This is a genomic window from Methylococcales bacterium, from assembly GCA_030949405.1.
Lineage (GTDB): Bacteria > Pseudomonadota > Gammaproteobacteria > Methylococcales > Methylomonadaceae > WTBX01.
The window spans coordinates 978,468-1,035,973 of record JAUZSN010000002.1 but is presented as its reverse complement, the minus strand read 5'-3'; the positions used below and the strand labels follow the sequence as shown (position 1 = coordinate 1,035,973).

The 57,506-nt window shown below is 38.2% G+C and carries 66 protein-coding genes (2 of these 66 cut by a window edge); 35 read left to right on the top strand and 31 right to left on the bottom strand.

Translation table 11 applies throughout. The annotated features are described in order from the left end of the window. From Q9M50_05520 to fdhF, 10 genes are all read left to right on the top strand, one after another. Positions 1-32, top strand: partial view of a DNA cytosine methyltransferase gene (locus Q9M50_05520; GenBank protein MDQ7090089.1) — the 3' portion only. Its footprint begins 922 nt before the window's first position; only the last 32 of its 954 coding nucleotides appear in the window; the start codon falls outside the window, past its left edge; it ends in the stop codon at positions 30-32. Next, on the top strand, positions 25-1,218 hold the full coding sequence (locus tag Q9M50_05515) for a HaeII family restriction endonuclease (protein MDQ7090088.1): 1,194 nt from the start codon (positions 25-27) through the stop codon (positions 1,216-1,218). Before Q9M50_05520 ends, Q9M50_05515 begins: the two co-directional genes overlap by 8 nt. A gap of 29 nt (positions 1,219-1,247) precedes the next feature. Continuing rightward, complete coding sequence (locus Q9M50_05510; GenBank protein ID MDQ7090087.1) at positions 1,248-1,544, top strand: hypothetical protein; 297 nt, start codon at positions 1,248-1,250, stop codon at positions 1,542-1,544. After that, complete coding sequence (locus Q9M50_05505) at positions 1,525-1,689, top strand: hypothetical protein (GenBank protein MDQ7090086.1); 165 nt, start codon at positions 1,525-1,527, stop codon at positions 1,687-1,689. Before Q9M50_05510 ends, Q9M50_05505 begins: the two co-directional genes overlap by 20 nt. Before the next feature lie 59 nt (positions 1,690-1,748). Next, positions 1,749-2,090, top strand: coding sequence for a hypothetical protein (locus tag Q9M50_05500; GenBank protein MDQ7090085.1), 342 nt, complete (start codon positions 1,749-1,751; stop codon positions 2,088-2,090). Then, positions 2,084-2,749: a DUF6399 domain-containing protein gene (locus Q9M50_05495; protein MDQ7090084.1), complete on the top strand. Its 666-nt coding sequence runs from the start codon at positions 2,084-2,086 to the stop codon at positions 2,747-2,749. The genes Q9M50_05500 and Q9M50_05495 overlap by 7 nt, the downstream gene beginning before the upstream one ends. 77 nt (positions 2,750-2,826) lie before the next feature. Further along, positions 2,827-2,967, top strand: coding sequence for a hypothetical protein (locus tag Q9M50_05490; GenBank protein ID MDQ7090083.1), 141 nt, complete (start codon positions 2,827-2,829; stop codon positions 2,965-2,967). 40 nt (positions 2,968-3,007) lie between these two features. Further along, positions 3,008-3,346 carry a type II toxin-antitoxin system RelB/DinJ family antitoxin gene (locus tag Q9M50_05485; GenBank protein MDQ7090082.1) on the top strand — a complete coding sequence of 113 codons (339 nt, stop codon included), beginning with the start codon at positions 3,008-3,010 and terminating at the stop codon, positions 3,344-3,346. 10 nt (positions 3,347-3,356) lie between these two features. Then, positions 3,357-3,728, top strand: a complete 372-nt coding sequence (locus Q9M50_05480) for a type II toxin-antitoxin system VapC family toxin (protein ID MDQ7090081.1) — start codon at positions 3,357-3,359, stop codon at positions 3,726-3,728. A gap of 15 nt (positions 3,729-3,743) precedes the next feature. Beyond that, a complete protein-coding gene (fdhF, locus tag Q9M50_05475; GenBank protein ID MDQ7090080.1) occupies positions 3,744-6,497 on the top strand; it encodes a formate dehydrogenase subunit alpha in 2,754 nt (917 codons plus the stop codon). Between the two features lie 275 nt (positions 6,498-6,772). Here the strand turns inward: fdhF and Q9M50_05470 are convergent, their stop codons facing one another. Then, complete coding sequence (locus Q9M50_05470; GenBank protein ID MDQ7090079.1) at positions 6,773-8,275, bottom strand: DUF6399 domain-containing protein; 1,503 nt, start codon at positions 8,273-8,275, stop codon at positions 6,773-6,775. 219 nt (positions 8,276-8,494) lie between these two features. Here Q9M50_05470 and Q9M50_05465 point away from each other — a divergent pair, with 219 nt between their 5' ends. The 6 genes from Q9M50_05465 (at position 8,495) to Q9M50_05440 (ending at position 12,041) form a co-directional block, all read left to right on the top strand. After that, positions 8,495-8,944, top strand: a complete 450-nt coding sequence (locus tag Q9M50_05465; protein ID MDQ7090078.1) for a hypothetical protein — start codon at positions 8,495-8,497, stop codon at positions 8,942-8,944. 37 nt (positions 8,945-8,981) lie between these two features. Then, complete coding sequence (locus tag Q9M50_05460) at positions 8,982-9,173, top strand: hypothetical protein (GenBank protein ID MDQ7090077.1); 192 nt, start codon at positions 8,982-8,984, stop codon at positions 9,171-9,173. Positions 9,174-9,306: 133 nt separating this feature from the next. Further along, the gene (locus Q9M50_05455; GenBank protein MDQ7090076.1) at positions 9,307-9,519 is read left to right on the top strand and encodes a hypothetical protein; all 213 of its coding nucleotides are present in this window, start codon (positions 9,307-9,309) and stop codon (positions 9,517-9,519) included. 56 nt (positions 9,520-9,575) lie between these two features. Continuing rightward, positions 9,576-9,719, top strand: a complete 144-nt coding sequence (locus Q9M50_05450; protein ID MDQ7090075.1) for a hypothetical protein — start codon at positions 9,576-9,578, stop codon at positions 9,717-9,719. After that, on the top strand, positions 9,712-10,425 hold the full coding sequence (locus Q9M50_05445; protein ID MDQ7090074.1) for a hypothetical protein: 714 nt from the start codon (positions 9,712-9,714) through the stop codon (positions 10,423-10,425). Before Q9M50_05450 ends, Q9M50_05445 begins: the two co-directional genes overlap by 8 nt. Before the next feature lie 257 nt (positions 10,426-10,682). Then, entirely contained in the window at positions 10,683-12,041 is a 1,359-nt protein-coding gene (locus Q9M50_05440; protein MDQ7090073.1) for an MFS transporter, read from the top strand. Positions 12,042-12,063: 22 nt separating this feature from the next. Here the strand turns inward: Q9M50_05440 and Q9M50_05435 are convergent, their stop codons facing one another. Then, the gene (locus Q9M50_05435) at positions 12,064-12,684 is read right to left on the bottom strand and encodes a hypothetical protein (GenBank protein MDQ7090072.1); all 621 of its coding nucleotides are present in this window, start codon (positions 12,682-12,684) and stop codon (positions 12,064-12,066) included. Positions 12,685-12,882: 198 nt separating this feature from the next. Here Q9M50_05435 and Q9M50_05430 point away from each other — a divergent pair, with 198 nt between their 5' ends. Next, a complete protein-coding gene (locus tag Q9M50_05430; GenBank protein ID MDQ7090071.1) occupies positions 12,883-13,386 on the top strand; it encodes a transposase family protein in 504 nt (167 codons plus the stop codon). A 78-nt stretch (positions 13,387-13,464) separates the two neighbouring features. Continuing rightward, positions 13,465-13,809, top strand: coding sequence for a transposase family protein (locus tag Q9M50_05425; protein ID MDQ7090070.1), 345 nt, complete (start codon positions 13,465-13,467; stop codon positions 13,807-13,809). A 7-nt stretch (positions 13,810-13,816) separates the two neighbouring features. Here Q9M50_05425 and Q9M50_05420 read toward each other — a convergent pair whose 3' ends face one another. Next, positions 13,817-14,173, bottom strand: coding sequence for a hypothetical protein (locus tag Q9M50_05420; GenBank protein MDQ7090069.1), 357 nt, complete (start codon positions 14,171-14,173; stop codon positions 13,817-13,819). A gap of 790 nt (positions 14,174-14,963) precedes the next feature. Here Q9M50_05420 and Q9M50_05415 point away from each other — a divergent pair. After that, positions 14,964-17,120 (top strand): Tex family protein, encoded by a 2,157-nt coding sequence (locus tag Q9M50_05415; GenBank protein MDQ7090068.1) that lies wholly within the window; start codon positions 14,964-14,966, stop codon positions 17,118-17,120. Positions 17,121-17,262: 142 nt separating this feature from the next. Further along, positions 17,263-18,903, top strand: coding sequence for a SulP family inorganic anion transporter (locus tag Q9M50_05410; GenBank protein MDQ7090067.1), 1,641 nt, complete (start codon positions 17,263-17,265; stop codon positions 18,901-18,903). A gap of 284 nt (positions 18,904-19,187) precedes the next feature. Here the strand turns inward: Q9M50_05410 and Q9M50_05405 are convergent, their stop codons facing one another. Next, complete coding sequence (locus Q9M50_05405; protein ID MDQ7090066.1) at positions 19,188-19,595, bottom strand: hypothetical protein; 408 nt, start codon at positions 19,593-19,595, stop codon at positions 19,188-19,190. A gap of 374 nt (positions 19,596-19,969) precedes the next feature. On the opposite strand from Q9M50_05405, the gene Q9M50_05400 reads away from it, so the two are divergent. Continuing rightward, positions 19,970-20,482 (top strand): hypothetical protein, encoded by a 513-nt coding sequence (locus tag Q9M50_05400; protein ID MDQ7090065.1) that lies wholly within the window; start codon positions 19,970-19,972, stop codon positions 20,480-20,482. Here the strand turns inward: Q9M50_05400 and Q9M50_05395 are convergent. The 4 genes from Q9M50_05395 to Q9M50_05380 all read right to left on the bottom strand — a co-directional run bounded on the left by Q9M50_05395 (position 20,459) and on the right by Q9M50_05380 (position 22,351). Beyond that, positions 20,459-20,758, bottom strand: a complete 300-nt coding sequence (locus tag Q9M50_05395) for an agmatine deiminase family protein (protein MDQ7090064.1) — start codon at positions 20,756-20,758, stop codon at positions 20,459-20,461. The two genes, Q9M50_05400 and Q9M50_05395, sit on opposite strands and share 24 nt — an antisense overlap. Then, positions 20,688-20,975 carry an agmatine deiminase family protein gene (locus Q9M50_05390; GenBank protein ID MDQ7090063.1) on the bottom strand — a complete coding sequence of 96 codons (288 nt, stop codon included), beginning with the start codon at positions 20,973-20,975 and terminating at the stop codon, positions 20,688-20,690. Before Q9M50_05390 ends, Q9M50_05395 begins: the two co-directional genes overlap by 71 nt. After that, complete coding sequence (locus Q9M50_05385) at positions 20,962-21,243, bottom strand: hypothetical protein (protein ID MDQ7090062.1); 282 nt, start codon at positions 21,241-21,243, stop codon at positions 20,962-20,964. The genes Q9M50_05390 and Q9M50_05385 overlap by 14 nt, the downstream gene beginning before the upstream one ends. A 190-nt stretch (positions 21,244-21,433) precedes the next feature. Further along, complete coding sequence (locus Q9M50_05380; protein ID MDQ7090061.1) at positions 21,434-22,351, bottom strand: methyltransferase domain-containing protein; 918 nt, start codon at positions 22,349-22,351, stop codon at positions 21,434-21,436. A gap of 476 nt (positions 22,352-22,827) precedes the next feature. Between Q9M50_05380 and Q9M50_05375 the strand changes: the two genes are divergently transcribed. From Q9M50_05375 to Q9M50_05360, 4 genes are all read left to right on the top strand, one after another. Continuing rightward, a complete protein-coding gene (locus tag Q9M50_05375) occupies positions 22,828-23,742 on the top strand; it encodes an adenylate/guanylate cyclase domain-containing protein (GenBank protein MDQ7090060.1) in 915 nt (304 codons plus the stop codon). A 210-nt stretch (positions 23,743-23,952) separates the two neighbouring features. Beyond that, positions 23,953-24,909 carry a thioredoxin-disulfide reductase gene (gene trxB / locus Q9M50_05370; GenBank protein ID MDQ7090059.1) on the top strand — a complete coding sequence of 319 codons (957 nt, stop codon included), beginning with the start codon at positions 23,953-23,955 and terminating at the stop codon, positions 24,907-24,909. 82 nt (positions 24,910-24,991) lie between these two features. After that, positions 24,992-25,687, top strand: a complete 696-nt coding sequence (gene aat / locus Q9M50_05365) for a leucyl/phenylalanyl-tRNA--protein transferase (protein ID MDQ7090058.1) — start codon at positions 24,992-24,994, stop codon at positions 25,685-25,687. After that, on the top strand, positions 25,672-26,379 hold the full coding sequence (locus Q9M50_05360; protein ID MDQ7090057.1) for an arginyltransferase: 708 nt from the start codon (positions 25,672-25,674) through the stop codon (positions 26,377-26,379). The genes aat and Q9M50_05360 overlap by 16 nt, the downstream gene beginning before the upstream one ends. A gap of 331 nt (positions 26,380-26,710) precedes the next feature. Here Q9M50_05360 and Q9M50_05355 read toward each other — a convergent pair whose 3' ends face one another. Continuing rightward, positions 26,711-26,926: a hypothetical protein gene (locus Q9M50_05355; GenBank protein MDQ7090056.1), complete on the bottom strand. Its 216-nt coding sequence runs from the start codon at positions 26,924-26,926 to the stop codon at positions 26,711-26,713. A 94-nt stretch (positions 26,927-27,020) separates the two neighbouring features. Next, on the bottom strand, positions 27,021-28,028 hold the full coding sequence (locus tag Q9M50_05350; protein ID MDQ7090055.1) for a polyprenyl synthetase family protein: 1,008 nt from the start codon (positions 28,026-28,028) through the stop codon (positions 27,021-27,023). A 192-nt stretch (positions 28,029-28,220) separates the two neighbouring features. Here Q9M50_05350 and rplU point away from each other — a divergent pair, with 192 nt between their 5' ends. From rplU to proB, 4 genes are all read left to right on the top strand, one after another. Further along, positions 28,221-28,532 carry a 50S ribosomal protein L21 gene (gene rplU / locus Q9M50_05345; GenBank protein MDQ7090054.1) on the top strand — a complete coding sequence of 104 codons (312 nt, stop codon included), beginning with the start codon at positions 28,221-28,223 and terminating at the stop codon, positions 28,530-28,532. A 20-nt stretch (positions 28,533-28,552) separates the two neighbouring features. Then, positions 28,553-28,810: a 50S ribosomal protein L27 gene (gene rpmA / locus Q9M50_05340; GenBank protein MDQ7090053.1), complete on the top strand. Its 258-nt coding sequence runs from the start codon at positions 28,553-28,555 to the stop codon at positions 28,808-28,810. A 108-nt stretch (positions 28,811-28,918) separates the two neighbouring features. Continuing rightward, a complete protein-coding gene (gene obgE, locus Q9M50_05335) occupies positions 28,919-29,953 on the top strand; it encodes a GTPase ObgE (protein ID MDQ7090052.1) in 1,035 nt (344 codons plus the stop codon). Next, positions 29,940-31,061 (top strand): glutamate 5-kinase, encoded by a 1,122-nt coding sequence (proB, locus tag Q9M50_05330; GenBank protein ID MDQ7090051.1) that lies wholly within the window; start codon positions 29,940-29,942, stop codon positions 31,059-31,061. Before obgE ends, proB begins: the two co-directional genes overlap by 14 nt. A gap of 32 nt (positions 31,062-31,093) precedes the next feature. Here the strand turns inward: proB and zapD are convergent, their stop codons facing one another. From zapD to Q9M50_05290, 8 genes are all read right to left on the bottom strand, one after another. Further along, positions 31,094-31,864 (bottom strand): cell division protein ZapD, encoded by a 771-nt coding sequence (gene zapD / locus Q9M50_05325; protein ID MDQ7090050.1) that lies wholly within the window; start codon positions 31,862-31,864, stop codon positions 31,094-31,096. Next, the gene (coaE, locus tag Q9M50_05320) at positions 31,857-32,474 is read right to left on the bottom strand and encodes a dephospho-CoA kinase (protein ID MDQ7090049.1); all 618 of its coding nucleotides are present in this window, start codon (positions 32,472-32,474) and stop codon (positions 31,857-31,859) included. The genes zapD and coaE overlap by 8 nt, the downstream gene beginning before the upstream one ends. A 2-nt stretch (positions 32,475-32,476) precedes the next feature. Beyond that, on the bottom strand, positions 32,477-33,352 hold the full coding sequence (locus Q9M50_05315) for an A24 family peptidase (protein MDQ7090048.1): 876 nt from the start codon (positions 33,350-33,352) through the stop codon (positions 32,477-32,479). Positions 33,353-33,450: 98 nt separating this feature from the next. Continuing rightward, on the bottom strand, positions 33,451-34,671 hold the full coding sequence (locus tag Q9M50_05310; GenBank protein ID MDQ7090047.1) for a type II secretion system F family protein: 1,221 nt from the start codon (positions 34,669-34,671) through the stop codon (positions 33,451-33,453). A 4-nt stretch (positions 34,672-34,675) separates the two neighbouring features. Further along, a complete protein-coding gene (gene pilB / locus Q9M50_05305; GenBank protein MDQ7090046.1) occupies positions 34,676-36,385 on the bottom strand; it encodes a type IV-A pilus assembly ATPase PilB in 1,710 nt (569 codons plus the stop codon). Positions 36,386-36,545: 160 nt separating this feature from the next. Further along, on the bottom strand, positions 36,546-39,353 hold the full coding sequence (locus Q9M50_05300; GenBank protein MDQ7090045.1) for a valine--tRNA ligase: 2,808 nt from the start codon (positions 39,351-39,353) through the stop codon (positions 36,546-36,548). A gap of 86 nt (positions 39,354-39,439) precedes the next feature. Next, positions 39,440-39,880, bottom strand: a complete 441-nt coding sequence (locus Q9M50_05295; GenBank protein ID MDQ7090044.1) for a DNA polymerase III subunit chi — start codon at positions 39,878-39,880, stop codon at positions 39,440-39,442. Next, on the bottom strand, positions 39,867-41,360 hold the full coding sequence (locus Q9M50_05290; protein ID MDQ7090043.1) for a leucyl aminopeptidase: 1,494 nt from the start codon (positions 41,358-41,360) through the stop codon (positions 39,867-39,869). The genes Q9M50_05295 and Q9M50_05290 overlap by 14 nt, the downstream gene beginning before the upstream one ends. A gap of 182 nt (positions 41,361-41,542) precedes the next feature. On the opposite strand from Q9M50_05290, the gene lptF reads away from it, so the two are divergent. Both lptF and lptG read left to right on the top strand, forming a co-directional pair. Beyond that, positions 41,543-42,679 (top strand): LPS export ABC transporter permease LptF, encoded by a 1,137-nt coding sequence (gene lptF / locus Q9M50_05285; protein ID MDQ7090042.1) that lies wholly within the window; start codon positions 41,543-41,545, stop codon positions 42,677-42,679. Next, complete coding sequence (gene lptG / locus Q9M50_05280; GenBank protein MDQ7090041.1) at positions 42,676-43,743, top strand: LPS export ABC transporter permease LptG; 1,068 nt, start codon at positions 42,676-42,678, stop codon at positions 43,741-43,743. The genes lptF and lptG overlap by 4 nt, the downstream gene beginning before the upstream one ends. A 51-nt stretch (positions 43,744-43,794) precedes the next feature. On the opposite strand, the gene queF is transcribed toward lptG, so the two are convergent. Beyond that, positions 43,795-44,160 carry a preQ(1) synthase gene (gene queF / locus Q9M50_05275; GenBank protein ID MDQ7090040.1) on the bottom strand — a complete coding sequence of 122 codons (366 nt, stop codon included), beginning with the start codon at positions 44,158-44,160 and terminating at the stop codon, positions 43,795-43,797. A 226-nt stretch (positions 44,161-44,386) separates the two neighbouring features. Here queF and apbC point away from each other — a divergent pair, with 226 nt between their 5' ends. After that, positions 44,387-45,478, top strand: a complete 1,092-nt coding sequence (gene apbC, locus Q9M50_05270) for an iron-sulfur cluster carrier protein ApbC (GenBank protein ID MDQ7090039.1) — start codon at positions 44,387-44,389, stop codon at positions 45,476-45,478. Positions 45,479-45,536: 58 nt separating this feature from the next. Here the strand turns inward: apbC and Q9M50_05265 are convergent, their stop codons facing one another. Further along, positions 45,537-46,121 (bottom strand): VPLPA-CTERM sorting domain-containing protein, encoded by a 585-nt coding sequence (locus tag Q9M50_05265; GenBank protein ID MDQ7090038.1) that lies wholly within the window; start codon positions 46,119-46,121, stop codon positions 45,537-45,539. A 228-nt stretch (positions 46,122-46,349) separates the two neighbouring features. On the opposite strand from Q9M50_05265, the gene soxC reads away from it, so the two are divergent. Both soxC and Q9M50_05255 read left to right on the top strand, forming a co-directional pair. Further along, a complete protein-coding gene (gene soxC / locus Q9M50_05260) occupies positions 46,350-47,615 on the top strand; it encodes a sulfite dehydrogenase (protein ID MDQ7090037.1) in 1,266 nt (421 codons plus the stop codon). Then, a complete protein-coding gene (locus Q9M50_05255; protein MDQ7090036.1) occupies positions 47,608-48,120 on the top strand; it encodes a c-type cytochrome in 513 nt (170 codons plus the stop codon). The genes soxC and Q9M50_05255 overlap by 8 nt, the downstream gene beginning before the upstream one ends. Positions 48,121-48,197: 77 nt before the next feature. Here the strand turns inward: Q9M50_05255 and Q9M50_05250 are convergent, their stop codons facing one another. The 8 genes from Q9M50_05250 to aroQ all read right to left on the bottom strand — a co-directional run bounded on the left by Q9M50_05250 (position 48,198) and on the right by aroQ (position 53,424). After that, the gene (locus tag Q9M50_05250; GenBank protein MDQ7090035.1) at positions 48,198-48,602 is read right to left on the bottom strand and encodes a hypothetical protein; all 405 of its coding nucleotides are present in this window, start codon (positions 48,600-48,602) and stop codon (positions 48,198-48,200) included. A 217-nt stretch (positions 48,603-48,819) separates the two neighbouring features. Then, a complete protein-coding gene (locus Q9M50_05245; protein ID MDQ7090034.1) occupies positions 48,820-49,353 on the bottom strand; it encodes a hypothetical protein in 534 nt (177 codons plus the stop codon). A gap of 19 nt (positions 49,354-49,372) precedes the next feature. Next, entirely contained in the window at positions 49,373-49,567 is a 195-nt protein-coding gene (locus Q9M50_05240) for a metal-binding protein (protein MDQ7090033.1), read from the bottom strand. A gap of 45 nt (positions 49,568-49,612) precedes the next feature. After that, positions 49,613-50,239, bottom strand: coding sequence for a DUF3426 domain-containing protein (locus Q9M50_05235; protein ID MDQ7090032.1), 627 nt, complete (start codon positions 50,237-50,239; stop codon positions 49,613-49,615). Between the two features lie 4 nt (positions 50,240-50,243). Then, on the bottom strand, positions 50,244-51,122 hold the full coding sequence (gene prmA / locus Q9M50_05230; GenBank protein MDQ7090031.1) for a 50S ribosomal protein L11 methyltransferase: 879 nt from the start codon (positions 51,120-51,122) through the stop codon (positions 50,244-50,246). Positions 51,123-51,180: 58 nt separating this feature from the next. Next, a complete protein-coding gene (accC, locus tag Q9M50_05225; protein MDQ7090030.1) occupies positions 51,181-52,527 on the bottom strand; it encodes an acetyl-CoA carboxylase biotin carboxylase subunit in 1,347 nt (448 codons plus the stop codon). 10 nt (positions 52,528-52,537) lie between these two features. After that, a complete protein-coding gene (gene accB / locus Q9M50_05220; protein MDQ7090029.1) occupies positions 52,538-52,972 on the bottom strand; it encodes an acetyl-CoA carboxylase biotin carboxyl carrier protein in 435 nt (144 codons plus the stop codon). An 8-nt stretch (positions 52,973-52,980) separates the two neighbouring features. Continuing rightward, positions 52,981-53,424: a type II 3-dehydroquinate dehydratase gene (gene aroQ, locus Q9M50_05215; protein MDQ7090028.1), complete on the bottom strand. Its 444-nt coding sequence runs from the start codon at positions 53,422-53,424 to the stop codon at positions 52,981-52,983. A gap of 164 nt (positions 53,425-53,588) precedes the next feature. On the opposite strand from aroQ, the gene Q9M50_05210 reads away from it, so the two are divergent. After that, positions 53,589-54,533, top strand: a complete 945-nt coding sequence (locus Q9M50_05210; GenBank protein ID MDQ7090027.1) for a type II secretion system F family protein — start codon at positions 53,589-53,591, stop codon at positions 54,531-54,533. Between the two features lie 4 nt (positions 54,534-54,537). Here Q9M50_05210 and Q9M50_05205 read toward each other — a convergent pair whose 3' ends face one another. From Q9M50_05205 to Q9M50_05195, 3 genes are all read right to left on the bottom strand, one after another. Beyond that, positions 54,538-54,975, bottom strand: a complete 438-nt coding sequence (locus Q9M50_05205; GenBank protein ID MDQ7090026.1) for a regulatory protein RecX — start codon at positions 54,973-54,975, stop codon at positions 54,538-54,540. Positions 54,976-54,978: 3 nt separating this feature from the next. Then, positions 54,979-56,007, bottom strand: a complete 1,029-nt coding sequence (gene recA / locus Q9M50_05200) for a recombinase RecA (GenBank protein MDQ7090025.1) — start codon at positions 56,005-56,007, stop codon at positions 54,979-54,981. Between the two features lie 463 nt (positions 56,008-56,470). Beyond that, a protein-coding gene (locus Q9M50_05195; protein MDQ7090024.1) for a glycosyltransferase family 1 protein crosses the window boundary here: on the bottom strand, positions 56,471-57,506 show its 3' portion. It continues 197 nt past the right edge of the window; only the last 1,036 of its 1,233 coding nucleotides appear in the window; its start codon lies off the right edge, out of view; it ends in the stop codon at positions 56,471-56,473.

Sequence of the window (57,506 nt, the reverse complement as noted above, 5' to 3'; positions counted from 1 at the left end):
CGGTACAACAGGATTTGTGGAATTATGCCTAATAATTTAGCAGAAGCTAAAAACGCGCTTGATTTAATTATTAAAAAATCAAGAGTTCATTTGTATAAACCCATACAAATAGCTGAAATATTGTATTGTGCTAGAACGCAACCCACTTTAAATATTAATTTAGCTGATCTTGAAACCTATCGAAACCGTTCTAAAAAATGGCGAGATGTTGTCTGTATGCAGTTTCTTGGGAGAATCAGTACATCAAGCGCAAAGTTTCAAGATAATTTATTTGAAGAAAATGCTATTCCTCCTCGTTTATTAACACTGCTTGGGATAGAAAACAAAAAATACGGTGGTATTGTTGAAGCTTATATTTACAAAGCATTTGAAGAGAAACATTTACAACTTGAACATGCCTTAAATTATTGTTTAATTTCGTCAAAAGATGCGTTTAAATTAGATGTATTCCTAAATCAGTTTTGGCTACAGGCGGGTCTAAAACGTAGTTTGGATAAAATATTTGAAATTGTTGTTTATTCCTTATTTGAGGTTTTAACAACATCAATTAATGTAAAAATTGATATTTATTATGACTTGAATAAGGTTGCTATTTTAAATGAATTTTCAGAGTTTTCAGACAAGGTTTTAAACTTAACCGCGTCTGTAAATAGAAAATCGCTTGATGCTCATTTTCATAGGGTAGGCGTTACAAATGCAGCCGACCGTGGTTTAGACATGTATGCTAATTTCGGTTCTGTTGTTCAAATAAAACATTTATCTTTAGATAAGGATTTAGCGGAAAATATTGTGACCTCAATTACAGCGAATAAAATTATTATCGTTTGTAAAAGTGCCGAAGAAGCAACTATTAATTCATTATTAAACCAAATAGGTTGGCAAAGTCGAATCCAATCTATTATTACTATTGATGAGTTAGTTGAATGGTATAACAAAGCGTTAACAGGTCAATTTTCTGACTTATTAGGCGAAAAAATTATTAATACTTTATCCCAGGAAATAAAAACCGAATTTCCATCTGTAGGTAATGATGATTTTCAGCTATTTAAAAAAAATGGCTACCAACTTAAGACGGGACAAAATAAAGAACTAACTGCGATATTCTTGTATCATAGGTTAATGACTAAAAAAACAGAACAACACAGAAAATACGCGCAGCTAGTCACGCAATTATCGCTGAAATTACAACAACAGGCAAGCAAACTGTTCGTAACTTAGCTTCAATTGTTGGTCGCTCAAAAAGCAGTGTGCATCGTCATCGTCAAGCGCAAACAAAGCGAAATCGACATCCTGAATCATCATTATGGGAAACCGAGGCAGGTAGTTCTTGGCAAAGATTAATGGTGTTTTCCGCCTTGTATGTCTTTGGATTAAAGGCAGGCGTAGGTGCAGAGACTTTATCGCTGTTTTTTAAAATGATACGGATTGACACCCATGTGGGCGTATCACCCGACGCACTGCGGACTCAAATCAATAAAATGGAAGTCTTATTGCCTGCAGTTTCAGCAAGAATGCGAAAAAAGTGTGAAAAAACAAACACGTAAAGTTGTTGCTGGGCTGGATGAGACTTTTTTCGGCAACTTTATGATTTTAGTTTTAATGGACTTACGTTCTGGCTATCTTTTGTTGGAAGATATTAGCGATGATAGGTGCTACGATACTTGGTATAAAAGGTTTCGCCACGATTAGAATCATTAGGCATTGAGGTTAATCATGCGATTAGTGATCGCGCTAAGGCGTTGATAAAAATGGCAGTGACGGGGTTTAAGTGCGAATCGGGGGCAGATATTTTTCATGCTCAACAAGATATGAGTCGCTGGTTAGGCGCGAAAATCGGCAGGCGTGCAGCAAGGGCTGAAAAACAGCGGCAAGCAGCGCAAACCGCAGAGTCTACTGTTTCTAAAACGGCAACGATGCAGAAAATTATTGGACTTAAAACAACACGGATAACGGCTGAAAAAGAGCTTGAAGAAGCCAAAAAATACAAACAGATTATCACGAAAACTTACAAGGGATTGCGGATGAAGTTCATCCTTTTTCACTCAATGATAGTCGTAGAAACGATGCGGAACAGGTTGAGAAGTTGCTAGAGTTAAGAGCGCGAGCCTTTGAAAAAATAGCGGAAAAACAAGGGATTAACGATCATAAAGGCGTGATGAAAAAGTTTCGTAATCAAATAAAACCGTTAGCGGTATCCATCAGTTTTTGGTGGCTTTGGGTACGCGAAACCTTGCAAAATTTGGGGCTTGATGCGGATACCGAATATTGGTTGACCACAACATTATTACCCGTTGTTTATTGGAATCAGAAAATGGAACAAACTAAAAGCCGCAGGTCAAAGGAAAACTATCGAAAAGCTTGGGAAACCGCGTCTGATAAGCTCAAATCAGACCCATTTAGTGCAAAGTTATCAATCAGTGAAATGCAGCGATGGCTAACATTGGCGGAGCATATGGCAAGGCAGTTTCAACGCAGTTCATCTGCGGTGGAAGGGCGAAATGGCTGTTTATCGCAAATGTATCGCAATGGGCGAGGTTTGAATAAAAAGCGATTAAACGCGTTGACGGTCATTCATAACTACGGAATCAAACGTGAGGATGGCACAACCGCCGCCATGCGTTTATTTGATACCGAGTTTCCAGACTTGTTTTCATGGCTACTGAATGAAATGGGCGAGTTACCGCTTCCTAGAAATAGTCGAAAGCGTGTGTTTTCTAACCCTTTGAAATTGCTGGATGTCCCGTCTTAAATTGGTAGCCAAAAAAATCGTGGCTATGATTCTTTAAAAAATAATTATTGGCAAATAGGTTAAAATGAGAGCTGTTAATGAACTCGAAAAATAACTATTCTAAAATTAAAACAATAAAAATTTCAGAAATGAAAAAAATTAAAGCCGCTTATATTGCAGCTAAAAAAGAGGGGACGATTAAGACTTATATTGTTCAACCTGTTCTCCTTAATTTTTGAAACGCCTGTATTTTTATAATTAAATCTAAAAAGGAAAGTTATGAAAATAGATACAATCAGTACACAAATTGACCATGAGATGAAAACTGAATTTACTGATATTTGTGAAGAAGTTGGATTAAGTTCTTCGCAAGCGATTAAATTATTTGCAAAAGCAGTTATTAATTATGGCGGAATACCTTTTGAGCTTAAAATTAAGCAACCAAAGTTAGACGAAAATCAAGAATATAGCTCTCAATTAGTTAAATTAACAGCAAACTACAAACCTAAAATAACTTATGGTGATAAAAATATTAATCCTAGTTCTTTATTCGGAATTTGGAAAGGAAAACCTAGAGACCTAATGGATATTAGGAAAAAAGCATGGCAACGTAATTAGGGTTTATCCGATGATTTTATGTGATACCAATATTTTTATTCATGCTTTTAATGAACATGAAGCAACCATAAAAAGTTTAAATAATATCGGCTTAGAAAATATTGTTCTCTCTTCTATTACACTAATGGAATTATATCAGGGGATGAATAATAAGCAGGAATTATTACAAATGAAAAAGAAATTAGCTTTCTATGATGTCATTCAAGTAGATCAACTTATTTCTGAAAAAGCAATTGAGCTAATAACCAACTTTAATCTAAGTCATGGATTACAAATTCCTGATGCAATTATAGGTGCAACAGCTATTATCTGTAAAATACCTATTTACACTTATAATCTGAAAGATTTTAGTTTTATGCCAACTATTGATTTATATCATTAAACGTAAGTAAACACTATGACTGAAAAAACTGTTAATTTTACCCTAGATGGTGAAGCTGTCTCCGCTTTGGATGGCGAAACTTTATTAAACGTTGCTCAACGTCATGGTAAAGAAATTCCTCACCTTTGTTATTCTGATAAATTACGCGCGGATGGTAATTGTCGGGCTTGTGTCGTTGAGGTTAAAGGCGAACGAGTTTTATCCCCCTCTTGTTGTCGAAAAGCAACCGAAGGCATGGATGTTCAAACGGAAAGTGAACGCGCGTTAAAATCTCAAAAAATGGTGTTAGAACTCTTAAAATCTGACATGCCTAAGCAAGCAGAATCACCCTATAAACGCGATTCAGAATTAGATAAGTGGGTGACTAAATTAAAGGTAGGTGAGCCTCGTTTTCCTTCCCGATCACAACCTGAAGCTGATTTATCGCATCCTGCCATTGCCGTGAATATGGATGCGTGTATTCAATGTACCCGCTGTTTGCGTGCTTGTCGTGAAGAACAAATGAATGATGTGATTGGTTTTGCACATCGTGGCGCACATGCTGAAATTGTATTTGATATTGCCGACCCAATGGCGGCGAGTAGCTGTGTTGCTTGTGGTGAATGTGTACAAGCGTGTCCCACAGGGGCATTGATGCCTGCGAATAATCAAGGCTTAGAAATCGCTGATAAAACGGTAAATTCCACCTGCCCTTATTGTGGCGTGGGTTGTTTAATTAAATATCATATTAAAGAGAATAAAATTCTCTATACCGAAGGCCGCGATGGCTTTACCAACCATTATCGCCTCTGTGTTAAAGGCCGTTATGGTTTCAATTATATTCATAATCCATTACGATTAACTAAACCTTTAATTCGTCGTGATGGGGTCGCTAAAACAACGACTTTACTTGATCCTAATGATTTGGATTCTGTTTTTAGAGAAGCAACTTGGGATGAAGCCTTAGACGTTGCTGCCAATGGGTTTAAAAAAATCCGTGATGAAAAAGGTAAAAAAGCGTTAGCGGGCTTAGGCTCTGCGAAAGGCAGTAATGAAGAAGCCTATTTATTCCAAAAATTGATCCGTACTGGCTTTGGCTCAAACAATGTCGATCACTGTACTCGTCTTTGCCACGCCTCTTCGGTCGTTGCCTTATTAGAATGTTTAGGTTCAGGTGCGGTTTCAAATCCTGTTGAAGATGTCGCGCATTCGGAAGTGATTATTATCATTGGTTCAAATCCAACCGTTAATCATCCTGTCGCCGCCACTTTCATGAAAAATGCGGCGGCAAAAGGCACAAAAATTATCCTTATTGATCCTAATCGGACTGATATTGCTAAATATGCCAGCCATATATTGCAATTTCGCCCCGATACCGATGTCGCGTTATTAAATGGGATTATGCACGTTATTTTGGAGGAAGGTTTAGAAGATAAAAACTTCATTAAAAACCGCAGTGAAGATTTTGAAGCCATGCGGATTCATTTGCAAAAATATACCCCTGAACATGTCGCGCCGATTTGTGGTATTGATCCGCAAACTTTACGCGAAGTGGCACGTTTATATGCCACCTCAAAAGCGTCGATGATTTTATGGGGCATGGGGGTTTCACAACATATTCATGGAACCGATAATGCGCGCTGTTTAATTGCCTTGGCCTTAATGACAGGACAAATAGGCCGACCTGGTACAGGTTTACATCCCTTACGCGGACAAAATAATGTTCAAGGGGCTTCGGATGTCGGTTTGATTCCAATGGTTTATCCTGATTATCAACCTGTGACCGATGCAACCATACAAGCGAATTTTGAAAAATTATGGGGCGTTAAATTAGATCCTGAACCAGGTTTGACCACGGTTGAAATGATTCATGCGATTTTAGAGAAAAATGTATTTGGAATGTATGTACAAGGTGAAAACCCTGCGATGTCAGATCCTAATCAAAATCATGCGCGTGAAGCCTTTGCTGCTTTAGAGCATTTAGTGGTGCAAGATATTTTCTTAACTGAAACAGCAGGTTTTGCTGATGTAATTTTACCTGCCTCGGCATTTTATGAAAAAACAGGCACGTTCTCAAATACCGATAGACGGGTACAAATGGGGCGACAAGCGGTTAAGCCACCCGGAGAGGCGAAACAGGATTTATGGATTTTGCAAGAAATTGCCAATCGTTTAGGCTGTGGTTGGACGTATTCAGGGGCTGAGGATGTATTTAATGAAATGCGCCTTGCGATGAATAGTATTGCGGGGATGACATGGGATCGCTTGGAAACTGAGGATTCTTTAACCTATCCGCTGACTAATGAAGGCGATGCGGGTGAGCCGATTATTTTTATTAATGATTTTCCAACCGTAACAGGACGGGGTAAATTTGTTCCAGCCGACTATATTCATGCCGATGAAATGCCTGATGAAGACTATCCGCTGATTTTCATTACAGGGCGACAATTAGAACATTGGCATACAGGTAGCATGACGCGTCACTCAGCGACCTTAGATGCGATTGAGCCTGATCCCGTGGTGACCTTACATCCTGAAAATTTAGCCGAATTAAATATTGAAGCGGGTGAATTGATGACGATTGAATCACGCCGTGGAAAAATTACCGCTTTTGCACGGGCAGATATAGGGATTCAAAAAGGCTCAATGTTTATGGCATTTTGTTATAACGAAGCCAGTGCGAATTTAATTACCAATGAAGCGTTAGATCCTTCGGCGAAAATTCCTGAATTTAAATTTTGTGCGGTGAAAGCTGTGGGTGGTGGAACGTTAGCAACGCGGATTAATTAATTTTAACTTACTAGGATTGCAAAATTAGAGCCTTAGAATTGACTGTTTTGAGTTTATGATGAAATTAAGAGTGTACAGTTGATGTAATTTTCTTACGGGAAATTTATATTTTGCTACAATGAATTGTATTTATTATAGATTATCATTTAAAACAGTATGCTTATAAGATTCGAAGTCTCTAACTTCAAAAGCTTCAAAGACAAGTTTGTTTTTGATTTTACAGGAACTAATGATTACCAGTTTAATTCTGACTGTATAAAAAATAGGCTACCAATTTAAGACGGGACATCCAGCAATTTCAAAGGGTTAGAAAACACACGCTTTCGACTATTTCTAGGAAGCGGTAACTCGCCCATTTCATTCAGTAGCCATGAAAACAAGTCTGGAAACTCGGTATCAAATAAACGCATGGCGGCGGTTGTGCCATCCTCACGTTTGATTCCGTAGTTATGAATGACCGTCAACGCGTTTAATCGCTTTTTATTCAAACCTCGCCCATTGCGATACATTTGCGATAAACAGCCATTTCGCCCTTCCACCGCAGATGAACTGCGTTGAAACTGCCTTGCCATATGCTCCGCCAATGTTAGCCATCGCTGCATTTCACTGATTGATAACTTTGCACTAAATGGGTCTGATTTGAGCTTATCAGACGCGGTTTCCCAAGCTTTTCGATAGTTTTCCTTTGACCTGCGGCTTTTAGTTTGTTCCATTTTCTGATGCCAATAAACAACGGGTAATAATGTTGTGGTCAACCAATATTCGGTATCCGCATCAAGCCCCAAATTTTGCAAGGTTTCGCGTACCCAAAGCCACCAAAAACTGATGGATACCGCTAACGGTTTTATTTGATTACGAAACTTTTTCATCACGCCTTTATGATCGTTAATCCCTTGTTTTTCCGCTATTTTTTCAAAGGCTCGCGCTCTTAACTCTAGCAACTTCTCAACCTGTTCCGCATCGTTTCTACGACTATCATTGAGTGAAAAAGGATGAACTTCATCCGCAATCCCTTGTAAGTTTTCGTGATAATCTGTTTGTATTTTTTTGGCTTCTTCAAGCTCTTTTTCAGCCGTTATCCGTGTTGTTTTAAGTCCAATAATTTTCTGCATCGTTGCCGTTTTAGAAACAGTAGACTCTGCGGTTTGCGCTGCTTGCCGCTGTTTTTCAGCCCTTGCTGCACGCCTGCCGATTTTCGCGCCTAACCAGCGACTCATATCTTGTTGAGCATGAAAAATATCTGCCCCCGATTCGCACTTAAACCCCGTCACTGCCATTTTTATCAACGCCTTAGCGCGATCACTAATCGCATGATTAACCTCAATGCCTAATGATTCTAATCGTGGCGAAACCTTTTTATACCAAGTATCGTAGCACCTATCATCGCTAATATCTTCCAACAAAAGATAGCCAGAACGTAAGTCCATTAAAACTAAAATCATAAAGTTGCCGAAAAAAGTCTCATCCAGCCCAGCAACAACTTTACGTGTTTGTTTTTTCACACTTTTTCGCATTCTTGCTGAAACTGCAGGCAATAAGACTTCCATTTTATTGATTTGAGTCCGCAGTGCGTCGGGTGATACGCCCACATGGGTGTCAATCCGTATCATTTTAAAAAACAGCGATAAAGTCTCTGCACCTACGCCTGCCTTTAATCCAAAGACATACAAGGCGGAAAACACCATTAATCTTTGCCAAGAACTACCTGCCTCGGTTTCCCATAATGATGATTCAGGATGTCGATTTCGCTTTGTTTGCGCTTGACGATGACGATGCACACTGCTTTTTGAGCGACCAACAATTGAAGCTAAGTTACGAACAGTTTGCTTGCCTGTTGTTGTAATTTCAGCGATAATTGCGTGACTAGCTGCGCGTATTTTCTGTGTTGTTCTGTTTTTTTAGTCATTAACCTATGATACAAGAATATCGCAGTTAGTTCTTTATTTTGTCCCGTCTTAAGTTGGTAGCCAAAAAATAATGCGGTTAATAAGGCTTTAATTTATGGAGCCAATGGCTCTGGAAAATCTAATTTAGGATTAGCTATTTTTGATATTGTTTCGCATTTAACAGATAAAAATTTTGAAAGAAATTTCTATGAAAACTATTTGAATGCTGATAATAAAAATGATTTATCTGAATTTAAGTATCTTTTTAATTTTGAAGGTCATATTGTCGAATATTCCTATGGAAAATTTGACCTTCAGCTCTTAGCTTATGAGTCTTTAAAAATTAATGATGAATGCGTAATTTCACTAGATCGTAGAAAAAGTAGCAAGGCATATATTAATATTAAAGGAGCTGAAAATTTAAATACTGAAATGGGGAATTCTAAAATACCTATAATTAATTATGTTAAAAATAATACAGTTCGTACTCCAAATACAATTAATAATACGGCTACCAACTTAAGGCGGGACAGTTTTAAATCCCCAATATTTACAAAGTGAGGAAAATCAACAATCGTGCAGTAGTTGATTTTACTGGATGTCCCGTCTTAAGTTGGTAGCCAATAATACATTTGAAAAATTTATAGATTTTATTAATAAAATGTTATTTTTTAAATCTTTAAATGAAACTTATTATTTAGGTTTTGAAAATGGTTCTTGGGATGTTTTAGCTGATATTATTGAGAATGATAATGTTCAAGATTTTCAAGATTTTCGGCTACCAACTTAAGGCGGGACAGTTTTAAATCCCCAATATTTACAAAGTGAGGAAAATCAACAATCGTGCAGTAGTTGATTTTACTGGATGTCCCGTCTTAAGTTGGTAGCCAGATTTTCTTAATCAAGCTGGAATTGAATGTGAATTGAAAATCGTTAATAGAAATGGACGGCCTAGTTTAGATTTCATTTATAATGAAAAAAATATTTCTTTTAATGAAGTTTCTTCTACAGGAACTCATTCACTTGAATTATTTTATTTCTGGTTGCAACGATTAAAAGAAAATAACAAAGTCTCTTTTGTTTTTATTGATGAATTTGAGCTTTTTACCATCATGAATTATCTGAATTGGTTGTAAAAGAGTTAAAAAAGATTGATGCTCAAGTTATTTTAACAACACATAATACAAGCATTATGACTAATGATTTGCTTAGACCCGATTGTTATTTTTTAATGAATCCAGAAAAAATAAAACCACTAAGTCAATGTACTGAAAAAGAATTACGCTTTGCACATAATATTGAAAAAATTTATCGTGCGGATGGTTTTCATGTCTAAAATTATTTTATTCGTTTTTGAAGGAGTAAAAACGGAAGCTCATATTTATAACTCTTTACGAAAATATTTTTTAAGTGAGAATGATCATTCCATTATTTGCGCGACCTTTAACACAGTCATCTACAAACTTTATAAAGACTTACAAAAATATGATGAGCTTGAGCTTAAGTTTGATTTAATTGAAGAATTAAGACCTAATAATACGGGGGTTCTTGATGGAATTGTTAGAAAAAATATTGCTGAAATTTATTTAATTTTTGATTACGATGGTCATGCTTCAAATGCATCTGATGAAAAACTTACAGAGATGCTTGAGTATTTTAATAATGAAACTGAAAACGGTAAGCTCTATATTAGTTATCCAATGATTGAAGCCATTAAACATCTTAAATCCGATATTCCTTTTCACGAAACAACGGCAGAAGCAAAACAAAAGACTTCATATAAAGAAAGAGTTAGCCACGAATGTAATGAATGTTATAAAAATTTTTGGCAATGGGATCATCAGCACTGGGCAGTCATTATTCAGGAACATTGTCGTAAGTTAAATTTTATAACAACAGGTCATTATACTTTTCCTAATCAGACTTTTGAGCAATCGGAAATTTTTGAGGCTCAATTAGAAAAATATATTAACCCTGATAATAAAGTCGCCGTGTTAAGTGCTTTTCCCGTTCTCTTATTGGATTATTATGGCGCAACTTAGCTTTCTAAAAAAGTTGATACTGGCTTCAATATTATAAAAACATAACGTTAAAACACACCCTAGATTAAAGAAATTTTATTGAACCGTACATTCTTCCATGCTTTTCTTCTCCTCCTGCTATTCCCGCTATTAATTGAATTTATTAAGTTTTTAAGGGTCTGGACTTTAGTGAATAATCACTATGATATTATAGCCCCTTTAGACCTGTTATTTTAGGAGTATTTTACTTGGCCGAATTACAAGATATTACCAGCCCAATGACTTCATTGGAGCGGCGTGCGACCCTTTCCTTAGCCAGCATTTATGCATTACGAATGTTAGGCTTGTTTATGATTTTACCCGTATTATCTCTTTTTTCTGAACAATTAGAAGGCGCAACGCCGCTCTTAATTGGTTTAGCCATTAGTATTTATGGTTTAAGCCAAGCCCTTTTGCAAATTCCCTTTGGATTACTCTCCGATCGTTTTGGGCGCAAAAAAATTATTATTATCGGATTGATTTTATTTTCCGCAGGCAGTTTAGTCGCAGCGGTATCGACAACCATTTATGGGGTCTTATTAGGGCGTGCCTTACAAGGCTGTGGCGCAATTGCCGCCGCAATTATGGCCTTAGTCGCTGATCTAACACAGGAAGTTCATCGTACCAAAGCGATGGCAACTATTGGGGCGAGTATCGGCATATCCTTTGGCATCGCCATTACGCTAGGCCCTATTATTGCAGGTTTTATCGGCATACAAGGTATTTTTTACTTAACCGCCGTATTAGCCTTACTCGCTATTTTAGTCGTCCTTTTTATTGTGCCTAACCCGCAAAAATCCATCGTTCACCGTGATGCCCAACTCGTCCCTACACAAATAAAAAATGTTCTAAAAAATACAGACTTACTCCGCTTAAACTATGGCATTTTTATTCTTCACCTCATTTTAACCGCAAGCTTCGTTGTTTTACCCTTATTGATTCGAGACGCCGGCCTTGCAGCAGAAGATCACTGGCAAGTTTATTTGCCTATTTTAGTCACCTCTATGATCGTTATTGTGCCATTTATTATTTTAGCCGAGAAAAAACGACAAATGAAAGTCGTTTTTATAGGGGCTATTCTAACTCTAGTCATTGCTAATACCGCGTTAAGTTATTTTTATCATGACTTAACCTTGCTCATTGGCTTACTATGGCTCTTTTTCTGTGGCTTTAACTTATTAGAGGCGACCTTACCTTCGTTGATTTCAAAAACAGCCCCAGCCGATTTAAAAGGAACCGCGATGGGGGCGTATTCAAGTTCCCAGTTTATGGGGGCTTTTTTAGGTGGGGTAACGGGTGGCTGGCTCTATGGCGAATACGGTGCGCAAACTGTTTTTTTATCTACCGCAGCAGCAGCCTTAAGCTGGGCTTTCATTGCTTTGTTTATGCGTCCTCCTCGCTATTTAGCTAATTTATTAATTTCCTTGGAAGAAATCAATCATCAACAAGCGGAAGAATTTAGCAATGAACTCCTCGCAATTACAGGGATTTCAGAAGCACGGTTACACTTTGAAGAAAATACGGCTTATTTAAAAGTGGATAATCAATTATTAAATAAAACGCAGTTACAAGAAATGCTATCTCGTTGGGCTCGTTAATTTAAACACCCGTATCCATAAGCTACCATTTATTTAAATGTAAAGGTTCAGCCATTAAGCCTAAGCTATAACACCCATTATGAAAATCAATCACATCACTTAATTTTTGTTGAGTTTCCTCTGCAATTCTCACTAAACTTACCGTATGCTTATTCATAAAAGAAGCAATAATTAAATAACTTCTATTGGCACTCACCATTGAAATATCAGGCCATGAGTGTAGATATACATTATCTTCAAGATAATAATGCGCCATAAGACGACCTTGCGAAGCGGTAATCGTTGCGTACCATAATAAATCATTTAAGTCTTTAGTTTTCAATCCCCCAATTTGTTTTTTTAACGCCTCACCCGATAATAGCTTAATCTCAATATCCTTAGGCGGCGTTAAAAATAAAGACGTGAGGCCCTCAATCCCTGCTGAACAAAAATAACAATCTTGCTCTGGCAGTAAATAAAGTGCGGGCTTCCCTTTTATACTGCAACGATAAATATTACCCATTTTAATACTTTTTTGAAGAATACCTAAAAAATAACGACCGGGTATAAATAAAGGCGGCGAAGTTATAGGACTCTTATTTAACCCTCCCTCTTTTTTAGGTAAAGGAGGGCCGACTATAATATTCTTATCTAAAGTACTCACTTTTTCAGGCTCAAGGATCTTTTCTACAATAGACTTGTTCTTCTAAATAAAATATATTAAAATCAATTGCTTATATATACTTGATAACATTCACAATCAGTTGATACAGCCTAATAAATAAACTTTAAATTAAATTATTAAAAATAATAAATAAGCTTTATAATAAATTTCTATAAAAAATAAAAATCAAAGTATAACATGAAAATAAAAGAAATTTTACCAAGAATTTATGATGATAGACAGTTAAGAGCTTTAACAGGATTAAAAACAGAACATTTTATTTTACTATTATCTCTATTTGAAAAGACCCTTATTGAAGATCAAAAAGAAAAACATGAAAATAAAGAAAGAAAATACGGTAGTGGTTTAGATAGCACATTAAAAAAACCCGCAGACAAATTATTATTTATATTAAATTATATGAAGTGCTATTCTACTTTCGATCACTTAGGGTTTTCTTTTAATATGAATAAATCATGCGCCCATACTCATGTATACAAATTATTTCCAATTTTAATAAAGACGTTAGATATATTTAATGTTTTACCTGCAACAAGTTTTTCAACCCCTGAAGAAATGCAGCAGGCTTTTGGCGGAGTTCAAACATTGATAATAGATGCTACAGAGCGTGCTGTACAACGCCCTAGTGACTATGAAGAACAAAATGAATTTTACAGTGGTAAAAAAACAGCATACAATTAAAAATACCACTATAGCTTCTTTAGGTCATTTAATTTTATATATTGGGGTTAGTTTTCCGGTAAAAATCATGATTATGGAATGTTTAAAAAAGAATTTAATCCAGAATTAAATTGGTTTAGTAATTTTAATATATTTATTGATTTAGGTTATTTGGGGTTTAATAATGAATATAAAACTAATTCGGTAAATATTCCTCATAAAAAACCAAATAAATCTAAGCATAATCCAAACCCAACATTAACAGAAAATCAAAAAAAAGAAAACAAAGAGATGAGTCGTGAAAGAGTCATTGTTGAGCATGTAATCGGTGGAATGAAAAGATATAGATGCCTAGTTGACAAGTTTAGAAATAAAAAAGAAGGTGTAAAAGATTTATTTTCTTTTTTAGCGGCTATCCTATGGAATTTTAACATGATATATTAACTTCTTCTTAAAGAACAAGTCTATTATTACTTTCTTCTTTTGCAATGTCATTCAATAATTTAATTAATGCGGCTCGGTTAGGAAGATGAGTTTCTTTTTTTAATAATTTCCAGCGAACATTTAAATCGTTTAAATCCACACTATAAGCGACCAGTATTGCTTTAGCATAAGTCTTCTGAATTTCATTCCAGCGTTTTACTGTAATTATCGTTTCATAGGGAATAAAAATAACCTGAGCAGTATCTTTATCGACAATATCCCACTCTTGATTAAGTTCCCGTACTGATAAAACCAATAAAGATGTAAAAATTTTTTGCTGGCTTTCATTAAAATTTAAAAATGCTAACGTTGTTTTTTTTAACATGATTTCACCTGTGTTATATAATTTAATTTACGCGATGTAAACCTTTAATAAAGATGTAATACACCACACCTTTACTTTTATTAACAGCTCTATTGAATAAATAAATTTTTCCATCTACAGCGAAAATAAAGGTTAAAAAACATTAAACCATTTAACTAGAAGGGTAATCACTAGAATAATTAGCATTCCTATGCATCTTCGCAATATAGTTAATAAGAAGAATTTTTTATACCAAATAGCTTACCCTTTGTTTTATTAGGTTATAATATTTTAACATTGTAACATTTTAATAATTCATTTTTTGACAAAAATTGTCAATTTATATCATTTAAGTGCCTCATACCCTTATGATTTAACCCTACATTTTAAGATGGATAAACAACTTATCAACTTATGATAATTTTTATAATATATTATCCTAATTTAATGAAAAAAAATCAGCAACTAAATATAATTATTCTAGCAATAAATAGCCTGTAAATAACGGCTACCAACTTAAAGCGGGACACTTTTAACTTCAAGGTTGAATGAAAGTTAATAACCATGCAGTAGTTGAATTTACTGCTGTCCCGCCTTAAGTTGGTAGCCAAGATAATTTAAGCATCCCACTAACACTTGAAAGCTTATAAAAACTAAACAGTATCATTTCTTAATTTTTTCACCTCAAATTCTCCCATTCACGTCACAACGCTTGGCTTTATATGGTACCCGCAAAAAAAATAAGTATTTATAATCGTGATTATTGACAAACTGCTACAATGACAATTTCATCAGCTCACTTATCAATGACATGGATATTACCTCACTCTTATCACAAGAACTCAGCGTTACTCATTCGCAAATTGATGCCACCATCAAATTACTCGATGAAGGGTCAACCGTCCCTTTTATTGCACGTTATCGAAAAGAAATCACCCAAGGGCTGGATGATAGTCAATTAAGAACCCTCGAAGAACGTTTAAATTATTTGCGTGAATTAGAATCGCGTCGCCAAACCATTCTCGACAGCATTCACAACCAAAACAAACTCACGCCTGAATTAAAACAAACCATTAACCAAGTTGAAACTAAAACACAACTAGAAGATTTATATTTACCCTATAAACCTAAACGTCGTACAAAAGCCCAAATAGCGCGAGAAGCGGGGCTTGAACCTCTATTAGAGACCCTGCTCGCAAACAGAACCCTATCCCCTGAAACACTTGCAGCAACGTATCTTGATTCGACGCATAACATTAATCAAGCGACAGATGCCTTAGAGGGGGCAAAACAAATTTTAATGGAACGCATTAGTGAAGATGCGCCGCTTTTAAATCAATTACGAGAACGGGTTTGGGAACAAGGAAACCTTCATGCTAAAGTCGTAAGCGGTAAAGAAACCGAGGCGGTCAAATTTAAAGATTATTTTGACTATCATGAAGCCATTCATAAAATTCCCTCACACCGAGCTTTAGCTTTATTTAGAGGCCGTAATGAAAAATTATTAACCCTCACATTAAACCCTGCAAAGGCGGCAACGGCACCTGATGATTATTATATTCAACGGATTATTTTAAATCTTAATGCCGATAAAAATAGCCCTGTAAACCAATGGTTACAACTTGTTGCCCGTTTTGCATGGAAAGTAAAATTATTGACTCGTATTGATTTAGATTTAAAATCACGGTTATTAGAATTAGCCGAAACCGAAGCCATTCGAGTTTTTGCCGATAATCTTAGAGACTTATTACTCGCCTCTCCCGCAGGGGCTAAAGTGACGATGGGCTTAGATCCTGGTATTCGGACAGGGGTTAAAGTCGCCATTGTTGACACTACGGGAAAAGTGATTGATTTCACAACTATTTATCCTCATCCCCCGAAAAAACAATGGGATGAATCCATTGAACACTTGGCTAAATTGATAAACCAACATTCAATTGAATTAATTAGTATCGGTAATGGCACAGGCTCGCGTGAAACCGATCAGTTAGTGAGTGATTTAGGAAAACGTTATCCTAAGCTTCGATTTAATAACGTGATGGTTTCAGAAGCAGGGGCCTCTGTTTATTCGGCCTCTGAATTAGCGGCAAAGGAATTTCCTGATTTGGATGTTTCAATACGAGGGGCCGTCTCTATTGCTCGACGCTTACAAGATCCTTTAGCGGAATTAGTTAAAATTGAAGCCAAAGCCATCGGCGTTGGGCAATATCAACATGATGTTAATCAAACGCAACTCGCTAGAATGTTAGATACCGTGGTTGAAGATTGTGTTAATGCGGTAGGCGTTAATGTGAATACGGCCTCCGCTCCTTTATTAAAACAAGTCTCTGGCGTGTCGATGAGTATTAGTCAAAATATCGTTGATTATCGGAATGAAAACGGGGCTTTTAAAAATAGAAAACAACTTAAAAAAGTGGCTCGTTTAGGTGAAAAAGCGTATCAACAATCTGCAGGTTTTTTAAGAATTATTAATGGCGATAATCCCCTTGATGCCTCGGCTGTGCATCCCGAAGCGTATCCTATCGTCAAGACTATTTTAGAAAAAAATACAACGACTATCCGTGCTATTATCGGTCAGAAACAGTCGCTTCAATCGCTTAACCCACGTGATTATGTCACTGAAAAATTTGGCTTACCAACGATTAATGATATTTTTTCTGAACTTGAAAAACCAGGCCGAGACCCTCGACCTGAATTTAAACGTGTTAAATTTAAAGAAGGCGTTGAAAAAATAACGGATTTAACCGAAGGGATGCTTTTAGAAGGCGTGGTAACCAATGTCGCTAACTTTGGTGCCTTTATTGATATTGGAGTGCATCAAGATGGCTTGGTTCATATCTCACACTTAGCGAATAAATTTGTTAAAGATCCGCGTGAAATTGTCAAAACAGGTGAAATGGTTAAGGTTAAAGTCATGGCGATTGATATTGCACGTCAACGAATTACCTTGTCGATGAAACAAGTCTAAAGCCGAATCTTAGCTAGTCAGCCAACTGTATTTTTCCTTTTTTAAACTTATTGTCTATTACTTATCTGGAATGATTATTGCCTAAAAATTAAAACAAAAATCAACTCAATATATTATTTTTTACCGTTTATTTAACTGTCTTATGAAGAAGAAATTATTATCGCCCCCCCTTTTACCAAAACAAGGATTAGAGGGGTTAAAAGAAAATTGGCAAAGTGATTTAATCGCAGGTTTCGCTGTTTTTTTAACGGCATTACCCTTATGCCTAGCCATTGCCTTAGCGTCAGGATTTCCACCCGCCTCAGGTATTATTACCGCGATTATTGGTGGGTTAATGGTCTCCCGAATTAATGGATCTTTTGTGACCATTAATGGCCCGGCTGCGGGTTTAATTGTCGTTATATTTTCCGCTGTTCAGAGCTTAGGGGACGGTGATGTTATTGCAGGTTATCGCTATACCTTAGCGGCCATTGTTTTTGCAAGTGCGTTACAAGTTTTAATGGGTTGGTCGAAAGTTGGACGTTTAAGTGCTTTTTTCCCGACCTCAGTCGTACATGGGATGTTAGCGGCTATTGGGATTATTATCATGGCTCAACAAACGCATGTGATGTTAGGTATCACCCCCGATGTGGGTAATATATTTTTTATTATCGCACAAATTCCTGAAAGTTTACTTAACCCAACCCCTAAAATAGCGATTATCGGCTTAAGTGGTTTGATTATTATTTCGGTCTGGTCCTTATTGAAACCATCAAAACTCAAACGTATACCGGTTCCTATTGTTGTCTTATTTACAGGAATGCTGTTGGCCCAAATTTTTGGGTTACAACATGAACATTTACATCTTAATTTATCAGCGATTGAAGAACATCAGCATTTAGTTGAACCGCAATTTTTAGTTAAGCTCCCTGATTATTTTTTAGCAAGTTTTTATTACCCCGATTTTTCTAAAGTTTTTACCAGCGAGTTTTTAGGGGCGGTCATTAGCATTTGTTTAGTCGGTAGCCTTGAGTCTCTATTAAGTGCCGCAGCCATCGATAAGCTGGATCCCTATCAGCGTAAATCTGATTTAAATCGTGATTTAACCGCCATCGGCTTGGGAAATATGATTTCAGGCTTTATCGGCGGCTTACCGATGATTGCTGAAATTATACGCAGTACCACTAATGTTAATAATGGGGCGAAAACGGGCTGGTCAAACTTTTTCCATGCCTTAATCTTATTAATGTTTGTGGTTTTATTTCCTCATTTTATTCATAACATCCCCTTAGCCTCATTGGCGGTCTTACTCATTTATACGGGGTATAGCTTAGCCTCGCCCGCTTCATTTAAAAAAATATTTGAAATAGGTAAAGAGCAATTCTTAGTTTTTATTATTACGATTATCAGTGTACTCGCAACGGATTTACTCTTAGGGGTTATGCTTGGAATTGTAAGTAAATTACTCATCCATATTGTGCGGGGGGTTTGGCTTGATAATCTCTTTAAAATTAAGTTTAGCATTCAGTCGCCAAATCAACACACGATTGTAATTAAGTTGACGGGGTCTGCTTTATTTTCAAATTTTTTACCCTTAAGAAAGGCATTATCCGAATTAGATACGGGTAAAAATTTGATTTTTAATTTTACAGACAGCTATTTAATTGATTATACCGTGACAGAATATATTAGCGATTTTAGTCGCCAGTATCGTGCAGAAGGCGGGCAATGCTATCAAGTGGGGACGGCATTAAACACGTTTTCAGATCATCCATTAGCAGCGCGATTAATGGCGAAAATATAATTCCATAACCTTGATTATTTTGGCTACCAACCATAATGGAACATTATGGAGCGAGGCTTAACCGTTCGTCCTGAGCCTAGTCGAAGGGCGGACGATTAAGCCATTCATACTTCGACAAGCTCAGTACGAACGGCTTAACGTCAACGTGTCCTGTCTTAAGTTGGTAGCCATTATTTTTGAATCACATTAGTTACGCTCATAAAAAAACGGGTTCATTATTAAATAATAAACCCGTATCTTAATCCTTAAAGCTGTACAAAAACGTACCTCTTTTAAAAAATTATTTATTCCATAAATGCTTTATAAGCGCCTTCAATTTCTTTGAAAGTTTCAACAGCTTTCGTCATTTTAGCAACGGCTTCATCTTGCTTACCTTTTTTATAAGCTGAACGTGCTTTACTTACATAACCTAATGCTTTTTCACGAAGACGATAGGTTGTTGCGCTTTCATTTGTTTTCGCAATTTGCTTAGTTTTTTTAAACTCAACCAAAACATCTTTAACATCACCACCCGCTATAGCGGCTGCTAATGTGATCTCTGCTTGTTCAATAGCTGCACCAATAGCTATTTTAGTTGCAGCAGGTTTTTGGTTTTCAATTTTACCCGCTGGTTTTGCCATAACAGAAGGGGCAACAGCAAGCATTGCTGTACAAAGAGATAAAGCAATTACTAATTTTTTAAATAAACCCATTTGAAGATTATAACCTCGTATATATGACTGTAAGCAATATTACTTACGTCTTTCATCATACCACAAAAAATATTTTTTCAAGATAGGGCGTGTATCAAAATGAGTGGTTAAAAGTCACCCATTATTACGATCTAACTCAACAGCCTAAATTCCGCTAAAAAGAAACTGACTAATAAACCCAAAACTTTCAATTTTATTTATGGGAGTGTAAATAAAATTTAATTCTGATTAGTTGCGTCTTATTTTTTATAACACAATGATATTAAAGTGTAATTTTTTAAATAAATTATCCTATAAAAAACTGTTTTCCCGCCCTTAAACCCTATTTACCTACTATAATAGTCAGAAAATACTTATTTATAAAAAATTCACTTATGTTTGCTCATTCATTACCTCTTTTTTTTATGCACTTAAATATGGGCAGTTTTTTAGAATTGTCGATTATTTTTGCCACTTTAGGGGGTGTTTTATACATTAGCGCCCCCCTTGTTAATGGTTTGGTTGAAGATAAACCGTTCAGCTCCCCGCTTTATTATTGTTTATATGCGTGGACAGCAAAACTTGCCCTATGGCGTGTATTTTGGCCTTTTTTTATCGCGTTAAATATAGGGTTGTATACCGCAGATTATGCGATGAGTATCGGCGAGTTTACGGTTTCTAGCTGGGATGATGTCCATTTCATGCTCTTTGTATTTGGTTGCTTTTGGACGGTCGTCGTATGGCGAAATTCAATTAACTGTTTATCACAAATTTGGATGGCTTCCGCTCGATTAATGACTTTGACCTTATTTTTTGAATTTGGGGTAAAAATTGTTATGCGTATTTATTATCCACGAATTTTATTTGATTGTTCGCACCGCGTATTAGATTATATGGTGTGTTTTTAAATAGGTTCTTGTTGCGTCGTACAATGTATTCCCCCCCCGCCCGCTGCCAATGCCATCAATATTAAGTTGCACCATATCACGGCGTGGAAATAAAGCTTGTAAGGTTTTTTTAGCCACGGCATCGGCTTTTTTATCCCCAAACTCAGGTAGAATAACCGCCCCATTACATAGATAATAATTAATATAGCCTGCGGAAAAATCATCGTTATTTTCTGTTTTTCGGATAACCGTGGGAGAAGGGAATAACGACAACCTCAAGTTGACGACCTTGCGCATCTGTTGCCGTGTTTAAAATCTCTAAATGCGCGTGAGTAACGGTATAATCAAAATAGTTAGGATTGGTTTCTAAACTAACGACCACACGACCTGGTTGTGAAAATCGTGCATAAAAATCGGTATGCCCATCGGTAATATCCTTACCTTTTATTCCAGGCAACCAAATAATTTTTTCCAATCCTAATAAATAATTTAATTCCGTTTCAGGCGATGGCATTCGCAATCGTCGCTAAATTTTTCTGAACTTCAGGTAATAATTTTTTACCCCATATTTTTTGACTGGCCCCAAACGCCATCCAAGTTCGTTTGTGTGTTTCGGCCTCATCGGGCATAAACCAGCGATAATTATTTGTTACGGTTGCCGCATTAATTTTTTTTGAAAAAGGATGGGATAATAACAAGGCACATGTTTGAATAAAATGGCGACGAGTAAACATCTTATTTATTTGGATGGTGAAATGAAGTGAAAAATGGGCATCCTTCATTTGGCTTAAAAGTAGTTTATACTTTATTCTTAAAAAATAGAGGGGAGTAAAATAGTTTTAGCTATTTTCGTGACTCGCCAACAGCTAAAGCTATTGGACTCCGAATTTAAACTGTAAACCGAAAAATGAAGGCTGCCGAAAAACGTGTATAAATTCTAATTTAAGTAAATCATACACGTTCTTAACGCGTTTATTTAGTGGCGGTAAAAATACAATATTCGGCGAGTTTGTCATGAAAAAAATCATACTGAGCAAAGCCTACTTTGTAATTGGCCGTTTGTGTTTTTGAACGCAAACCCAACCATTGGCTTATTTTTTGCACAGGGGCCAACCGCTTTGCAATTTTATACATGTATTTAGACGAGGGTAAAACCTGCTCGCTAATATCATACGCATGGCTTTCTTGGAATCCAGCTTCTTTAATTAAGCGGGTAAACTCGTCACGGTCGGATAAATTAGGGACTAACCAGCCATTTAAAAAGTCCATCACCGTTTGCCATTGCGTTTTATCAAATTCGCGTTGTAACATAAAGGCATCACACAAGGCTAATCGCCCACCTTTACGCAATAAACGATGCGCTTCTTTTAAAAAGGCCCCTTTATCAAGTGCGTAGCACGAACTTTCTAAAGCCCAGATTACATCAAAGGATTCATCTTCATACGGTGTTTTACAATAATCAGCAACTTCAAAATTAACCAGATGCTCCAGATTGCGACTTTTAGCTTTAGCATTCGCATAATCCGCTTGTTTATGACTGATGGTAATCCCCGTCACTTTATTTTTATATTCACCCGCCATCCATAATGAACTCCCGCCTAAACCACAACCTGCATCCAGTACATGATCCGAGGGTTTAATACCCGCTTTTTCGTATAAGGCTCGATTCGTATTCAGTAACGCTTGATGATGATTATAAGGTTTATCCTCATCCCAATACCCATAATGCAAGGCTAAATTATCCCGATTGCACCAAGCAAATAAATAATCTTGATGACAATCTTCATAATACTTAGCGGTATCTTCTAATAGCGTTTCATTCACCGCATCATCAGGGTTTAAATCTTTGTCGTGGTAATCTTTGTTAGATTCTAAATAGTAAGTAGTCACAAAAAGCTCGGTTTTAAAAATTAATAACAAGACTCATTAAACAATGAGGACTATAGAAGGTTATAAGTTGGGTCATATTAGTCGTATAATTAACGAAATTATCGATTTACAGAGAGACAAGACAGTCGGGTCTCTACCCATTTTTTATCCCCCTTAAATGGGGTCGCCATTAACGTGGCATTTAAAAATTAAAAAACATTAATTTATTTTAAAGGGCTATTGGAATGATTTGTAAAAATTAACGCTTTATTTTCATCCCTGAATGCGAAGATTATAACAAATATTTTACCCCCTAGTCTGCCTGAGTGTTTAAGCTCATCACTCACCAAATAAAGGCAACGCGCTTTAAAAGGGACGTATTTTCACCCACAGCCTTGTAAAATTGTATCAAGCCTCAAATTTATCATTAGAATTTGATTTTACGCAACAATGAAATTAATGTGTTATTTTGATTACCGTGTCAATGAGGAACTTAGTTGTTAAGGTTTTTTAAATTTAGAAATAAGTCGAGTCAAGACTGTACCGTGATGTTTGCTGATATTGCGGGGAGTACAGCCCTTTATGATGTGCTAGGCGATGCTGCCGCAAAACAAAAAATTGATCTTTGTCTTAATTTAATGAGTAAAATTACGGAAGACTATCAGGGAACAGTGATAAAAACCATTGGTGATGAGATTATGTGTCGTTATCCCTCGGCTAATCTTTCAGTACAAGCGGCGTGTGCAATGCACAACTCAATTGACAGTCATCATGAGCTACAAATGGCGGCAATGGCAATTAGAATTGGCTTACATTCTGGAAAAATTATTGAAGATAAAGGCGATATTTTTGGTGACACCGTTAATGTTGCCGCCCGTCTTTCAAGTTTTGCTAAAGCGAGACAAATTTTAATCTCTAGCGTCGTAGAAGCCGAACTTAATGAGTTTTTAAAAGTAATGGCACGGGTTTATGATCTTGCCCCCATTAAAGGGAAAAAAACTGAACTTTCTATTTGGGAAATTGTTTGGGAAGATAAGGATGATATGACTTATATTGCGCGAGAAACGCCGCAAACTTCCGCCGAAAGTTTAAAATTACAGCTTACCTTTAATCAGCAAAACTACCCCGTCTCGTCGGCCAGTATCCCTTTTAATTTAGGGCGTACCCAAGAAGCCAATATTTTAATTAATACCCAGTTTGTCTCCCGAATTCATGCTTTTATTGAATACAGCCGTGGAAAATATATTTTAGTGGATAAAAGCTCAAATGGGACTTACGTTTACTTTAATAAAACTCAGCAAACGGTTTTTTTACATAGAGAAGCAATGTCGTTGACAGGAAATGGGGTCATTAGTCTAGGTCAAACCATCGAAGCGGGAAAAAGCACCTTGGTCAATTTTGATTTTAAATAATGAGTATGAGGTTTGCTTAGGCGGTAATGAACCTATTCCAAAATCAATCTAACGGATCAAGATAAAACTGCGATATTTTTTTATGTTTATGGTAATATTTTCATCTAATTTTAATACCATTAACGTTAAAAAAATTGTTTTTGGTGATGACGTTAAAAATCAGCTATTAAAAAACAAGGTAGCTAACGTTCCCTTTTATGGAGTTAATCAATGAGTGATGTAAAACACTGTCGCCTTTTAATTTTAGGCTCAGGTCCCGCAGGTTATACAGCGGCTGTTTATGCGGCACGGGCAAATCTTAACCCTGTTATGGTGACAGGGATGCAGCAAGGGGGACAATTGACCACAACAACCGATGTTGATAATTGGCCTGGCGATTTTAAAGGCGTACAAGGGCCTGACTTAATGAGTCGGATGCAACAACATGCCGAACGTTTTGATACCGAGATTGTGTTCGATCATATTCATACTGCTGATTTATCACAACGCCCTTTTACATTAACGGGGGATTCAGGAACCTACACCTGTGACGCACTTATTATTGCAACAGGCGCATCGGCTAAATATTTAGGATTGGATTCAGAGACTGAGTTTCAAGGGCGCGGCGTGTCCGCCTGCGCTACTTGCGATGGTTTCTTTTATAAAAACAAACCCGTTGCGGTGATTGGCGGTGGAAATACCGCTGTTGAAGAATCGCTTTATTTAGCTAATATTGCCTCTAATGTAACAGTGGTTCATCGACGTGATAAATTTCGCTCTGAAAAAATCCTAAGCGATAAATTAATTGAAAAAAATGCGAATGGAAACGTCACTATCGAGTGGAATTATCAGTTAGATGAAGTCCTTGGCGATGATATGGGGGTCACGGGTATGCGTATTAAAAATACGCACGATGGCTCAACAAAGGATATTGATGTTCATGGGGTTTTTATTGCCATTGGACATACCCCTAACACCGGTATTTTTAATGGCCAGTTGATTATGAACCATGGCTATATTCAGGTTCATAGCGGCATTGAAGGTAATGCTACCTCAACCAGTGTCGAAGGCGTTTTTGCCGCAGGCGATGTGATGGATTCTATTTATAAGCAAGCGGTCACCTCCGCAGGTTCGGGCTGTATGGCCGCGCTAGATGCTGAAAAATACTTAGATGAACTAACGGATTAAAATTAAATGGTCAAAGGGTCAAATGGATTTACTTAACAATGCACTTAAGGCTTAGTATGATTAAAATAGGCAATGCTAACGCATGAAGCTAACACAGTTACAGTCAGAGTTCCCAGATGAATCGTTTCCGCCTGTTAGCACAGCATTAACCGATCCTGATGGTTTATTAGCGATGGGTGGGTGTTTATCGACAACACGACTCCTTAATGCCTATCAATCGGGTATTTTTCCATGGTTTAATCCTGAAGATCCTATTCTTTGGTGGTCACCTAATCCGCGTTTAGTTTTAGCCCCCACGGAATTAAACCTATCGCGTAGTTTAGCCAAAACGATTCGCCAACAACGCTTTAATTTTACAGTCGATAACGCCTTTAGTGAAGTTATTGAAGCCTGTTCAGGGGTTCGTAACGACAGTGATGACACATGGATTAGTGAAGAAATGAAACAAGCCTACACAAAACTTCATCATCAAGGGATCGCCCATTCTGCTGAAGCATGGCAAGACGGCCAACTGGTGGGGGGACTTTATGGCGTGGCAATTGGACAGGTTTTTTTTGGTGAATCGATGTTTCATACCCAAACCGATGCGTCTAAAGTCGCTTTTGTCCACTTATTAAATCACTTACATTTGTGGGGTTATCAATTAGTTGACTGCCAAGTTCACAGCAATCATTTAGCCAGTCTGGGTGCCTATGAAATTAGCCGTGAACTTTTTATCCAAAAACTCGCTAATTTTTGTAAAAAATCACCCCACTCTGAGGCATGGAAAAAAAAATGAGTTCCATTCCATTATTAGTGACCCCGCCGCAATTATGCAGTTACTTAGCGGATAGGGAGTCGCAATCCGCCTTTGTCAGTCCAAACTTAACGCTTGATACTTCGCTTTATTCTCGCTTAATTGAACATGGGTTTAGACGAAGTGGCGATGACGTTTACAGTCCTCGCTGTTCTGATTGTTCGGAATGTATTGCCTGTCGTGTTCCTGTCCAGCAATTTAAGCCAACACGTAGTCAAAAACGCTGTTTTAAAAAAAATAAGCCGACGACGGTTAACGTGCAACCTGCCCTGTTTAAACAGGAACACTATGATCTTTATATGCGTTATCAACACCATAAACACCCTGAAAGTGGAATGGCCTCATCAAGCCCTGACGAATATATTAATTTTTTAACGAGTTCGTGGTGTAAGACCTGCTTTGTCGAGTTTCATATTAATGAACAACTGGTCGCAGTTTCGATTGTTGATTTTCTCGACCACAGTTTATCGGCGGTCTATACCTTTTTTGATCCTGACTTTTCGAGTTACAGTCTGGGGGTCTATGCGGTACTTTGGCAAATCGAGCAGGCTCAACAATTGGAATTAGAGCATGTTTATCTGGGTTTTTGGATTGCAAATTGCCAAAAAATGGCTTACAAAGCACAGTATCATCCATTAGAAGGATTTATTAATCATCACTGGACGATTGTTTAGGCATAAGTGATTAATCACCTCCGAACGCCCTCTACAAAATCAAACGAGATTTTGCAGACTAAGGTTAGATTATTTCGCTTACTAAATAAGGCGACCAACATTAAGACGAGACAAGTTAAGGTTAGCTTGTCGAAGTATGAACAGCTTAACCGTCTACCTTTCGACTGAACTCAGGACGAACGGTTAAGCCTCGTTCCATAGTGTCCCGTCTTAAGTTGCTAGCCCGAAATAACATAATTCAGCATTAAGTCTTTCTTACTGAATTAAGTTTTTTACTCTCGAAAAAAAACTAACCTCAACCCACCCAAAAATTTCGAATGTTATTCAATTTTTAGTTTTTAATAGCCGCTTCACAATCACTAATTAACTCATCTAACAATTGAACAGAACTTTCCGCTTCCTCTTTAATTTCTTTTAAAAAATCTAATTCACTTTTAGAAACATGGTTTTCTGCAAAAATTTGTTCTCTTAAAACAGTCACTTCTTTTTGGCTAATATGTCCACTTTCCAAAGCAAATGCTTTTGCTACTTTACGCCATTCTGCCATCATCTTATCCTTAGGTTATTAAAAAAATAAATTAAATCCATTAAAGACTTGAGTCGTACCCTATCATAGTGAAAATAGAGAAACAATCATTTCATTAGTAATCACGCTGTACGGCAAATTTAGCTAAGGATACCAAGGCATTTTTATAAATAGAATCCTTTAAAATAGCCAATGCGGCAATTGCTTTGTCCGCCTCATTATCAGCACGCTGCAAAGTATCATCAATGGCCTGTGTACTTTTAACCACCTCATAAACCTCTTGAAATGAATCACGCGACCCATTTTTAATTGCATTACGAATAATCTGAGCATTTTCATTAGAGGCTTGTTTCATCGCATAAATTAAGGGCAAGGTTGGCTTTCCTTCCGCCAAATCATCGCCTAAATTTTTACCTAAATCTTCAGAACTACTGGCCGTATAATCTAACGCATCGTCAATTAACTGAAAAGCAATGCCTAAATGTTGCCCATAATTCATCAGTCCTTGCGTTTCTTCTTCCGTTGCATTCGACATAATTGCCGCAAGTCTTGCCGCTGCTTTAAATAAAATTGCCGTTTTACGAATAATAACCGCCAGATATTGCGCCTCGGTTGTATTCGGATTATGGCAATTAAGTAACTGTAAAATTTCCCCCTCAGTTAACTCACTGGTTGTTTGAGAAACAATTTCCATCACCTGAAAATTACGGGTACGAATCATCATGTGAAACGCATTTGAATAAAGAAAATCACCCACCAAAACACTGGCCGAATTTCCCCAAACCGCATTCGCCGATTCTTTCCCTCGACGCATACTGGACTCATCAATCACATCATCATGTAATAAGGTGGCGGTATGTAAAAATTCAATAACCGTCGCAAGCGTAATATGATGTTCATTGGTTTCATTTAAGGCTTTCGAGGCTAAAAGTAACACCATCGGGCGTAAACGTTTCCCCCCATTACCAATAATGTAATGCCCAATTTTATTAATTAATTCAACCTCAGACTTAAGTTCATCTAAAATGAGTTGATCAACGGCTTGTGCTTCCTTATGCGTTAAATTTTTAATCGCAGTAAAATCAATGGGAGTTGGTGCTTCTAAAGAGTTTTGTGAGGCCATTTGCGGAAAGTCGATTGCTTAAAATAAACCGCCATGCTATTGAATAAAACAGGGTGGTGTCAATAATTTTGATAATGTATTTTAACCTTAGCTTAATTGATTGATTAATTTAGAGTTTGACGGCAATCAATTTTAAAAATATAATGCTCTGTTCACTTAAACAGATATTAATGCTTGATGGAGCTGACGCTGATGTATGCGGTAATTCAAACAGGTGGTAAACAGTACCGAGTCAAAGAAGGTGCTACCCTAAAAATAGAAAAACTAGAACTTGGAGAAGGCGACAGCATCGAGTTCGACAAAGTCTTAATGATTGGCGAAGGCAGCGATGTTAAAATCGGACAGCCTTTTGTTGATGGCGGTAAAGTCTCAGCAACGGTCACTTCTCAAGGTCGCCATAAAAAAGTAAAAATTATTAAATTTAAACGACGTAAGCACCATATGAAACAAATGGGGCATCGTCAATATTATACAGAAGTCCAAATTACTGGCATTTCTGCTTAAATTCCTAAGGAGTATTTACAATGGCTCATAAGAAAGCGGGTGGTAGTACCCGAAATGGTCGTGATTCCAATTCCAAACGCTTAGGTGTTAAGCGTTATGGCGGCGAAACCGTTCCAGCGGGAAGCATTATTGTTCGTCAACGTGGAACACGTTTCCATGCTGGCGATAATGTAGGGATTGGCAAAGACCATACCTTATTTGCAACCGCAACAGGTAAGGTTCTCTTTCAAACGAAAGGGGCTAAAAATCGCAAGTTCGTCAGCATTGTTGCTGCTTAAATTTTCTTAAGTCACTTAATTTTAAGTGGCCTGTCAATTTAAAAAAAAGCCTCGTCCTTATGACGGGGCTTTTTTGTTTGTCCTTTATGAAAACAAGAGAGTAACCCTGTGAAATTTATTGATGAAGCGGAAATTCGAGTTGAAGCGGGTGATGGCGGTAATGGTATTGCCACCTTTCGACGTGAAAAATATATACCCATGGGGGGACCTGATGGCGGTGATGGCGGTGATGGCGGTTCTATTTATTTAATCGCTAAAGAAAATGTAAATACCTTAGTCGCCTTTCGTTTTCACTCCACTCATCGAGCGCAACGCGGCCAAAATGGGATGGGGCGTAATTGTACGGGTCACAAAGGTAAAGATACTTACATTGCCGTTCCTCCTGGTACCTTAGTTTATGAAGGCAGTACGGGGGAAAAAATTGGTGATTTAACCGTTGCTGGGGAAACCTTGTTAGTGGCTAAAGGCGGCTTTCATGGCTTAGGCAATACCCGCTTTAAAAGCAGTGTCAACCGAACCCCTCAGCAGTTTAGTAAAGGCTCTTTAGGCGAACGGCGTTCATTGCGTTTGGAATTAATGGTGATTGCGGATGTCGGCTTATTGGGCCTCCCGAATGCAGGAAAATCCAGTTTAATTCGTTCGGTTTCAGCGGCAACCCCAAAAGTGGCTGATTATCCTTTTACCACGTTAAACCCGAACTTGGGTGTGGTTAAAGTTGATGATTTACGCAGTTTTGTTTTAGCGGATATTCCAGGGGTGATTGAGGGAGCGGCAGAAGGCGCGGGCTTAGGTTTACAATTTCTTAAACATTTATCTCGCACAGGCTTATTACTTCATGTGGTTGATATTAAACCCTATGGAAGCGATGAAACCCCCGTTGAATCGGCTAAAAAAATTATTCATGAACTTGAAAAATGGGGACATGGATTAGATGAAAAACCACGTTGGTTAGTCTTAAATAAAACCGATTTAGTTTTAGAGGACGAATTAGCCACACATTGCCAAGCGATTATTGATGAACTTCAATGGCAAGACCGCGTCTTTCAAATTGCCGCGATCAGCAAAAAAGGAACGCGCGAATTGATGTTTGCCATTATGGATTTTTTAGATCAGCAACGACAAGCAGACAATGAGCAGGAGTGAGTTTACGAATGCAAAGCGCATTGTCGTTAAAATAGGCAGTTCATTGTTAACGGCAGGCGGTCAAGGTTTAAATAAACCCGCGATTACCGCTTGGGTTGAACAAATGACTCAACTTAAGCTACAAGGTAAAGACATCATCTTAGTCTCCTCGGGGGCGGTTGCAGAAGGTATGGCGCGTTTGAAACTTAAACAACGGCCCAAAAAATTACATGAATTGCAAGCCGCAGCGGCTGTGGGACAAATGGGCTTAGTGCGTATTTTTGAAAATAAATTTCAAAAGCACGCACTTCATACCGCTCAAATTTTATTAACCCATGATGATTTATCGGATCGAAAACGCTACCTTAATGCGCGAAATACCTTATTAGCCTTATTAGACTTTCAAACTATTCCCGTTATTAATGAAAATGATACCGTCGCGACCGATGAAATTCGTTTTGGGGATAATGATACCTTAGCCGCATTAGTGGCTAATTTAGTTGAAGCGGATTTATTAATTATTTTAACGGATCAGCAAGGATTATTTGATGCCGATCCCTCCATCAATCCAGAAGCCATCTTAATTGAACAAGCCGATGTCAATGATCATTTATTGGATGAGGTTGCGGGTGAAAGCCATAGTGGCTTGGGACGCGGGGGAATGTTTACCAAGGTTAGCGCGGCACGTTTAGCCTCCCGATCAGGAACAGCAACGGTGATCGTATCGGGTGAGATTGAAGGCGTTATTAGTAAAATCGTTAACGGAGAAGGTTTAGGGACTTATTTAATGCCGACGCTTGCTCCCTTAGTGGCTAGAAAACACTGGTTAACCGATCAACTCCCCTTAGCAGGCACCTTAAAATTAAAGGATGAGGCGGTAAATAGGCTTAGAGCCTCTAAAAATTTACTGGCAACGCATGTGATCACCGCATCAGGCGAATTTAAACGCGGGGATTTAATTTCATGTATTGATACTCACGGAAAAGAAATTGCTCGGGGCCTAATCAATTATAATGCCCCTGAAACCTTAAAAATTATCGGCCTACGAAGTCAAGAATTTGAGAAAATTTTAGGCTATGCGGATGATGATGCGTTAATCAATAAAAATAACATGGTTATTATCAAATAACCTCCCTTCTCATCCTTTGATTTTCTATTTTTTTAGCGATAACAACAACTGAGAGAGAACGGCATATCCACAATGCTTTGTGCAGGTCGCTTACCTTCGAGTGCCGCCTTCATAAAACGAACGGTAAAACGATGACGACCGCCACTGATTTCAGCAAAACAAGGACTTGTTTGTGGAATCTGTACCCGTAATAACTGGCATATTTCATGATTTCTTAGTGTTAATTGAAAAAAACCTTTTTTTGCCAATTCGTCTTGAGGCTCGCCACTGTCTCTAATTAAATTAAGAATTAATTCAATCCCTTGATACATATCAAGAAAAGGTTTTGTCCATTCTTTAACTTCTCGTGATTGCTTTTCTTCATCCTGAGCCAGCCAATAATGATACGCGGGCAAGTCAAACGAGCAAGTCCCTCCTGGAATGGCTCCGCGCTGAGAAAAACTTTGAAATAAATAATTTTTAGCTAAGGAGGCTCCAATTTTTTCGTTGTACGTATGAAGAAGGCTTTTTGACGCATTCAACTTCGTTAAAATATCGTCTAGTTTATCCGCGTCAATCTCTGAATTATCCCCCATTTTTTTCAAAACATTAAGTAAACGCTCGGTTTCTTTAAGCAATTCTGATTTGATATTATTACGGCTAAAAATCATTGATATACTGAGCAATGTTCCCATAACAGCACGTTTATCAAGAACAGAATCTCCCATTAAAAAATGCTTAAGCTCGATAAAAAGTTGTTCTAGACGCATAAACACTCGAATTCGCTCATTCAGAGGGAATTCATAGCTAGTTTGATTATTCACAAATAAGGGTGTCCTGAGTTGAACTTAATAAAAGATATAACGTATGTAACTTTTCAACTTGAGGTCTCAGTTGCAAAGTCCTTGTTGAATTATCAATAACATCATCAGCGACCGCTAGTCGTTCTTCACGTGACGCTTGACTGGCAATAATGGCATCAATGTCTACATCGTTTAATTTATCACGTTGTTTTATCCGTGCAATTTGTATCTCTAAAGCACAATCAACGACTAAAATTCGATCAATAAACTCTGTTTTAGCCGTTTCGATAAGCAACGGAATGCTAATTATACAATAAGCGGCTTTAAGTCGTTGTTGTTGCCGCTCTATTTGTTGATAAATTAAAGGGTGTAAAATGTTTTCCAATTGTTTTTTTTTTTGAGCGTTAGAAAAAATAATTTGTTTCAGTCGGGCTCTATTTAAAGCGTTGTCCACATTGATTATTTCAGTCCCAAATGTTTGCGCTAAAATTTTTAGAGTCGGCTGTCCTTTTGAAACCAGTTGATGTGCAATAATATCGGCATCAATAACAGGAACATTGAACCCTTCAAATAAAGCACTTACCGTTGATTTTCCACTTCCTATACCACCCGTTAACCCAATGGTCAGCATCACTATAACCCTATTGTCGCTAAATAAAATTGATTAATATCTTCGCCCCAAATAAGGGCCAACCAACCTGCCGTTGCTAAATAAGGCCCAAAAGGAATCGGACTGTTGTGGTTATGACGTGTAAATATCATCATCAAAATACCCGCTACAGCCCCAACTAACGAGGATAATAAAACAATAACAGGGAGATATTGCCACCCTAACCAAGCCCCAAAGAGAGCAAGTAGTTTAAAATCACCATAACCCATCCCTTCTTTTCCCGTCACTAATTTAAATAATTGGTAAACAGTCCAAAGACTTAAATAACCCGCAATAGCACCAATAATACTGGTTTCGGTGGGGGTAAATAAGGAAAACGTATTTAAAAGTAACCCTAACCATAGCATCGGTAATGTAATAGAGTCGGGTAAGAGCTGTGTATCTATATCAATAAAACTTAGGACAATTAAGCACCACGTTAACAGTAATGCAAAAACGAGTTCAATTCCATAGCCAAAATGATTCGCCGCAACGGCTGATAAAATTCCAGTTAACGCCTCTATGAATGGGTACCGCAAAGAAATAGAGGTTTCACATTGACCACATCGCCCTTTTAACAGTAGATAACTGATAACAGGAATATTTTGATACGGTTTTATCGGGGCTTTACAGCTCGGACAATGAGATAGGGGGAAAACTAAGTTAAATATTTTATCATCCCCACCTTCATCATATTCAAGCTCTAAGTATTCTTTACATTCTTGTCGCCATTCACGCTCCATAATAATAGGGAGTCGATAAATAACGACATTAAGAAAACTTCCAATGAGAAGCCCTAAAGCGGCAATCACGAAAATAAAAAATAAAGGGAAGGATAAAAAAAAGTTGGAAAATTGCATAATACTGTCTTGATTGAATAGAGTGTATCGGCTTTAAATAAAAGGGGACTATCAAAATTTATTTTAAGTAAAAAATAGGAGAATATCGTTATTCGTTTTTACGAAACGGCATCGCCCATTGCAAAAATAGGTAAATACATGGCGACGACTAATCCCCCAACCAGAGTTCCTAATACAACCATAATAATGGGTTCCATCAAGCTACTTAAGTTATCAACTAAATCATCAACCTCAGCTTCATAACTATCCGCCACTTTATCCAACATCTTATCAATAGCTCCCGATTCCTCACCAATAGCCACCATTTGAACCGCCATGTGAGGAAATATATCCGCTTTGACCATCGAAAATTTTAGCGATTCCCCTTCTTCGACATCGGCCTGCATTCCTTTTACGGCTTCATAAAAAACAATATTGCCACAGGCCCCTGCGACAGAATCGAGTGCTTCAATTAAAGGAACACCCGCTGCTGACATAGTGGCTAAGGTTCTTGCAAAACGGGCAACCCCCGACATATAGGTAATATCACCAACAATGGGAATTTTTAACTTAAGCCGATCTATCCCTTGGCGAAAGGCAACGGATCGTTTAAACACATAGCCATAGCCTTTCATGAACCCATAAATTCCGCCAACCACCATCCACCAATTGGCTTGCATCCATTCTGACATTTTGACAACCATCTGTGTAAAGGCGGGCAATTCTGCGCCAAATCCTTTAAATAAATCATCAAAAACAGGCACCACAAAGATTAATAAAATGGCGGTTACAACAAAGGAGACCACCAAGACCGCAATGGGGTAACTTAAGGCTTTTTTTACTTTTGCCCGCATCGCTTCAGACTTTTCTTTGTAGGTTGCAATTTTACCTAACAAGCCTTCTAATACACCCGCCTGCTCGCCTGCTTCCACTAAATTGCAAAATAAATCATCAAAATAAAGCGGTCTTTTTTTCAAGGCTTGCCCTAAGGTATCACCCGCCTCTACATCGGCTTTAATCCCTAAAACCATATCCGTAATATTGGGATTACTATTTCCTTTACCAATAATATCAAAAGATTGAACGAGGGGAACCCCTGCATTAAGCATGGTTTCTAATTGCCGTGCAAAAATACAAATATCTTTGGTTTCAATCGGTTTCCCTTTGGCGGCAGAGAATATACTTTTAGGTTTTTTCTTAAGGGTTAAAACACGAACCCCTAATTTTCGCAATTCCATTTTTGCAGCGGCTTCACTAATCGCCGTAATATCTCCCTTTACTGCCGCGCCTTTTTTGTCTTTGCCTTTATAAACAAAGTCAATGGGTTCATCTTCTGCCATAATCTTATTCCTCAGTTACACGGTCAACTTCTTCGATAGTGGTGATTCCTTGCCTAACTTTTTCTAATCCTGATGCTCTTAAATCATTAACCCCTTCTTTTTTAGACAGGGTTGCAAGCTCCATTGCATTTCCCCCTGCAAGAATCAAAGATTTTAATTTTTCAGTTAAGGGCATGACTTGATACATCCCAACTCGCCCTTTATAGCCATTATTACATAGATCACAGCCTACAGCCTTATATATAACAAGGTCATCCAGCTCATCGGCATCAAAGCCATATTTAATTAAAATGTCGTCAGGATAATCCCCAGGTGCTTTGCAATGCGCGCATAATCGTCGGGCTAACCGTTGCGCCATCACCAAGTTTACCGCGGATACAATGTTAAAGGGTTCAATTCCCATTTGCATTAAACGGTTAATAGTTTGAGGTGCATCATTAGTATGCAGCGTTGATAACACTAAGTGACCCGTTTGTGCGGCTTTCACCGCAATACTCGCAGTTTCTAAATCACGAATCTCACCGACCATGATAATATCAGGATCTTGACGTAAAAATGCTTTTAAGGCGGAAGCAAACGTGAGACCCGCTTTCGCATTGACATTGACCTGATTAATGCCATCAACGGTAATTTCAACAGGGTCTTCCGCTGTTGAAATATTCGTTCCGACTTTATTAATCATATTCAGCCCCGTATACAAGGAAACCGTTTTACCACTTCCTGTCGGACCGGTAACTAAAACCATGCCATAGGGTCTATTAATCGCATGGGTAAATACTCGCTGTTGTTCGGGTTCAAAGCCTAACTTTTCAATCCCCATTTGAGCATTACTGGAATCTAAAATCCGCATAACGACTTTTTCACCAAATAAGGTCGGACAGGTGTTAACCCGAAAATCAATGGCTTTAGTCTTGGATAATTTTAATTTGATACGTCCATCTTGAGGAACACGACGCTCCGCAATATCCATTTTGGACATCACTTTTATTCGGGAAACAAGTCGATGGGCAATATTAACAGGCGGCCTTGCGTACTCATAGAGAATGCCATCGCCTCTAAAACGAATTCTGAAAAATTTTTCATACGATTCAAAATGTAAATCCGAAACCCCGCGTTTAATCCCATCTAATAAAACTTTATTAACAAATTTTACAATGGGGGCATCATCGGCCCCTGCGGTAATAGCTCCCCCACTATCCTCTTCATCCGTATCTGAAAATTCAAGATTTCCTAAATCATCATCTAGGTTATCCATTGAGGTGTCTGCGGCATCCAAGACCGCATCAATCCCTTTACTCAATTTATTTTCTTCAACTAAAATAGCTTCGGTATTAAGACGGCTATTAAATTTTATTTCCCCTAAGGCGGTGGGATCCGCAGGGTCTGAAGTTGCAATAAAAACTTTATTGCCCCGCTTAAAAATCGGCAAAACATGATGCTGTTCAATCAGTTTTAATCCGACTAAATCAAGGGGAATTTCGGTTAAATCAATTGAATTTAAATCCAACAGTGGAATTCTAAATTCAAGGGATGAAATATTGGCAACGACTTCAGGATCAACTAATTTTTTATCAACTAAATAAACCAGCAACGGAGTATGTTCTCGATGTGACTCTTCCATTGCTTTACGCATATCTACTTCATTCAAAATCGAATGATCAATAAGGCATTTTGCTAATCCTTGTAAGGGGAGTTGAGTTTTTATTGCAGCCATAAAAATTTTAGAGTTTATCGTTAAATCAAATTAGATAATTTTTTTAAGAAATGGGGTGTATCCTATCCAAAAATTAGCAATAGGACATAGGGTGAATTAACACCACCCTATGCAGGTAGTCTATAAATGCGACAAAAAATTTTAATCCAAGACTTAGTCTTTACAACATTTCAATTTTTTTAAGTTGTTGCTCAAGGTTTTTCAATGAAGATTTCAAGGCTAATAATTTAGCTTTTTCCTTATCAATCACATCTTGAGGGGCTTTATCAATAAATTTTGGATTATTTAATTTACCTATAATTCTAGGGAGATCTTTTTGAATTTTTTGTATTTCTTTATTTAGGCGCGCTAATTCCGCTTCTTTATCAATTAAGCCCGTTAAAGGAATTAAAACTTTCATTTCCCCAACTAATGCCGTGGCAGACTCAGGAATCATTTCCTCATTATTTACAGAATTAATGGACTCTAAACGCCCTAATCGTTTTAAATACGCCTCATTATGGGTCAAATAAACCTGATCGATCGGTGAACTGTTTTCAATTAAAATAGGCAACGGTTTACCAGGCGCAATGTTCATTTCTCCACGAATTCTACGTACCCCTAAAATAAAATCCATAACCCAATTAACTTCTGCGGTTGCCGTCACATTAATTTTAGCTTCATCCATCGTTGGATAAGGCTGTAGCATGATGGTGTTTTCAGTGATGCCTAATAAGGGGGCAACACGCTGCCAAATTTCTTCTGTAATAAAAGGGATTAGCGGATGTGCAAGACGCAGTATCGCTTCTAAAACGATTAATAACGTTTTTCGGGTTCCTCGTTGTAAGGCTTTATTATCCGATTGCAACGCAACTTTACTTAATTCTAAGTACCAATCACAGTATTCGTTCCAGATAAAATCATACAAGGTTTGTGCGGCTAAATCAAAGCGATAGGTTTCAAGTGCGGTGGCGGTTGTCTGCGTAACATCGTTTAAGCGGGAGATAATCCAGTCATCAATATGAGTATATTCACACGCATCCGACAAACCATCATCATGCCCTTCCGTATTCATCAAGACATAACGGGCTGCATTCCATAATTTATTACAAAAATTACGATAACCTTCTGCACGCGCTAAATCAAAGCGAATATCGCGCCCTGTTGAGGCCATAGAAGCGAAGGTAAATCGTAACGCATCGGTTCCAAAAGCAGGGATTCCTTTTGGAAAGTGTTGGCGGGTTGATTTTTCAATTTTTTGAGCCAGATGCGGTTGCATCATTCCTGAAATACGTTTTTTGACCAGTGCCTCAAGCTCAATGCCTTCAATTAAATCTAAGGGATCTAAAACATTACCTTTGCTTTTAGACATTTTTTGGCCTTCCGCATCCCGCACTAGGCCATGAATATAGATTTCTTTAAACGGGACTTCACCTTGAAATTTTAATCCCATCATAATCATTCGGGCGACCCAGAAGAAAATTATGTCAAAGCCTGTGACTAAAACACTGGTCGGGTAATGTTTGGCTAATTCAGGGGTTTCTTCGGGCCATCCTAGAGTTGAAAAAGGCCATAATGCCGATGAAAACCAAGTATCTAAGACATCCTCATCTTGTTTTAAGGGGTAATCCGCTGCTAATCCATGTTTTTTACGAATGGCCGCTTCGGTTTTTCCCACATAAATATTACCCTCATCATCATACCAAGCGGGGATACGATGTCCCCACCAAATTTGTCGCGAAATACACCAGTCTTGAATATTACGCATCCATTCAAAATACGTATTTTTCCAATTATCAGGGACAAATTTTATGTCTCCGTTCTCAACCGCTTCAATCGCAGGTTTCGCTAAGGCTTCTACTTTAACGTACCACTGGTCGGTTAAATAGGGTTCTATAATCGCCCCTGAGCGGTCACCCCGTGGAACCATTAGTTTATGCGCGTCTATTTTGTCTAATAAATTGAGTGCCTTTAAATCCCCGATAATTTTTTTACGGGCATCAAAACGATCCATGTCGTGATACAACAAAGGAATAAGATCATGTTCATCTTCTTCATTATTACGAATCGTTGCATCAATCGTAAAAATATTGATGAGTCCGCCATGCGGTAATTCTGAAATGGCGATGTTATCACGATGACGTAACCAAACTTCATAATCATTAAAATCATGTGCAGGGGTTATTTTTACACAACCTGTTCCAAATTCAGGATCCACATACTCATCCGCTATAATCGGGATACGCCGACCTGCAATGGGAATGCTTACAAATTCGCCAATTAAATGTTGATAGCGTTCATCACCAGGATGAATGGCGATGGCGGCATCTCCCAGCATGGTTTCTGGGCGGGTGGTCGCAACCACTAAATAACCCGTGCCATTGGTCAATGGATAACGCATGTGCCACATTGAACCTTGTTCTTCAGTGGACAAGACTTCTAAATCGGAGACTGCCGTATGCAACACACAATCCCAATTAACTAAGCGTTTTCCACGATAGATTAAGCCTTCTTCATGCAGTCGAATGAACACATCTTGAACCGAATCTGACATGCCGTCGTCCATCGTAAAGCGTTCACGAGACCAGTCTAATGAGGATCCCATACGTCGTAATTGTTGGGTAATGGTATTACCTGATTGCTCTTTCCATTCCCAGACTTTTTCGATAAACTTCTCGCGCCCTAAATCATGACGAGTTATTTTCTGTTGATCTAATAACCGTTCCACCACCATTTGAGTTGCAATCCCTGCGTGATCCGTTCCCACTTGCCATAAGGTACTACGGCCTTTCATTCGATGATAACGAATTAAAGCATCCATAATCATATCTTGAAAGGCATGACCCATGTGGAGACTGCCCGTCACATTAGGTGGAGGAATCATAATGCAATACGATTCACCTTCTTCCTTGGCGGCAAAATAACCTTTTTCTTCCCAAATGCTGTACCAGCGTTGTTCAATTGAGTGGGGGGTGTATGTTTTTTCCATAATATTATTTAAGCGTAAAGGCAGTTTATAGCGGGTAAGTTGATCGTTTTAACCGCCTATGGAGACGGTATTGTTAAGGCAGTTATTTATGAGTCAATTTGAATCGGGAACGTCTGTATGCTTAATCCTTGTTGCCGATAATATCGATAGCGGTTTCTAGCGACTTGTTTTCTTTGTGGGTGATTATCAACAATTTCTAACAAGCGTTCAACCCCGTCTAACTGCGGTAAGGGTTGAGCTGAAAAATTAATAACGACTTTTTTCCACTTATCAGGCGGCGGTAATGAACCGATGAGGACGCTATCATCACTCGTTGGCAATTGGCCTGAATACAGGGCATGAGGGATAAAACTCATCGGGCGAAACGTCCATAATAAGTTATCCAGCATTCGACTTTGGTTATCTGAGTCCGTGAGTAGATAGCAAAGATACCCTTCCCGATAGGCTTTTTCTATTAATTTACAACAAAAAAAACTTCGTTGACGTTCCTCATCTGAAGACAGAATATAAAAGCTAAGCCTCGGCATTCGCACGATTTATTAAGTATTGGGATAACAAAGGAACAGGACGACCCGTCGCGCCTTTATTAGCCCCTGAACGCCAAGCGGTTCCTGCAATATCTAAATGCGCCCAGCGGTAATCTTCTGTAAATCGGGATAAAAAACACGCCGCTGTAATGGTACCTGCATCACGTCCCCCAATATTCGCCATATCGGCAAAATTTGATTTGAGTTGATCTTGATACTCTTCCCATAAGGGTAATTGCCATACACTATCACAGGCAGTTTTACTGGCTTCAATTAAATCATTACATAATTCGTCATCATTGCCTAACAAACCACTAGGAACACGGCCTAATGCAACAAGGCACGCTCCCGTTAAGGTCGCCAAATCAATCACGACTTCAGGATTAAATTTTTCAGCATAGGTTAAGGTGTCACAAAGAATTAAACGCCCTTCAGCATCGGTATTTAAAACTTCAATAGTTTTACCTGCCATGCTAGTTAAAATATCACCGGGTTTATTGGCATCGGCATCGGGCATATTTTCTGAAGCAGGAATAAGACCGACAACATTAAGCGGAAGTTTCATTTCTGCGACGGCTTGCAGGACTCCAATCACACTCGCCCCGCCACACATATCATATTTCATTTCATCCATGCCAGCTCCCGCTTTTAATGAAATACCGCCCGCATCAAACGTAAGCCCTTTCCCGACAAAAACAATCGGCTTGTCTCGTGCATGGCTTCCTTGATAATTTAAGCAAATTAATTTTGCAGGCTGTACACTGCCTCTCGAAACGGCTAAAAAAGAGTGCATTTTTAAGGCCTCTAAATCAGACTCTTCCAGCACATCGACCGTCATATCGGTAAAATAACAGGCCATTTTTTGAGCTTGTTCGGCTAAATACGTCGGCGTACAAAGATTGCCCGGCATATCCGCTAGATGTTTCGTTAAGGAAACGGCCTTAGCAATCGCTCGCCCTTGGGTTAACCCTTGATTAGCGGCGGCTTTCTTTTTCTCAGTAGCGATAATTTGAATATGTGATAGGGTAATCGCGGTCGGTTTAATGCTTTTAGTTTCAGTAAATTGATAAACGGCATCATTAAATATTTCAACGATTTGTCGGCAACGCCATTGATAATCACAGCCCTCGACTTCAATTTCAGCTAACGTACATGCCGCCGATTTAATTTGAGTGCCTTTAAGGGTTTTAATCGCAGCAGTTAAGACTTTGCGATATGATTTTAAATCGAATTTTTTTTCATCCCCTAAGCCGACCAATAAAACGCGCTGAAGGGAACTATCAGGAACCACACTTATAAGTAAAGTTTCCCCACTTTTCCCTGTAATATCACCCCGTTCAATGAGATTATAAATGAGTTGATGCGCCTTGTTATCAACTATTTTTGCAGAAGGCGTGAGTTGTTGATTTTTATAAACCCCAACAATAACGCAATCAGTTTCTAGTTGGTCTAAAGGCAGGATTTCTATAGAATAGTCCATAATTTTCTAATGTTATTTTGTTATTTTAAAGGGTAAGCAGACAGTTTAAAATTATTCGAGGTTAAACTATATAAAGTTTAAGTATAGATGACAAATAAAAGCTGTCAGCGTTAATTTTAACTTAAAGGGGTTATAACACGTTATAAACTAGTGAGCTACCCATGAGTATTAAGGAGACTTGTATGAAGATAGCCTTAACAAAACTACCCAAAATCATTCGTTATCCATCTATTAGTATACTGGATAAAATGATTGCTTGGGATTTATTAAAAACAGTAAGCTCGGTGTTATCGGTTATTGTTATTATTATTGTTAGTCGTAAATTTATTAACGTATTAGCGTTAGCTATAGACGGGACGATTTCAGGTAAAACTGCCCTTGATATATTAGGCTTGAAAATAATTGTGGCCATTGCAGGTTTTTTACCTGCCTCCATTTTTATGGCCGTTCTGATGGTCTTAGGCCGCATGTATCGAGACCAAGAAATGGCGGCCATTGCAACGGCTGGCGGGGGGGTCATGCGTATTTATAAGGCGGTTTTTTTACTCGTTTTTCCGTTAAGCCTCATTGCGTATCAATTTTCACTGTATGCCGCGCCTTGGGCTGAAGAAAAAATGTTGATACTCACCAATAAAGATATGGAAACCGCTGATGTTAGAGGAATTTCAGCGGGGCGATTTAGTGAATACAGCCACGGTGATTTAGTTTTTTATACCGAAGAGATTGACGACAACCAGCAAATGCACAATATTTTTATCCAAAACCGTCAACATGGAAAATCTGGAACCATTAATGCCAAACACGGTTATTTAAGTAATTTACCAGGGGGAAAATATATTATTTTAACACAAGGTGAACGTAGTCAAGGAACACCTGGGAAAGCCGATTTTATTTTAGAACAGTTCGATGAATATGCGGTAAGAATAGACAAAAAATCATCCACCGTATTTTATCATCGAGATGCGGTGAGTTCAGAAAAACTAGAAATATCTGAAAAAATTGAAGATAAAATTGAATTACACAAACGTTTTTCTATTCCGTTAGGGGTTATCTTCTTAAGTTTACTCGCAGTCCCCCTCGCCAAATTATCGCCACGCGGGGGGGTTTATGGAAGCTTGTTATTTGCTTTTTTAATCTACTTTGTTTACGGCAATATTAGTCGCGTTAATTACAGCTGGCTAAAAACGGAAACCATTCCCTTTTGGATAGGACAGTTTTGGGTTTATACGTTAATGCTCTTTTTTACAGGTATTTTATTAGTCCGACTTTATGGCTTAAAATGGATGATACAAAAGCTAATGTCAGGCGGTAAATTATGACTATTTTAACGTGGCATATTGCTAAAGAAGTTTTAAAAGGGTCATTTTTAGCCCTCATATTATTATTAACACTGTTTAATTTATTTACCTTTAGTGATGAACTGAAGGATATGGGAACAGGCGACTATGGCTTAAAAGAAATATTTTTATATTTAGCCCTAACCTCACCCCGAGTTTTTTACGAACTGGTTCCCTCAGGTGCCTTACTAGGAAGTCTCTTTGTTTTGGGAACAATGGCTAACCATAGTGAAATTATTGCGATGCGTTCGGCGGGCTTATCCGTAATGGGAATTATCCGTGCGGTTATGTTAGCAGGACTTATCTTGGTTATTATGGCGGTGTGTATAGGGGAGTTCGTCGCCCCTAAAACAGAGCGTTCAGCGCGGTTATTAAAAGCCACCTCGCAACACAATAAAGTCATTATGCATACCCGTTATGGTATCTGGTTAAGAGAGGGCAATCAATTTGTTAATATTCGTGAGGTTAAAGCCCACTCTGAATTAAGTGACATTACTATTTATCAATTAAATACCCAGAAAAAATTAGAACAGGTTATTCATGCCGAGACAGGTGTTTTTAAGGACAATGAACAATGGCAGTTAAGTCAAATTAAACGGACTCAAATCATAGGTGATGAGATTATTCCAACGCATGAAGAGGATAAAATGTGGAAAACATCCATTGCGCCGGATTTATTAAAAATTATTGTGGTTAAACCTAATAATTTATCGTTATTTGATTTAGCGCAATATATTGATTTTTTGAAAGAAAATAATCAAAAATCAAAAATATTTGAAGCGGCTTTTTGGGGACGAATCATTAACCCACTGGTCACGTTTGTGATGTTAATGGTCGCAACACCGTTCGTCATCGGGATAAAACGAGGATCAAGTATGGGCGGGCGGTTAATGGCGGGCATTATTATTGGAATGAGCTTTAATATTTTAGATAAAATTATCAATCACATGGGCTTGGTTTATGATTTAAATCCTATTATGGTGGCCTTACTTCCTGGAACCGTGGTTTTTCTGAGTGCCTCCTATGCAATCAGTCGGGTAAAATAAAAATAAAGGGATGATTGAATTCAATCCTCCCTTTATTCTATGCCTTAACGTCTACTTTCGACTATCAACGCCATGCTCGACAATCACGGTGGTATAAAGTCCGCCACGAACATTAAACTCAGCGCGAACTTGCATAAATCGGGGATCAATGGCCTCCACTAAATCATCTAAAATTTCGTTTGTAACCGCCTCATGAAACGCCCCTTTATCTCGAAACGCCCACATATATAATTTTAAGGCTTTAAGTTCAATACATAACGTATTTGGAATATATTCAATGGTGATGGTTGCAAAATCAGGCTGTCCCGTTTTAGGGCATAAGCAGGTAAATTCTGGAATATCGATACGAATCGTATAATCACGCCCTGATTGAGGGTTATCAAAGGCTTCTAAGTCTTTACTTGGTCTTGTGGTCATAAGTATAAAAATTTAAAATATAAGTCTACAAATAGGCTATTTTATCAGAAACGATAACGATGCTTTTTAGTTTTCAGTTTGAGTCTTGCTTAGAACACCTTAAATTAGGTTTAAATTTAAATAGCTTAGGCTTCAAGCCTCTGTCGTTGAAAAATTAGCAAACGCACCCATATCCCTAGTAAAATACTAGGTTATTATATTCCTTACCATCCTCTCTGGAGCAATGATGTCTACCTTTAATAAAGCTGATATAGAAAACTTATTAAAATCCTTTATCGATCCGCATACTGAAATTGATTTAATGAGTGCAAATGCCGTTAAGTTGATCGAAATTAAGGACGAAACGGTTCATATCAAACTGAGCTTAGGCTATCCCGCTAAAAGTTATTTTGATGAATTAAAAACAACCCTTAAAAAACATTTAGAGGGCTTGCCTTCGGTGAAAAATATTGAAATTGAGGTTGATAGCCATGTTATCGCCCATTCTGTACAGAAATCATTAAAACCGTTACCGAATATAAAGAATATTATTGCGGTTGCATCGGGTAAAGGCGGGGTTGGAAAATCAACCACGTCGGTTAATTTAGCGTTAGCGTTAGCCACAGAAGGGGCCAGCGTTGGTATTTTAGACGCCGATATTTATGGCCCGAGTATTCCAATGATGCTGGGGTTATCAGGCTATCCTGAAAGTGAGGATGGTAAAACGATGCAGCCCAAAGTGGGTTATGGTATTCAAACTAATTCGATTGGTTATTTAATTGACCAAGATCAGCCTATGATTTGGCGTGGCCCAATGGTGACCAACGCACTGCAACAATTATTAAACGATACAAAGTGGACGGATATTGATTATTTAATTGTTGATCTACCCCCTGGAACAGGTGATATTCAACTGACCTTATCTCAGCAAATTCCTGTCAGTGCGGCGGTCATTGTAACGACACCTCAAGATATTGCATTAATTGATGCACAACGAGGCTTAGGAATGTTTGAAAAAGTCAATGTGCCTGTTTTGGGAATTATTGAAAATATGAGTATGCATATTTGCAGTGAATGTGGGCATGAAGAAGCCATTTTTGGCGAAGGCGGTGGTTTGATGATGGCGAAGAAAAATAAGACTGAGTTTTTAGGCTCTTTACCCTTAGATATTACTATTCGACAATTTGCAGATAGTGGTAGACCGACGGTTGTCTCAGACCCAGAAGGACGTGCGACGCAAATTTACCAGAAAATTGCCCGTACAATGGCGGCAAAATTAGCCTTACAAGCAAAAGATTTTAGCGGTCGTTTTCCAACTATTGTGGTAGAAAATACTTAACGACACATAAAAAAACAGCTCCCTAGGGAGCTGTTTTTTTCATCGAAATGAGTTTTTATTACGCTTTTTTACGACGTTTTGTTACCCCGATAAGTCCCATTAAACCAGAACCAAACAACCAAGCGGCTGCAGGAATTGGAGTGACATATTGGTTAGTCACATAAGTTTTATTGGCACTGACCTCTTTATCACTTCCTTCGCCATTCGCCCCTACACTTTGAAAACGAACACCAACGCGTCCCCAGTCATTAAGAGACAATGCCCCTCCCTGATCGCTCACGAAAAAGGAAAGAGTCGCATCTGTTTGTCCTTTGTAACCCAGAATGGTATCAAAATTGCCAAGGTTTAAGTTAGTCACCCCGCCGATCTTACTATTATTCGTTGCAAAATTAGTATACGCGGCTGATTGTCCGCTAATGTCAGCCCCAGAAGTAACACTGTTACCTAGATCAAAATAAACCCCAGATATTTTAGCCATATCATTAGGTGAGTTCGCTTTATCTATATTGATACTGACCTTAAATTTACCACTATAGTCATCGCTGACAGTAAATTCTGGAATAACAGTATCAGAACCTGATTTTGACCAACCATCATAAGATATAGTCGCGGCACTGGCGGGTATGGATATGAGTAATGCCATTGTGGCAGCAATAGCAGTTACATAACTATAAGCTTTCATGATAATCTCCTTCGTATTTTCTTTTTAAATTAAAACGTATAAAAATTAAAAATACCGACTCTAATCTCTATAAATTTGTACTATTAACGGGTACTAATATAACATATTGACATGATTTATGTCTATCATGTTAAAGTCAAATATGTCAACCTATATCTATTTATTAGATCTTGAACACAGTTAAGGAAAATGATGAATAAAGAACATACTTTAGAGGCAGTAGCGGGCGGAGGTTTATTGGATCGGCGATTATTTTTAAAGAAAGGGTTAACCTTTTCAGCCGCTATTTTAAGTGCCGATGTTTTAGCCAAAACAGACTATGATCGACCTAAAAGTTCAAAAAAAGTAGGAAGCCCCTTTTCTAACTATGGTGCGCCATCCCCTTATGAGCGGGAAACCATCCGCTGGACAATGGGGAATCAAAAGGTCGCGGGTAATGGTGTTTCATGGACTCCGTTACACGATTTAGAAGGAACGATTACCCCGAGTGGCTTGCATTTTGAACGCCATCATAATGGCGTACCTGATATTAACCCAAAACACCACCAATTATTAATTCATGGACTGGTCAATCAATCATTAACCTTTAGCGTTGATGATTTATTGCGTTACCCCATGACCTCACGGTTATGTTTTATTGAATGCGGTGGAAATAGTAATGCGGGGTGGCGTTCTGAACCCATTCAAACGAAATTAGGTTATTTTCACGGAATGGCTTCTTGTAGCGAATGGACGGGCGTTCCTTTACGTTTATTACTGGATGAAGCTAAATTAAAAGGCCGCGCAAAATGGTTAATTGCCGAAGGGGCTGATGCATCCCTGATGAATGTCAGCCTCCCTTTAGATAAAGCCCTAGATGATTGCTTGATTGCTTTATACCAAAATGGCGAGCGTATTCGGCCTGAAAATGGCTATCCGCTTCGTTTAATTGTTCCTGGTTGGGAGGGGGTCGTTAATGTTAAATGGTTACGACGTTTACATCTGACTAATCGGCCTGTCATGGCACGAAATGAAACCTCTAAATATACCGAGTTAATGCCTTCGGGGAAAGCCCGACAATTTACCTTTGTCATGGAAGCAAAATCATTAATTACTCGACCTTCTTTTGGCTATCAGCTTGATAAGAAAGGGCTTTACCAAATTAATGGGCTTGCGTGGAGTGGTCGCGGTAAAATAAAAAAAGTTGAGGTGTCAGCGGATGGCGGAAAAACATGGGCGCAAGCGGAATTACAAACGCCTATTTTAAGCCAATGTTTTACCCGTTTTAGAATTCCTTGGCAATGGACAGGGGGCGAAGCTATTCTAAAAAGTCGGGCGATTGACGAAACAGGGTATGTACAACCCGAGCGTGAAGAGCTGGTGAAACAACGAGGGACACACGGATACTTTCATTACAATGCAATCGTAAGCTGGAAAATAAACTCGAACGGAGCGATTTCTCATGTTTATGCGTAATAGCCTAGTTTGTTTAGCCTTAGTGTTGATTCCTGTCGCACAAGCCGAAGACTCCCCTCAGCTCGGAAAACCAGTTTCTCAAAAATTAGTTGAGCAATGGAACTTAGATATTTTTCCTGATGGGGAGGGCTTACCGACTGGCAAAGGAACCGCCGTTTATGGTAAAAAAGTGTATCAACAGACGTGTTTAAGTTGTCATGGGGTGGATGGAACGGGCGATAGTGCGGATGAATTAGCGGGGGCGAAACATGGATTAACGGATAATCCTCCTGATAAAACCATTGGAACGTATTGGCCGTATGCCACAACTATTTTTGATTTTACCCGCCGCTCAATGCCATTGAATAACCCAGGAAGTTTAACCAACAGCCAGCTTTATGCGGTAACGGCTTATTTATTGTATTTGAATGGAATTATTAGCGAAAAAGAAATCATGAATGCGGAAACACTTCCGAACGTAAAAATGCCTAATCGTGATGGTTTTATCTCTTATCAATCAAAATAAATGGAGCGCCGCCTTGTAAATCAACGACCCTCCATACAACTAACCTAGAGCTTAATTATTGTGTTTGATCACACCTCTTAAGAGGCTTTAGGTTTTCCAAATAACTTAGGCCCTGGCGTTTTTGCATCTTCTTGCAAACAGTTATACGCAGCATTATCAAAACGAATCCGCAATGACTGAGTATCTTTATCTTCTTTTAAAAACTTTTCAGCCTCAACAGCCGTTAAGTCCTTCATCATAAATTTTGCAATACACATACAGGCTTTTGAAAAGCGTTTTTTATCTGCAACTCTATTGGTTGAATTTTTAAGCTCACGCACAACACAGTCTTGACTGAATTCATGCTCAAACTTATGCTTTTCTATATCCGTTACTTTTTCATGCGGATGATTAAAGACACTATCAACTTCTCTGACAGATTTTGCCTCATCATCTGAACAGGCAGTTAACATGGCACCCACCATAAAACTTGTCAGTATCATAACGAGCTGTTTTTTATTTATCATAATTTTTTACTTAAAGGCCATTATAAATGGTTTTTTAGGGTTAAAATGTAAACGTTTAATAACGAGCTTAGAAATAAATTCATAACACGTTAAGTTAGGAATAAAAAACGTTAATTTTTTCAAATGAGTCCACTAACTAAAACGATAACGCTTTAATTGAGGATTATTTTTAGTCAATCGACAACAAGTCTGACTAAGATTTATCGTTTTCATCATTCCAAATCGGATTATTTAAATCCTCTTTATCCAATTTTTCAGCTTCTTCTGGATAAATATGCCAAAACGATTTATCAATCGCCGCATCTTGATAATGACTGTCTTTACGTTCATGAGTGAATGGACACCACCAATTTTCAATCACTTTGACTAAATACGTATGCCATTCAAATAAAGCCACACTCACAGGGCAGTACCATGTACAGTTGAAAATCCAATATAATTTTGATTGCGCCGCGCTTAATTTAAAGCTTGCATCCATCGTAACCTGCGTTTTTAAATTATAACGATGCGTTGTTCTGTCAGGAATAAAATCAGACCATTTTTTTATATTTTTACCGCCACTTAATCGCAAATGAAAATAGCAGGTATAGGCACTTAAAATAACAAACGGTACCATCAACAAAGGTAAATAAACTAACGGGGTAGCAATAGCACGGATAAAAATATTTTGATTTCGATGATTTTTACCAATTTCAACACGTTCAGAGCAAGAATCGCAGGCTTTCATGAAGACCTCTTTATTATAGTTATGAATTAGGACGAGAAATATTTTTGTTAAAAAGCTGATAAATACTTAAACAGCCTTCACAGCAAAAATGTTTTAGTTTGGATTTTTTCAATAGCACAAAGCCATTAATAGCGACAGGCTGATGACAAAGTGCGCAGACTTTTTTTTCAGAGTCTGTTGTTGAATGAATAGATAACAAAGAGCTCAGTGTCATAAGAAAAAACAAAAAAATGAAAGACCGATTTTAACACAGAAAATATTAAATTAATTCAAATCTATACCCGCCGACTTTTTGTTTCGGTATGACAATTTTTAAACTAATTTCAACTGTTTGTGAAGGTAAAACCCACGATTTTTTTTCGGAATTTTCCAAATAATCAGCGGATTTAAAGAGTCGTTGAGCAAATATATCATCCGAAAAAGATAATAACGTCAGCTTAATAGGAGGATAATGTTGTTTAAATTGCCCTTGATTACTAAAGACAGCTTGAAATATATAATGATGTTGTGTTTGTTGAAGGTCATGATACATCACTTCAAAATCATCACTGTTTTTATAAGAGGGAAGTTCGCACGTTAAAGCCTTGCAAAATTTTTCTAACCAAACTCGCGTATAAGGATGTTGAAGAATTCGTTGTTGTTCAAAAAAATAAAGCTGCCCTACGAGTAAACACAAACAAAAAATAACCCCTAGCCGCCAGCCCAAAGTTGATGATTGTCGAAATGATGGCTTTGAATCACTTAAAAGAACAAAATTTTTACCTAAATGCTTGAGCTTCCCTAACATCTCCTCACAATGAGGGCATAAATGTTTTTGATTGCTATAACATAAAATTTTAATTTCCGTGCTATAGGTTTTCTTACATTGCTGACATTGGGTGAGCATTTACTTAAATTTTATTCGCATCTAAACGACACCAGTCTTCTTGACTGGTTACAGGATTAACGTTAAATTGAGTCGCATAAGCCTTACTAACCTCGACAGCCTGCTCGTTTAAAATGCCCGATAAGACAAGTTGTCCGTTATTTTTCACTAAATCACTGAGGGTATCGTGTAATTCAATTAGGGGTTTTGCTAAAATATTGGCTAAAACTATATCCGCGTTAACAGGATTAAAGTCGTTGACTAAAAACGAACTAATTTTATCCTCAACTTTATTTTTAATGGCATTGGCTTGTGTGGCCGTCAAAGCTTGAGGATCAATATCAACGGCATACGCATGTTTTGCCCCTAACAAAACCGCTGCAATGGCTAGAATGCCTGAGCCACAGCCATAATCAATAATTATTTTATTGCTTAGGTCATGACTTGCAAGCCATTCCAAACACAAGGCGGTGGTTGCATGGGTTCCTGTTCCAAAAGCCAATCCAGGATCTAAAACCATACAAACGGTATTTTTTTCAACGTTTTCTTGCCCTGTGGGACACACCCAAAGTTTATCCGCAAACTTCATTGGTTTATAATGTTCCATCCAAGTTCGTTCCCAAACTTGATCTTCTAATCGAAGTGACTGCCAATTTTCTAAGGGACATTCTTCAAACTGAACAAATAAAGCTTTTTTAATGACATCAGGATTAGCGTCTAATTCATATAAGCCAATCACAACCGTTTGTAGCCATATTTTAGTTTCACCAATGTCAGGTTCATAAACAGGCTGGTCTTTAGCATCCATATAGGTAACCGACACAGCACCCAATTCACTAAAAAAATCAGCAATGAGCGGTGCGCTATTTTCATCTGTTGTCACAGAAAGTTGATGCCAAGTCATATTATCATCTCGTTGAAAGCAGGTAGAAAGCCAACCCTAGTCAGCTCGCCTATCAAAGTTAACCAATCCCTAATTTTTTTTCTAAATAATGAATATTTTGCCCACCGAGTGCAAAACCATTATCAGCCATCAATCGACTTTGCAATGGAATATTGGTTTTAATTCCCTCAATAATCATTTCCATTAAGGCCGTTTTCATTCGCGCAATCGCACTCTGTCGGTCTTCCCCATGGGCAATTAATTTACCAATCATCGAATCATAATAAGGCGGAACTTTATAGCCATTATAAATATGCGTTTCACAGCGAATTCCAGGCCCTCCTGGCATGTGAAATTGATCGATTACCCCTGGTGAAGGCATAAAGTTATCAGGATCTTCCGCATTTAAACGACACTCAATCGCATGACCGGTAAAGGTAATTTCATCTTGCGTTTTCGATAAAGGTAATCCAGCCGCAATACGAAGCTGTTCTTTAACAATATCAAAGCCCGTAATCATTTCAGTCACAGGATGTTCTACTTGAACACGCGTATTCATTTCAATAAAAAAGAATTCGTCGTTTTCATATAAAAATTCAAAAGTTCCTGCCCCTAAATAGCCTATATCTTTGCAGGCATCCGTACAGAGTTTCCCCATACGCTCACGCACTTCAGCACTAATACCTGGGGCTGGAGCTTCTTCAATCACTTTTTGATGACGGCGTTGCATAGAGCAATCTCGTTCCCCTAAATGAATAACATTCCCCTGACTATCGGCAAGTATTTGAAATTCAATATGGCGTGGATCCTCTAAAAACTTTTCCATATAAACGGTACTGTTACCAAAGGCCGTTCCCGCTTCTGCTTTCGTTAAGCTGATTGAATTTAATAAGGCCGCTTCCGTATGAACGGTACGCATTCCACGTCCCCCCCCCCCCCCACCTGCCGCTTTAATAATAATGGGGTAGCCAATATCAGAGGCCATTCTTATATTTTCTTTGGCATCATTGCCTAACGGATTTCCATTACCTGGAACACAGGGAATCCCCGCTTCTTTCATCGCTTTTTTAGCCGAAATTTTATCGCCCATAATACGAATAGTTTCCGCTTTAGGCCCAATAAACGTAAAGCCACTTTGCGCTACTTTTTCGGAGAAATCTGCATTTTCCGATAAAAAGCCATACCCAGGATGAATCGCTTCGGCATCTGTGACTTCGGCGGCACTAATAATAGCGGGAATATTTAAATAACTATCAGCAGACGCGGCAGGGCCAATACAAACGGACTCATCGGCTAACCGTACATGTTTTAAATCACGATCCGCATCCGAATGAACCGCAACGGTTTTAATCCCTAATTCTCGGCAAGCACGTAAAATTCGTAAAGCAATTTCACCACGGTTGGCGATTACAATTTTATCAAACATTCATTCGGCCCTATTCAATTACAAATAATGGTTGGTCATATTCGACAGGTTGTGCATTATCAACCAGTATTTTTTTAATAACCCCTGATTTATCGGCTTCAATTTGATTTAAAATTTTCATCGCTTCAATAATACACAAGGTTTCACCCTCACTCACCGTTTGTCCAATTTCAACAAAAGAGGCAGAACCTGGTGAAGAGGCTTTATAAAAAGTTCCGACCATCGGCGATTTAAGGACATGGCCTTGATGGCTTTCTTCAGGGGTCTCATGAGGGGCCATAGCAGGGTTTGCAATCGGGGCGACTGCAACAGGTGCCGCTACCACCGGTGCATTCGCTGAATAACGACTAATGCGTACCGATTCTTCACCCTCATTAATTTCAATTTCTGAAATATCGGAACCCTCAATAAGTTCGATTAATTTTTTTATTTTTCTAATATCCATAGTCATAATTATTTCTCGGTTAATATCTGATCGGCTGCTTGTAAAGCGAGTTCATAGCCTTTTGCCCCTAATCCACAAATCACACCACGGGCTATATCTGAAAAGTAGGAGTGGGCTCTAAAAGGTTCACGCGCATGTACATTAGACAAATGAACCTCAATAAAGGGAATTTTAGTGGCGAGTAAAGCATCCCGAATCGCGACACTGGTATGCGTAAAAGCGGCGGGATTGATAATGATAAAATCCACATTATCATAAAAAGCTTGATGAATGCATTCAACCAGCAGATGTTCTGCATTATGCTGATGAAACGCCAACACATGACCTTGAGATGATGCGAGGATTTCAAGCGAATCGTGTATTGTTTTAAGCGTTATATTGCCGTAATGGGTCGGCTCTCGGGTACCTAATAAATTTAAATTAGGCCCATTTAAAACAGAAATTGTTGCCATGACAAGTGTGAGTCGATGTAATATAGGATGACAATTCTGCCTAATTTATAGGGTTTTGTCCAGATATAAGTCAGATAGAAGCCGTTCGCAGCAAAAGTGCTCGAATTTAGCTTACTTTAAAAGCATTTCGTGACAGTTTATTTTTTAACTTATAAGGTTAGTGTATGCCAAATCCATCTAAAAATAAAACGATGTCCACGGAATCATTCGCCCATCTATTCTTACATCTTTATCAAATGGAGACCGCAGGCATTCCAGCGACCCAAAGTTTAGCGTTACTGAAAACCACCGATAAAAATTTAAACAAACGGTTATTAAGAATGCAGCGACAATTGAACTCAGGACTAGCGGTTGCCACTGCGGGAGTCAATGCAGGTATTTTTAACGAAACCCATCAAGCCTTAATTGAAAGTGCGGAAGTAAGTGGACGCTTAACCGCAGTTTATCAACAATTAGCCGATCATTACAGTGAGAAACTAAACCGTTTAAAAAAAATTAAATCACGACTTTATTTACCTACTTTGGTCCTACTACTCGCGTTGTTAATTCAACCTATTCCCTTACTCATAGCAAATCAAATAACCTCTTTTAGTTATTTAATACAGTCTATCGGTCAATTTTTACAAATAGTATTGCTCTTCTTCATCGCTTTAAAATTGCCCACTTGGTTTAGGCCATTATTTCAACACTTACAAATACGTTTACCCATCGTATCAAAATGGATCGTTAAACGACAAATTAATCGATTTTTATCTATTTTGGCTATGATGATGGATGCGGGCATTCCTTTCAGTGACGCATTGCCTTTAGCCGTAGCGACCATTAAAAATCACGTCTTAAAAAATCGTTTTAACGAGGCCATTCAGGAATGTCACTCAGGGGAGGACGTTGCCGTTATTTTAGCTCAGATTAAAATCATCCCACCGACCGCGATACAGATTATTTCAGCAAGTGAATTTAGTGGGAATTTAGCCGAATCACTGCTTAACTTTACCCGAAGTGAAGCCGACCTGATTAAGTTGGAAGATGATGCGCTATCAGAATGGATTCCTCGATTATTTTATTTTGGGGTCTGTTTGTGGATGGCGAAATCAATAGTGGGGGTATAGTCGGTTAACGAGAAAAAAGTGATTGAATCAGCTCAAAACTAAACCCTCGTTGTTGTAAAAATCGTTGACGTTTTAAACGCTCTTTATAATTTACAGGTAAATCAGTTGAATATTTTTTAGCATACACTTGATTTATTAACGCGATTTCATCCCCAAAATTATCATCAATAACCGCCTGTAAATTAAATCCTTCAATCCCTCGTTGTTTGAGTTCATAGCTAACCTTTGAGCGACCAAACCCTCGGTTAAACCGTGAACGCGCATAGTTTTCTGCAAAACGGGTCTCACTTTGTAAGCCTTGATCTGCTAAACCATTAATAACCGCTTGACTATCCGCTTCAGAAAAACCTTTGACGCTTAATCGAGTGATTAATTCTAATTGGCTATACTCTCGTCTGGATAAGAATTGTAAACAAATAGCTCGAATTTCTTTTTGGGACATTAATTAGGCGGTTTCTGGCGGTTCATTATTGATGGGTAAATGACTTACAAAGACTTCCGTCCGAATTTGACCTTCAAGTTGCGCTGCTTTTTCAGGATGTTCAATAAAATATAAGCGTACATTTTCTTTTCCTTGACCAATTTTTTCATCCCCATAGCGATACCATGCGCCTGATTTTTGTAGGAATCCATAACTAACGCCTAAATCAATTAATTCACCGATAAAAGAAACGCCTTCACCGTATAAAATATCAAACCGAGCTTCTTTGAAAGGAGGGGCGACTTTATTTTTAACGACTTTTATACGCGTATCATTACCAATGATTTCATCCTCTTTTTTAATCGCCCCCACACGACGAATATCCAAACGAACAGAGGAATAAAATTTTAAAGCATTACCGCCTGTGGTTGTTTCAGGGCTACCAAACATCACCCCTATTTTACTGCGTAATTGATTGACAAAAATAACCAAGGTATTGGTACGTTTAATAATCGCCGTTAATTTTCGTAAGGCTTGGGACATTAATCGCGCTTGTAATCCCATGTGGCTATCACCCATGTCGCCATCAATTTCTGCTTTAGGTGTCAGGGCGGCAACTGAGTCAATGACGATAATATCAAGTGCCGAGGAGCGAACTAAGGTTTCAGTGATTTCTAATGCTTGCTCGCCAAAATCAGGTTGTGAAACTAATAGGTTATCAATATCGACTCCAATTTTTTCAGCATAGCCTAAATCAAGGGCATGTTCAGCATCAATAAAAGCCGCCGTTCCTCCTTGTTTTTGAACTTGAGCGATCACCTCTAACGTCATCGTTGTTTTTCCAGAGGACTCAGGCCCATAAATTTCAACGACCCGTCCTTTAGGCAGCCCTCCACACCCTAGAGCAATATCTAAGGATAAAGAGCCTGTAGAAACGACTTCTATATCGCGTAACGCGCTAGTATCACCCATCCGCATGACAGAGCCTTTACCAAATTGTTTCTCTATCTGCATTAGAGCATTACCTAATGCTTTCTTTTTAGCATCATCCATTGTGTTATGCCTTTTAGTGTTAGAACGTATTTCGTCATTATTACATACTACAACTAAAGCTATCTATATTTTTATGGGGGGGGTTCAAGCGATCAATTCAAGATTAAGCTAAAAATCACCTTATTCCCAATGGTTAAGCGGGGAGATACGTCTACTTTTTATCTTCAATCCGTGCTGGACATACCCTTTGATTTAATAATTTTTGAGGGGGGTTCAAGATGAGTAATAAGGGCTACCAATTTAAAACGGGACACGTTGAGGCGTGTCAAAGTATGAACGGCTTAACCGTAGTGTCCCGTCTTAAATTGGTAGCCCTAATTCACGTTGTTCGCTTCTACCCACGTCTTCTATTTCCTCGACAATATTTTCTATATCTAATTTTTATAATTAACCTGTCTGCAACAATAAAGCGTGCTGTTTTGTCCATGCGATAATATCATTTTAGACTTAACCTTTCATTTGTTTACTCTGCTATTTTTTTATAAATCGCAATCGTTTGCTCAACACACCGCGTCCAAGTGAATTGTTTAGCCCGCTCCAAACCTGCTTTAATGGTTAAGGCCCGCCATTTATCATCCGTTAATAACTTAACCATCCCTTGCTGAATAGCCTCTACATCATTAGGGGCAACTAAAAGTCCTGTCTCGCCAACAACTTCAGGAATAGATGAAACATGGGTTGTTAAAACAGGGATACCACTTGCCATTGCTTCCAAAGGTGGCAATCCAAAACCTTCATAAAAAGGCACGAAAACAAACGCTCTCGCTCCTGCAAATAAATAAGGTAAATCTTCATTCGAGGTATACCCTAAGTGAATTACGTCTCCTTGTTTCACTAGTTCTGTAATCTTGTTTTTAATTTCTTGATTACGCCAACCGTCCCCCCCCACTAAAACTAATGGATAGTCTTTTCGCAAAGCGGGATCTAATTGCATATACGCGACTAATATCGACAGGATGTTTTTACGAGGCTCAATGGTTGAAACCGATAATAAATACTGTCCTGCGATTAATTTATGTTTTGATAAAATAGGGGCTAATTCAGCCTTAGAGCGAGGGTGATAACTTTCATCCACCCCTAATAAAATCGTTGAAACACGGTCAGGTTCCACGCCCATCTGAGCAATCAATTCTTTGCGTACAAATTCAGAATCCGTCACAACATGCGCCGCTTTTTCTAAAGTCATTTTTAAATGTTTCTTTAAATGCTGTACACGTTCTTTAGGGTGATATTCTGGGCAATGAATAAACGATAAATCATGAACCGTAGTCACACTCGGCCCATCAAAGGGTTTTAAAATATAGTTAGGCTCATGATAGATCGCGCCTTTGATCGTTTTAGCCTTTCGATGAAACATAGCCGCGTTATAACGGGCATACAATTGATAAACGAATGGCAACGAGCGTAAAACGGCGGTTTTTAAAAAAGGAATCGACGCTAAAAACTGTCTTAATGGACTGCGGGGTGCTTGAGGTAATGAGTCAATTTCAGTAGCATCC

Bases quoted from the DNA above. Each gene is read 5' to 3' on its own strand.
- lptG (MDQ7090041.1), top strand. From the start codon at position 42,676: ATGACTATTTTAACGTGGCATATTGCTAAAGAAGTTTTAAAAGGGTCA.
- Q9M50_05395 (MDQ7090064.1), bottom strand. From the start codon at position 20,758: ATGCGCAAGGTCGTCAACTTGAGGTTGTCGTTATTCCCTTCTCCCACG.
- recA (MDQ7090025.1), bottom strand. From the start codon at position 56,007: ATGGATGATGCTAAAAAGAAAGCATTAGGTAATGCTCTAATGCAGATA.
- Q9M50_05480 (MDQ7090081.1), top strand. From the start codon at position 3,357: ATGATTTTATGTGATACCAATATTTTTATTCATGCTTTTAATGAACAT.
- Q9M50_05245 (MDQ7090034.1), bottom strand. From the start codon at position 49,353: ATGAAAGCCTGCGATTCTTGCTCTGAACGTGTTGAAATTGGTAAAAAT.
- fdhF (MDQ7090080.1), top strand. From the start codon at position 3,744: ATGACTGAAAAAACTGTTAATTTTACCCTAGATGGTGAAGCTGTCTCC.
- Q9M50_05295 (MDQ7090044.1), bottom strand. From the start codon at position 39,880: ATGCCGAGGCTTAGCTTTTATATTCTGTCTTCAGATGAGGAACGTCAA.
- rpmA (MDQ7090053.1), top strand. From the start codon at position 28,553: ATGGCTCATAAGAAAGCGGGTGGTAGTACCCGAAATGGTCGTGATTCC.
- Q9M50_05445 (MDQ7090074.1), top strand. From the start codon at position 9,712: ATGTCTAAAATTATTTTATTCGTTTTTGAAGGAGTAAAAACGGAAGCT.
- Q9M50_05400 (MDQ7090065.1), top strand. From the start codon at position 19,970: ATGTTTGCTCATTCATTACCTCTTTTTTTTATGCACTTAAATATGGGC.
- Q9M50_05485 (MDQ7090082.1), top strand. From the start codon at position 3,008: ATGAAAATAGATACAATCAGTACACAAATTGACCATGAGATGAAAACT.
- Q9M50_05425 (MDQ7090070.1), top strand. From the start codon at position 13,465: ATGTTTAAAAAAGAATTTAATCCAGAATTAAATTGGTTTAGTAATTTT.
- trxB (MDQ7090059.1), top strand. From the start codon at position 23,953: ATGAGTGATGTAAAACACTGTCGCCTTTTAATTTTAGGCTCAGGTCCC.
- apbC (MDQ7090039.1), top strand. From the start codon at position 44,387: ATGTCTACCTTTAATAAAGCTGATATAGAAAACTTATTAAAATCCTTT.
- pilB (MDQ7090046.1), bottom strand. From the start codon at position 36,385: ATGGCTGCAATAAAAACTCAACTCCCCTTACAAGGATTAGCAAAATGC.
- Q9M50_05205 (MDQ7090026.1), bottom strand. From the start codon at position 54,975: ATGTCCCAAAAAGAAATTCGAGCTATTTGTTTACAATTCTTATCCAGA.
- Q9M50_05410 (MDQ7090067.1), top strand. From the start codon at position 17,263: ATGAAGAAGAAATTATTATCGCCCCCCCTTTTACCAAAACAAGGATTA.
- prmA (MDQ7090031.1), bottom strand. From the start codon at position 51,122: ATGACTTGGCATCAACTTTCTGTGACAACAGATGAAAATAGCGCACCG.
- Q9M50_05405 (MDQ7090066.1), bottom strand. From the start codon at position 19,595: ATGGGTTTATTTAAAAAATTAGTAATTGCTTTATCTCTTTGTACAGCA.
- Q9M50_05300 (MDQ7090045.1), bottom strand. From the start codon at position 39,353: ATGGAAAAAACATACACCCCCCACTCAATTGAACAACGCTGGTACAGC.
- Q9M50_05490 (MDQ7090083.1), top strand. From the start codon at position 2,827: ATGAACTCGAAAAATAACTATTCTAAAATTAAAACAATAAAAATTTCA.
- Q9M50_05360 (MDQ7090057.1), top strand. From the start codon at position 25,672: ATGGAAAAAAAAATGAGTTCCATTCCATTATTAGTGACCCCGCCGCAA.
- Q9M50_05430 (MDQ7090071.1), top strand. From the start codon at position 12,883: ATGAAAATAAAAGAAATTTTACCAAGAATTTATGATGATAGACAGTTA.
- Q9M50_05440 (MDQ7090073.1), top strand. From the start codon at position 10,683: ATGACTTCATTGGAGCGGCGTGCGACCCTTTCCTTAGCCAGCATTTAT.
- rplU (MDQ7090054.1), top strand. From the start codon at position 28,221: ATGTATGCGGTAATTCAAACAGGTGGTAAACAGTACCGAGTCAAAGAA.
- aroQ (MDQ7090028.1), bottom strand. From the start codon at position 53,424: ATGGCAACAATTTCTGTTTTAAATGGGCCTAATTTAAATTTATTAGGT.
- aat (MDQ7090058.1), top strand. From the start codon at position 24,992: ATGAAGCTAACACAGTTACAGTCAGAGTTCCCAGATGAATCGTTTCCG.
- Q9M50_05210 (MDQ7090027.1), top strand. From the start codon at position 53,589: ATGCCAAATCCATCTAAAAATAAAACGATGTCCACGGAATCATTCGCC.
- Q9M50_05390 (MDQ7090063.1), bottom strand. From the start codon at position 20,975: ATGCCATCGCCTGAAACGGAATTAAATTATTTATTAGGATTGGAAAAA.
- Q9M50_05415 (MDQ7090068.1), top strand. From the start codon at position 14,964: ATGGATATTACCTCACTCTTATCACAAGAACTCAGCGTTACTCATTCG.
- proB (MDQ7090051.1), top strand. From the start codon at position 29,940: ATGAGCAGGAGTGAGTTTACGAATGCAAAGCGCATTGTCGTTAAAATA.
- Q9M50_05420 (MDQ7090069.1), bottom strand. From the start codon at position 14,173: ATGTTAAAAAAAACAACGTTAGCATTTTTAAATTTTAATGAAAGCCAG.
- Q9M50_05315 (MDQ7090048.1), bottom strand. From the start codon at position 33,352: ATGCAATTTTCCAACTTTTTTTTATCCTTCCCTTTATTTTTTATTTTC.
- Q9M50_05235 (MDQ7090032.1), bottom strand. From the start codon at position 50,239: ATGCTCACCCAATGTCAGCAATGTAAGAAAACCTATAGCACGGAAATT.
- Q9M50_05460 (MDQ7090077.1), top strand. From the start codon at position 8,982: ATGTCCCGTCTTAAGTTGGTAGCCAATAATACATTTGAAAAATTTATA.
- Q9M50_05265 (MDQ7090038.1), bottom strand. From the start codon at position 46,121: ATGGCATTACTCATATCCATACCCGCCAGTGCCGCGACTATATCTTAT.
- Q9M50_05240 (MDQ7090033.1), bottom strand. From the start codon at position 49,567: ATGACACTGAGCTCTTTGTTATCTATTCATTCAACAACAGACTCTGAA.
- Q9M50_05250 (MDQ7090035.1), bottom strand. From the start codon at position 48,602: ATGATACTGACAAGTTTTATGGTGGGTGCCATGTTAACTGCCTGTTCA.
- accB (MDQ7090029.1), bottom strand. From the start codon at position 52,972: ATGGATATTAGAAAAATAAAAAAATTAATCGAACTTATTGAGGGTTCC.
- Q9M50_05310 (MDQ7090047.1), bottom strand. From the start codon at position 34,671: ATGGCAGAAGATGAACCCATTGACTTTGTTTATAAAGGCAAAGACAAA.
- Q9M50_05350 (MDQ7090055.1), bottom strand. From the start codon at position 28,028: ATGGCCTCACAAAACTCTTTAGAAGCACCAACTCCCATTGATTTTACT.
- soxC (MDQ7090037.1), top strand. From the start codon at position 46,350: ATGATGAATAAAGAACATACTTTAGAGGCAGTAGCGGGCGGAGGTTTA.
- Q9M50_05290 (MDQ7090043.1), bottom strand. From the start codon at position 41,360: ATGGACTATTCTATAGAAATCCTGCCTTTAGACCAACTAGAAACTGAT.
- lptF (MDQ7090042.1), top strand. From the start codon at position 41,543: ATGAAGATAGCCTTAACAAAACTACCCAAAATCATTCGTTATCCATCT.
- accC (MDQ7090030.1), bottom strand. From the start codon at position 52,527: ATGTTTGATAAAATTGTAATCGCCAACCGTGGTGAAATTGCTTTACGA.
- Q9M50_05255 (MDQ7090036.1), top strand. From the start codon at position 47,608: ATGCGTAATAGCCTAGTTTGTTTAGCCTTAGTGTTGATTCCTGTCGCA.
- Q9M50_05355 (MDQ7090056.1), bottom strand. From the start codon at position 26,926: ATGGCAGAATGGCGTAAAGTAGCAAAAGCATTTGCTTTGGAAAGTGGA.
- Q9M50_05385 (MDQ7090062.1), bottom strand. From the start codon at position 21,243: ATGAAGGATGCCCATTTTTCACTTCATTTCACCATCCAAATAAATAAG.
- Q9M50_05500 (MDQ7090085.1), top strand. From the start codon at position 1,749: ATGGCAGTGACGGGGTTTAAGTGCGAATCGGGGGCAGATATTTTTCAT.
- Q9M50_05515 (MDQ7090088.1), top strand. From the start codon at position 25: ATGCCTAATAATTTAGCAGAAGCTAAAAACGCGCTTGATTTAATTATT.
- coaE (MDQ7090049.1), bottom strand. From the start codon at position 32,474: ATGCTGACCATTGGGTTAACGGGTGGTATAGGAAGTGGAAAATCAACG.
- Q9M50_05450 (MDQ7090075.1), top strand. From the start codon at position 9,576: ATGACTAATGATTTGCTTAGACCCGATTGTTATTTTTTAATGAATCCA.
- queF (MDQ7090040.1), bottom strand. From the start codon at position 44,160: ATGACCACAAGACCAAGTAAAGACTTAGAAGCCTTTGATAACCCTCAA.